Annotated in this window: 58 protein-coding genes (1 of these 58 only partly in view); 39 read left to right on the forward strand and 19 right to left on the reverse strand. The window is 71.7% G+C overall.

All coding sequences use genetic code 11. The annotated features are described in order from the left end of the window. Positions 1-157 precede the first annotated feature (157 nt). From ABZ716_RS21930 to ABZ716_RS21965, 8 genes are all read left to right on the forward strand, one after another. On the forward strand, positions 158-811 hold the full coding sequence (locus ABZ716_RS21930) for an HAD family hydrolase (RefSeq protein ID WP_358960988.1): 654 nt from the start codon (positions 158-160) through the stop codon (positions 809-811). 43 nt (positions 812-854) lie between these two features. Beyond that, on the forward strand, positions 855-2,084 hold the full coding sequence (locus ABZ716_RS21935; RefSeq protein WP_358960990.1) for an MFS transporter: 1,230 nt from the start codon (positions 855-857) through the stop codon (positions 2,082-2,084). After that, positions 2,056-3,204, forward strand: a complete 1,149-nt coding sequence (locus ABZ716_RS21940) for an acetoin utilization protein AcuC (protein ID WP_358961069.1) — start codon at positions 2,056-2,058, stop codon at positions 3,202-3,204. The genes ABZ716_RS21935 and ABZ716_RS21940 overlap by 29 nt, the downstream gene beginning before the upstream one ends. 90 nt (positions 3,205-3,294) lie before the next feature. Beyond that, the gene (locus ABZ716_RS21945) at positions 3,295-4,125 is read left to right on the forward strand and encodes a phosphatase (protein WP_358960992.1); all 831 of its coding nucleotides are present in this window, start codon (positions 3,295-3,297) and stop codon (positions 4,123-4,125) included. Between the two features lie 116 nt (positions 4,126-4,241). Then, positions 4,242-4,451, forward strand: a complete 210-nt coding sequence (locus ABZ716_RS21950) for a helix-turn-helix domain-containing protein (protein WP_351882483.1) — start codon at positions 4,242-4,244, stop codon at positions 4,449-4,451. Positions 4,452-4,602: 151 nt separating this feature from the next. Further along, positions 4,603-4,701: an AURKAIP1/COX24 domain-containing protein gene (locus ABZ716_RS21955; protein ID WP_003948845.1), complete on the forward strand. Its 99-nt coding sequence runs from the start codon at positions 4,603-4,605 to the stop codon at positions 4,699-4,701. Between the two features lie 95 nt (positions 4,702-4,796). Continuing rightward, a complete protein-coding gene (locus tag ABZ716_RS21960; RefSeq protein ID WP_358811386.1) occupies positions 4,797-5,864 on the forward strand; it encodes an NAD-dependent epimerase/dehydratase family protein in 1,068 nt (355 codons plus the stop codon). Beyond that, the gene (locus ABZ716_RS21965; protein WP_358811385.1) at positions 5,864-6,886 is read left to right on the forward strand and encodes a lysophospholipid acyltransferase family protein; all 1,023 of its coding nucleotides are present in this window, start codon (positions 5,864-5,866) and stop codon (positions 6,884-6,886) included. The genes ABZ716_RS21960 and ABZ716_RS21965 overlap by 1 nt, the downstream gene beginning before the upstream one ends. A gap of 61 nt (positions 6,887-6,947) precedes the next feature. On the opposite strand, the gene ABZ716_RS21970 is transcribed toward ABZ716_RS21965, so the two are convergent. From ABZ716_RS21970 to ABZ716_RS21980, 3 genes are all read right to left on the reverse strand, one after another. Next, a complete protein-coding gene (locus tag ABZ716_RS21970; protein WP_358811384.1) occupies positions 6,948-8,162 on the reverse strand; it encodes a DUF5667 domain-containing protein in 1,215 nt (404 codons plus the stop codon). Between the two features lie 247 nt (positions 8,163-8,409). Then, on the reverse strand, positions 8,410-9,222 hold the full coding sequence (locus ABZ716_RS21975) for an ECF subfamily RNA polymerase sigma factor, BldN family (RefSeq protein WP_358811383.1): 813 nt from the start codon (positions 9,220-9,222) through the stop codon (positions 8,410-8,412). A 339-nt stretch (positions 9,223-9,561) separates the two neighbouring features. Further along, entirely contained in the window at positions 9,562-10,575 is a 1,014-nt protein-coding gene (locus tag ABZ716_RS21980) for an HAD-IB family hydrolase (protein ID WP_358811382.1), read from the reverse strand. A 99-nt stretch (positions 10,576-10,674) separates the two neighbouring features. Here ABZ716_RS21980 and ABZ716_RS21985 point away from each other — a divergent pair, with 99 nt between their 5' ends. The 7 genes from ABZ716_RS21985 to ABZ716_RS22015 all read left to right on the forward strand — a co-directional run bounded on the left by ABZ716_RS21985 (position 10,675) and on the right by ABZ716_RS22015 (position 17,897). Further along, the gene (locus tag ABZ716_RS21985) at positions 10,675-10,953 is read left to right on the forward strand and encodes a glutaredoxin family protein (protein ID WP_351882495.1); all 279 of its coding nucleotides are present in this window, start codon (positions 10,675-10,677) and stop codon (positions 10,951-10,953) included. 273 nt (positions 10,954-11,226) lie between these two features. Next, the gene (locus ABZ716_RS21990) at positions 11,227-12,045 is read left to right on the forward strand and encodes a redox-sensing transcriptional repressor Rex (RefSeq protein ID WP_358811381.1); all 819 of its coding nucleotides are present in this window, start codon (positions 11,227-11,229) and stop codon (positions 12,043-12,045) included. Beyond that, positions 12,042-13,769 carry a glutamyl-tRNA reductase gene (locus ABZ716_RS21995; RefSeq protein WP_358960996.1) on the forward strand — a complete coding sequence of 576 codons (1,728 nt, stop codon included), beginning with the start codon at positions 12,042-12,044 and terminating at the stop codon, positions 13,767-13,769. The genes ABZ716_RS21990 and ABZ716_RS21995 overlap by 4 nt, the downstream gene beginning before the upstream one ends. After that, positions 13,766-14,734 carry a hydroxymethylbilane synthase gene (hemC, locus tag ABZ716_RS22000; protein ID WP_358811379.1) on the forward strand — a complete coding sequence of 323 codons (969 nt, stop codon included), beginning with the start codon at positions 13,766-13,768 and terminating at the stop codon, positions 14,732-14,734. Before ABZ716_RS21995 ends, hemC begins: the two co-directional genes overlap by 4 nt. Next, positions 14,731-16,401 carry a uroporphyrinogen-III synthase gene (locus tag ABZ716_RS22005; protein WP_358811378.1) on the forward strand — a complete coding sequence of 557 codons (1,671 nt, stop codon included), beginning with the start codon at positions 14,731-14,733 and terminating at the stop codon, positions 16,399-16,401. The genes hemC and ABZ716_RS22005 overlap by 4 nt, the downstream gene beginning before the upstream one ends. A 134-nt stretch (positions 16,402-16,535) precedes the next feature. Beyond that, positions 16,536-17,537 carry a porphobilinogen synthase gene (gene hemB, locus ABZ716_RS22010; RefSeq protein ID WP_358960998.1) on the forward strand — a complete coding sequence of 334 codons (1,002 nt, stop codon included), beginning with the start codon at positions 16,536-16,538 and terminating at the stop codon, positions 17,535-17,537. 87 nt (positions 17,538-17,624) lie between these two features. Continuing rightward, positions 17,625-17,897: a DUF1876 domain-containing protein gene (locus tag ABZ716_RS22015; protein ID WP_351882832.1), complete on the forward strand. Its 273-nt coding sequence runs from the start codon at positions 17,625-17,627 to the stop codon at positions 17,895-17,897. 18 nt (positions 17,898-17,915) lie between these two features. On the opposite strand, the gene ABZ716_RS22020 is transcribed toward ABZ716_RS22015, so the two are convergent. Next, complete coding sequence (locus ABZ716_RS22020) at positions 17,916-18,095, reverse strand: DUF397 domain-containing protein (RefSeq protein ID WP_355972513.1); 180 nt, start codon at positions 18,093-18,095, stop codon at positions 17,916-17,918. Further along, on the reverse strand, positions 18,092-18,871 hold the full coding sequence (locus ABZ716_RS22025; RefSeq protein WP_358961002.1) for a helix-turn-helix transcriptional regulator: 780 nt from the start codon (positions 18,869-18,871) through the stop codon (positions 18,092-18,094). Before ABZ716_RS22025 ends, ABZ716_RS22020 begins: the two co-directional genes overlap by 4 nt. A 158-nt stretch (positions 18,872-19,029) precedes the next feature. On the opposite strand from ABZ716_RS22025, the gene ABZ716_RS22030 reads away from it, so the two are divergent. After that, positions 19,030-19,425, forward strand: coding sequence for an ATP-binding protein (locus ABZ716_RS22030; RefSeq protein ID WP_358961005.1), 396 nt, complete (start codon positions 19,030-19,032; stop codon positions 19,423-19,425). 13 nt (positions 19,426-19,438) lie between these two features. Here ABZ716_RS22030 and ABZ716_RS22035 read toward each other — a convergent pair whose 3' ends face one another. Then, positions 19,439-20,236, reverse strand: coding sequence for a VOC family protein (locus tag ABZ716_RS22035; protein WP_358811410.1), 798 nt, complete (start codon positions 20,234-20,236; stop codon positions 19,439-19,441). Positions 20,237-20,533: 297 nt separating this feature from the next. Between ABZ716_RS22035 and ABZ716_RS22040 the strand changes: the two genes are divergently transcribed. Further along, positions 20,534-21,517 (forward strand): hypothetical protein, encoded by a 984-nt coding sequence (locus ABZ716_RS22040; RefSeq protein WP_358961008.1) that lies wholly within the window; start codon positions 20,534-20,536, stop codon positions 21,515-21,517. On the opposite strand, the gene ABZ716_RS22045 is transcribed toward ABZ716_RS22040, so the two are convergent. The 3 genes from ABZ716_RS22045 to argS form a co-directional block, all read right to left on the reverse strand. Further along, positions 21,507-22,049 carry a hypothetical protein gene (locus ABZ716_RS22045; protein WP_358961010.1) on the reverse strand — a complete coding sequence of 181 codons (543 nt, stop codon included), beginning with the start codon at positions 22,047-22,049 and terminating at the stop codon, positions 21,507-21,509. The genes ABZ716_RS22040 and ABZ716_RS22045 overlap by 11 nt on opposite strands. Positions 22,050-22,133: 84 nt before the next feature. Continuing rightward, entirely contained in the window at positions 22,134-23,681 is a 1,548-nt protein-coding gene (locus ABZ716_RS22050; protein ID WP_358961014.1) for an alkaline phosphatase, read from the reverse strand. A 260-nt stretch (positions 23,682-23,941) separates the two neighbouring features. After that, entirely contained in the window at positions 23,942-25,705 is a 1,764-nt protein-coding gene (gene argS / locus ABZ716_RS22055; RefSeq protein WP_358811368.1) for an arginine--tRNA ligase, read from the reverse strand. A 190-nt stretch (positions 25,706-25,895) separates the two neighbouring features. Between argS and lysS the strand changes: the two genes are divergently transcribed. Next, positions 25,896-27,635 (forward strand): lysine--tRNA ligase, encoded by a 1,740-nt coding sequence (lysS, locus tag ABZ716_RS22060; protein ID WP_358961017.1) that lies wholly within the window; start codon positions 25,896-25,898, stop codon positions 27,633-27,635. An 83-nt stretch (positions 27,636-27,718) separates the two neighbouring features. Here lysS and ABZ716_RS22065 read toward each other — a convergent pair whose 3' ends face one another. The 3 genes from ABZ716_RS22065 to ABZ716_RS22075 all read right to left on the reverse strand — a co-directional run bounded on the left by ABZ716_RS22065 (position 27,719) and on the right by ABZ716_RS22075 (position 31,356). Further along, complete coding sequence (locus tag ABZ716_RS22065; RefSeq protein ID WP_358961019.1) at positions 27,719-29,446, reverse strand: DUF2637 domain-containing protein; 1,728 nt, start codon at positions 29,444-29,446, stop codon at positions 27,719-27,721. A 77-nt stretch (positions 29,447-29,523) separates the two neighbouring features. After that, positions 29,524-30,324 carry a DUF3558 family protein gene (locus tag ABZ716_RS22070; protein WP_358961022.1) on the reverse strand — a complete coding sequence of 267 codons (801 nt, stop codon included), beginning with the start codon at positions 30,322-30,324 and terminating at the stop codon, positions 29,524-29,526. A 156-nt stretch (positions 30,325-30,480) separates the two neighbouring features. Then, positions 30,481-31,356, reverse strand: a complete 876-nt coding sequence (locus ABZ716_RS22075) for a DUF3558 domain-containing protein (protein ID WP_358961071.1) — start codon at positions 31,354-31,356, stop codon at positions 30,481-30,483. 190 nt (positions 31,357-31,546) lie between these two features. Between ABZ716_RS22075 and ABZ716_RS22080 the strand changes: the two genes are divergently transcribed. Then, on the forward strand, positions 31,547-32,740 hold the full coding sequence (locus tag ABZ716_RS22080; RefSeq protein WP_355972497.1) for an RtcB family protein: 1,194 nt from the start codon (positions 31,547-31,549) through the stop codon (positions 32,738-32,740). Between the two features lie 59 nt (positions 32,741-32,799). Here ABZ716_RS22080 and ABZ716_RS22085 read toward each other — a convergent pair whose 3' ends face one another. Then, complete coding sequence (locus ABZ716_RS22085; RefSeq protein WP_358961073.1) at positions 32,800-33,189, reverse strand: Uma2 family endonuclease; 390 nt, start codon at positions 33,187-33,189, stop codon at positions 32,800-32,802. 43 nt (positions 33,190-33,232) lie between these two features. Beyond that, positions 33,233-33,994, reverse strand: a complete 762-nt coding sequence (locus ABZ716_RS22090; protein ID WP_358811365.1) for an SDR family oxidoreductase — start codon at positions 33,992-33,994, stop codon at positions 33,233-33,235. Positions 33,995-34,185: 191 nt separating this feature from the next. Between ABZ716_RS22090 and ABZ716_RS22095 the strand changes: the two genes are divergently transcribed. Continuing rightward, positions 34,186-34,659, forward strand: a complete 474-nt coding sequence (locus tag ABZ716_RS22095; protein ID WP_358811364.1) for a hypothetical protein — start codon at positions 34,186-34,188, stop codon at positions 34,657-34,659. A gap of 13 nt (positions 34,660-34,672) precedes the next feature. Here ABZ716_RS22095 and ABZ716_RS22100 read toward each other — a convergent pair whose 3' ends face one another. Together ABZ716_RS22100 and ABZ716_RS22105 are read right to left on the reverse strand one after the other, a co-directional pair. Next, complete coding sequence (locus ABZ716_RS22100; RefSeq protein WP_358811363.1) at positions 34,673-35,410, reverse strand: Mut7-C RNAse domain-containing protein; 738 nt, start codon at positions 35,408-35,410, stop codon at positions 34,673-34,675. Positions 35,411-35,465: 55 nt separating this feature from the next. Then, complete coding sequence (locus tag ABZ716_RS22105; RefSeq protein ID WP_358811362.1) at positions 35,466-35,882, reverse strand: helix-turn-helix domain-containing protein; 417 nt, start codon at positions 35,880-35,882, stop codon at positions 35,466-35,468. Between the two features lie 142 nt (positions 35,883-36,024). Here ABZ716_RS22105 and ABZ716_RS22110 point away from each other — a divergent pair, with 142 nt between their 5' ends. Then, positions 36,025-36,924: an NADP-dependent oxidoreductase gene (locus ABZ716_RS22110; RefSeq protein ID WP_358961075.1), complete on the forward strand. Its 900-nt coding sequence runs from the start codon at positions 36,025-36,027 to the stop codon at positions 36,922-36,924. Between the two features lie 172 nt (positions 36,925-37,096). Here the strand turns inward: ABZ716_RS22110 and ABZ716_RS22115 are convergent, their stop codons facing one another. Continuing rightward, positions 37,097-37,534, reverse strand: coding sequence for a hypothetical protein (locus tag ABZ716_RS22115; protein WP_344151394.1), 438 nt, complete (start codon positions 37,532-37,534; stop codon positions 37,097-37,099). Between the two features lie 448 nt (positions 37,535-37,982). On the opposite strand from ABZ716_RS22115, the gene hemL reads away from it, so the two are divergent. The 7 genes from hemL (at position 37,983) to ABZ716_RS22150 (ending at position 44,782) form a co-directional block, all read left to right on the forward strand. Next, positions 37,983-39,305, forward strand: coding sequence for a glutamate-1-semialdehyde 2,1-aminomutase (hemL, locus tag ABZ716_RS22120; RefSeq protein ID WP_358811361.1), 1,323 nt, complete (start codon positions 37,983-37,985; stop codon positions 39,303-39,305). After that, positions 39,302-39,976: a histidine phosphatase family protein gene (locus tag ABZ716_RS22125; RefSeq protein WP_351882561.1), complete on the forward strand. Its 675-nt coding sequence runs from the start codon at positions 39,302-39,304 to the stop codon at positions 39,974-39,976. The genes hemL and ABZ716_RS22125 overlap by 4 nt, the downstream gene beginning before the upstream one ends. A gap of 79 nt (positions 39,977-40,055) precedes the next feature. Beyond that, positions 40,056-40,685, forward strand: coding sequence for a TlpA disulfide reductase family protein (locus ABZ716_RS22130; protein ID WP_351882563.1), 630 nt, complete (start codon positions 40,056-40,058; stop codon positions 40,683-40,685). A 4-nt stretch (positions 40,686-40,689) separates the two neighbouring features. Beyond that, positions 40,690-41,469, forward strand: coding sequence for a cytochrome c biogenesis protein CcdA (locus ABZ716_RS22135; RefSeq protein ID WP_358811360.1), 780 nt, complete (start codon positions 40,690-40,692; stop codon positions 41,467-41,469). Between the two features lie 13 nt (positions 41,470-41,482). Further along, entirely contained in the window at positions 41,483-43,180 is a 1,698-nt protein-coding gene (locus ABZ716_RS22140) for a cytochrome c biogenesis protein ResB (RefSeq protein ID WP_358961025.1), read from the forward strand. Then, positions 43,177-44,265: a c-type cytochrome biogenesis protein CcsB gene (gene ccsB, locus ABZ716_RS22145; protein WP_358811358.1), complete on the forward strand. Its 1,089-nt coding sequence runs from the start codon at positions 43,177-43,179 to the stop codon at positions 44,263-44,265. The genes ABZ716_RS22140 and ccsB overlap by 4 nt, the downstream gene beginning before the upstream one ends. 25 nt (positions 44,266-44,290) lie before the next feature. Further along, the gene (locus ABZ716_RS22150; RefSeq protein WP_358811357.1) at positions 44,291-44,782 is read left to right on the forward strand and encodes an SRPBCC domain-containing protein; all 492 of its coding nucleotides are present in this window, start codon (positions 44,291-44,293) and stop codon (positions 44,780-44,782) included. Positions 44,783-44,792: 10 nt separating this feature from the next. On the opposite strand, the gene ABZ716_RS22155 is transcribed toward ABZ716_RS22150, so the two are convergent. Then, on the reverse strand, positions 44,793-45,101 hold the full coding sequence (locus ABZ716_RS22155; protein WP_358811356.1) for a PLD nuclease N-terminal domain-containing protein: 309 nt from the start codon (positions 45,099-45,101) through the stop codon (positions 44,793-44,795). A 90-nt stretch (positions 45,102-45,191) separates the two neighbouring features. Between ABZ716_RS22155 and ABZ716_RS22160 the strand changes: the two genes are divergently transcribed. The 5 genes from ABZ716_RS22160 to ABZ716_RS22180 all read left to right on the forward strand — a co-directional run bounded on the left by ABZ716_RS22160 (position 45,192) and on the right by ABZ716_RS22180 (position 49,094). Further along, positions 45,192-46,649, forward strand: coding sequence for a menaquinone biosynthesis decarboxylase (locus tag ABZ716_RS22160; RefSeq protein WP_045949394.1), 1,458 nt, complete (start codon positions 45,192-45,194; stop codon positions 46,647-46,649). Continuing rightward, positions 46,646-47,119 carry a hypothetical protein gene (locus tag ABZ716_RS22165; protein ID WP_358811355.1) on the forward strand — a complete coding sequence of 158 codons (474 nt, stop codon included), beginning with the start codon at positions 46,646-46,648 and terminating at the stop codon, positions 47,117-47,119. The genes ABZ716_RS22160 and ABZ716_RS22165 overlap by 4 nt, the downstream gene beginning before the upstream one ends. Then, complete coding sequence (gene mqnP / locus ABZ716_RS22170; protein ID WP_358811354.1) at positions 47,116-48,039, forward strand: menaquinone biosynthesis prenyltransferase MqnP; 924 nt, start codon at positions 47,116-47,118, stop codon at positions 48,037-48,039. The genes ABZ716_RS22165 and mqnP overlap by 4 nt, the downstream gene beginning before the upstream one ends. Before the next feature lie 22 nt (positions 48,040-48,061). Continuing rightward, the gene (locus tag ABZ716_RS22175; protein WP_358961028.1) at positions 48,062-48,328 is read left to right on the forward strand and encodes a hypothetical protein; all 267 of its coding nucleotides are present in this window, start codon (positions 48,062-48,064) and stop codon (positions 48,326-48,328) included. A 94-nt stretch (positions 48,329-48,422) separates the two neighbouring features. Next, positions 48,423-49,094 (forward strand): UbiX family flavin prenyltransferase, encoded by a 672-nt coding sequence (locus tag ABZ716_RS22180; protein WP_358961030.1) that lies wholly within the window; start codon positions 48,423-48,425, stop codon positions 49,092-49,094. Here the strand turns inward: ABZ716_RS22180 and ABZ716_RS22185 are convergent. Continuing rightward, a complete protein-coding gene (locus tag ABZ716_RS22185) occupies positions 49,091-49,225 on the reverse strand; it encodes a hypothetical protein (RefSeq protein WP_351882586.1) in 135 nt (44 codons plus the stop codon). The genes ABZ716_RS22180 and ABZ716_RS22185 overlap by 4 nt on opposite strands. Before the next feature lie 122 nt (positions 49,226-49,347). Here ABZ716_RS22185 and ABZ716_RS22190 point away from each other — a divergent pair, with 122 nt between their 5' ends. The 6 genes from ABZ716_RS22190 to ABZ716_RS22215 form a co-directional block, all read left to right on the forward strand. Then, the gene (locus ABZ716_RS22190) at positions 49,348-49,803 is read left to right on the forward strand and encodes an Lrp/AsnC family transcriptional regulator (RefSeq protein ID WP_344151061.1); all 456 of its coding nucleotides are present in this window, start codon (positions 49,348-49,350) and stop codon (positions 49,801-49,803) included. Positions 49,804-49,864: 61 nt separating this feature from the next. Next, the gene (gene mqnE / locus ABZ716_RS22195) at positions 49,865-51,028 is read left to right on the forward strand and encodes an aminofutalosine synthase MqnE (RefSeq protein WP_358811351.1); all 1,164 of its coding nucleotides are present in this window, start codon (positions 49,865-49,867) and stop codon (positions 51,026-51,028) included. 107 nt (positions 51,029-51,135) lie between these two features. Continuing rightward, positions 51,136-51,660, forward strand: coding sequence for a GNAT family N-acetyltransferase (locus ABZ716_RS22200; protein ID WP_358961033.1), 525 nt, complete (start codon positions 51,136-51,138; stop codon positions 51,658-51,660). A 107-nt stretch (positions 51,661-51,767) separates the two neighbouring features. After that, positions 51,768-52,073, forward strand: coding sequence for a DUF4229 domain-containing protein (locus ABZ716_RS22205; protein WP_358811349.1), 306 nt, complete (start codon positions 51,768-51,770; stop codon positions 52,071-52,073). 377 nt (positions 52,074-52,450) lie between these two features. Continuing rightward, positions 52,451-53,782: a dicarboxylate/amino acid:cation symporter gene (locus tag ABZ716_RS22210; RefSeq protein ID WP_351882840.1), complete on the forward strand. Its 1,332-nt coding sequence runs from the start codon at positions 52,451-52,453 to the stop codon at positions 53,780-53,782. Positions 53,783-53,893: 111 nt separating this feature from the next. Then, a protein-coding gene (locus ABZ716_RS22215) for a glycosyltransferase family 2 protein (protein WP_358961036.1) crosses the window boundary here: on the forward strand, positions 53,894-54,840 show its 5' portion. It continues 16 nt past the right edge of the window; only the first 947 of its 963 coding nucleotides appear in the window; its start codon is at positions 53,894-53,896; the stop codon falls past the right edge of the window.

A 54,840-nucleotide genomic window follows, 5' to 3' on the forward strand; every position in this document is an offset into this window, starting at 1 on the left:
GTACTGCAGGGGGGACCCTGTGGGAGAGTAGGACGCCGCCGAACAATCATTGTGGGAAAGCCCCGCACCTTCTGGTGCGGGGCTTTTCTGCGTTTTCAGCCGTTTACCTCGCACCGCCCTGCCGGGAAGCCCGGGCGGGCGATCGTAGGGTGGACTGATGGTCTACCAGCTGGTCATCTTCGACAACGACGGCGTCCTCGTGGACAGTGAGCCGCTCTCCAACACCATCCTCGCCGCGTACCTGACGGAGGTCGGGCACCCCACCACGTACGAGGATTCCCTTCGCGACTTCATGGGCGGGGCCGTGCACCGGATCCACGATCTCGTCCAGGAGCGCACCGGTCAGCGGCTGCCGGACGACTTCGACCGGATCCTGCACGAGCGGATCTTCGAGGCGTTCGCGCGCGAACTCCAGCCCGTGCCCGGGGTGACCGAGGTGCTCGGGGAGCTCTCCGCGTACGGAGTCCCGTACTGCGTCGCCTCCTCCAGCAGCCATGAGCGGATCCGTGTCGGGCACCGCAGCGCCGGGCTCGACGAGTGGTTCGAAGAGGAATGGATCTTCAGCGCGGACGACGTCGCCCGGGGCAAGCCGGCGCCCGACCTGTTCCTGCACGCCGCCGACATGATGGGCGTCGACCCCGCCCAGTGCGTGGTGATCGAGGACAGCCCCCTCGGCGTCGAGGCCGCCCGGGCCGCCGGCATGGACGTGTTCGGGTTCACCTCCATGGTCCCCGCGTCCCGGCTCACCGGGGCCACCGCCTGCTTCGGGGAGATGAAGGAGCTGTCCGCCCTGCTCGGATTGGGTACGTGATCTCTCTACCCACCGGTAGGAGGGGGGCCTACGCTGTGCGGCCATGACAGATGACGTGCGGCTGCGGCGGGGACGCGGTGCCCTGGGCTTCAGTTTCTTCGCGCAAGGGGTCGCCTTCGCCCTGCTCGTGACCCGCATTCCGGCCATCCAGGACCAGTACGGCATATCCGACGGGCTGCTGCCCGCCTTCCTCGCCGCCGTGCCCGTCCTCGCCGGGGTGTCCAGCGTCGCCACCGAGCACCTGGTGAAGCGGGTCGCGCCCAGCGCCGTGCTGCGGTGGGCGCAGCCCGTGGTGCTGCTGGCGCTGCTCGGGGTCGGGGCGGGCAGCCGGATGTGGCATGTGGCCGTGGCGCTCGGGGTGTTCGGGCTGGCGGTGGGGGCGCTGGACGCCTCGATGAACATGCTCGGGGTCAGCCTCCAGCGGGCGTACGGGCGCTCCATCATGCTGGGCTTCCATGCCGCGTACAGCCTGGGCGGGATCCTCGGGGCCTCGGCCGCCTGGGCGGGGGCGCACTGGCACCTGGCGCTCTTCACCGGATACCTGCCGGCCGTGGTGGTCGTGCTGCCGCTGGCGCTGGCGGGCAGCCGGTACTACGTGGACACGAAGTCCGGCGGGGCGGGGGAGGCCGGCGAGGGGTGGCCCGCGCGGGGCGGGCGGCTGCTGCTGCCGCTGTGCCTGGTGATGGCGTGTGCGTACATCGGGGACTCGACGGTGGCGAACTGGAGTGCCAAGTACCTCCAGGACGTGCTGGGGAGTTCGGAGCAGCTGGCGACCGTCCCCTACAACGTGTACATGGTGACCACGCTCGTGGGGCGGGCCGTGGGGGACCTCGGGGTGCGGCGGTTCGGGGCGGTGGCCGTGGTGCGCTGCGGGGCGGTGGTGGCCGCGGGCGGGTTCGCGGTGGTGGCGGTGGCTCCGGGTGCCTGGGTGGGGATGCTGGGGTTCACCCTGCTGGGGACCGGGCTGTGCGTGATCGTGCCGCAGACGTTCGCGGCGGCGGGTCGGCTGTTCCCGTACGCCTCGGACACGGCGGTGGCGCGGCTGAACATCTTCAACTACGTCGGCTTCCTGGTCGGTTCGCCGCTGGTGGGCGGGATCGGGGACGCCTGGAACTACCGGGGCGCCATGGTGGTGCCGATGGCGCTGGTCCTCGTCACGCTGCTCTACGCCCGCTCGTTCGGCACGGCGGACAGGGCCCGATACGGTGTGCCGCATGAGCGGCGAGCCGGTGACCGGGCTGTTGATGTGGGACGAGGCGGTAACGAGGTATGACTTCGGACCGAGCCATCCGATGGACCCGGTGCGCCTGGCGCTGACCATGGGCCTGGTGCGTGCCTTCGGGCTGGACCGGGAGATGGAGGTACGGGCGGGCCGGGCGGCGGGGGATTCGACGCTGCGGCTGGTGCACCGGGAGGACTACGTCGCGGCGGTCCGCGCGGTGTCGGCGGATCCCCGGCTGGCGGACGGCTCGTACGGGCTGGGGACGATGGACGATCCGGCGTTCGCCGGGATGCACGAGGCGTCCGCGCTGATCGCCGGGCAGTCGGTGGCGGGAGCGGAGGCCCTGTGGCGCGGGGAGGCCCGGCACGCGGTGAACTTCGCCGGCGGGCTGCATCACGCGATGCCGGGCGGGGCGGCGGGCTTCTGCGTGTACAACGACGCGGCGCTGGCGATCGCCCGGCTGCTGGAGCTGGGGGCGGAGCGGGTCGCGTACGTGGATGTGGACGTGCACCACGGGGACGGGGTGCAGGCGGCGTTCTGGGACGACCCCCGGGTGCTGACGGTGTCGCTGCACGAGCACCCGCGGACGCTGTTCCCGCAGACGGGGTGGCCGCAGGAGACGGGCGGTCCGGACGCCGAGGGCAGCGCGGTGAACGTGGCGCTGCCGGCGGGGACGGGGGACGAGGGGTGGCTGCGGGCGTTCCACGCGACGGTGCCGGAACTGCTGGCGGACTTCCGGCCGCAGGTGCTGGTGACCCAGCACGGGGCGGACACGCACTTCGAGGACCCGCTGGCGCACCTGGCGGTGTCCCTGGACGCGCAGCGGGCGGTGCAGGCGGCGTGTCACACCCTCGCCCACACGTACGCGGACGGGCGGTGGCTGGCGCTGGGCGGCGGCGGGTACGCGGTGGTGGACGTCGTCCCGCGGTCGTGGACGCACCTGGTGGGCATCGCGGCGCACCGGCCGGTGGATCCGCGGGAGATGGTCCCGCAGTCCTGGCGGGACCAGGTGTACGCGCGGACGCGGCAGCGGGGGCCGGCCCGGATGACGGACGGGCGTGAGGTGGCGTGGCGGGAGTGGGACGCGGGGTACGACCCGGCGGACCGTACGGATCAGGCCGTTCTCGCGACGCGTCGGGCGGTGTTCCCGTTGCGGGGGATGCTGGTGTGACGTCTGAGCAGGGCTCGGCCGGTTAGCCCAACGGTGGGGTGCTGGAGCTGAATTGAGGGCGCGACAGATTCCGTGCGGCAGCATCGGAGGGTGTTGAGCGAGGGCGCGTTGCGCGCGCATCTGCTGGCCGCCCGGTTGGCCGGGCCCGTCGCGACCACGCGGGAGCAGAGCCTGCGCAGCTACCGGCTGTTCGCGGCGCGCGATCCGCGGGTGTTGCTGGGGCTGGATCCCGTGGGCCGGTGGGACGAGGGTGCGCTGCTGGGGCTGATGGCGGACCGGTGCGGGGTCTCGGCGGATCCGGCGCAGGTCAGCGGGCCGGACGTGATCGATCCGGGGCGGACGGTGGCGGGGCTGCGGGTGTTCGCGGAGCGGCTGCGGGAGGCGGCGGGGGCGGGGGCGCCGGTGCTGTTCGGGACGGGGCACCCGCATCGGCTGCTGGGTTTCTACGCCACTTTGGCGGGGGCGATGTCGGCGGCGGGCTGTGTTGTCCTCACTCCGGCGCAGGGGGTCCATGTCGACATGGCGACCCGGTTCGGCGTACGCGGGCACACGATCGATTACGTACGGGGAGTCGCACTGGTGCGGGAACCCGGCGCGCGGGAAGCGGGGAGTGCCACCGGCGCACACTCGCATTCGCCGCTCCCGGTTCGGGTCGCGCTGGGGGCGCTGGCTGAGTCGGGCGGGCCGCTCCCGGAATTGGTCGTCGGGGACCACGGGTGGGTCTGCGGTGCAGGTCAGCTGGGTGTGGAGGCGATCGGTCTGGCTGATACGGACGATCCCGCGCTGTTCGTGGGGGAGGCCGAGGGGCGGGTGGCGGCGGTGGTTCCGGTTGACGACGCGGTGCGTTCGGCCGCCTATGGGCCGCTCACGCGTTTCGTGTTGCAGCACGCCGGGCTGCCGGTGCGTCAGGAGTGGCCGTAGCTCCTCTTCCCCAGCCGTATCACGCGCCCCTACTCTGGGGAGTGAGCGTGCGACGACGAGGAGTAACCGGAGGGGAAGCCGGTGCCCGTCATGCGCAGGAGGTCAAGGTGGGTGTCATGGCTGCTGGCGATCGACCTCTCAGTGAGGTTCAGTTCCTGACCGTGGCGGAGGTCGCCTCGGTGATGCGAGTGTCGAAGATGACCGTGTACCGCCTGGTGCACAACGGTCATCTGCCCGCGATCCGGGTGGGCCGGTCCTTCCGGGTCCCCGAAAACGCGGTCCACGAGTACCTCCGGGAGTCTTTCGTGGGGGTGGAGTCGGCCTGAGAGTGAGGCTCGGGCAACACTGCGGAAGCCTCGGATTACAAGCTCAGAGCTCGGGCGGGTAGGCTAGGCCGACGTAGGTCGTGTGGGCCCAGACGCCCCGCACCGATCCCCGCTGGCGCGGGGATGTTCCGAGAAGTGAGCGAGGGTAGTCGTGGGCTCTGTTATCAAGAAGCGGCGCAAGCGGATGGCGAAGAAGAAGCACCGCAAGCTGCTCAAGCGCACCCGCGTCCAGCGCCGTAACAAGAAGTAAACGGCAGCTGTACGTGTTTTCCGCAGCCCCTCCACCATCCTGGTGGGGGGGCTGCGGTGCAGCCGGGGTACTTCTTCGAGGGAGGCGCTGAGCTCGTGGGGAAGGTCGTGCTCGTCACCGGGGCTGCCCGGCAGCTGGGGGGCCGCTTCGTGCGGCGCATCCAGCGCGACCCGGAGGTGGAGCGGGTCATCGCGGTCGATGCCGTGACCCCGCCGCACCGGCTCGGCTCGGCCGAGTTCGTGCATGCGGACATCAGACAGTCGGCGATCGCCCGGGTGCTCGCCGAGCACGCCGTGGACACGGTGGTCCATCTGGCGGTCACCGGAGGCGCGCCGGGCACGCCGGGCGGCCGCAGCGCCGTCAAGGAGACCAACGTCATCGGGACGATGCAGCTCCTGGGCGCCTGCCAGAAGTCGCCGACCGTACGCCGGCTCGTGGTGAAGTCGAGCACCAGCGTGTACGGGGGCACAGCGCGGGACCCGGCCGTCTTCACCGAGACCACGCAGCCCAAGTCGCTGCCCGCGGCCGGGTTCGCCAAGGAGGCGGCGGAGGTCGAGGGGTACGTACGGGGCTTCGCGCGCCGGCGGCCGGATGTGGCGGTGTGCGTGCTGCGCTTCGCGAACATCCTGGGGCCGTTCGCGGACTCGGCGTTGGCGGAGTACTTCTCGATGCCGGTGATGCCGACGGTCCTCGGCTACGACCCCAGGCTCCAGTTCGTCCACGAGGACGACGTGGTGGACGTGCTGCGGCTGGCGGCCGGGGAGCCGCGGCGGGGGACGCTGAACAGCGGGACCTTCAACATCGCCGGGGACGGGGTCCTGCTGCTGTCGCAGTGCGCGCGGCGGCTGGGGCGGCCGGCGGTGCCCCTGCTGCTGCCGGCGGTGACCTGGGTGGGCCAGGCACTGCGGGCGGTCGGGGCGACGGACTTCTCGCCGGAGCAGATCCGGCTGCTGACGCACGGGCGGGTCGTGGAGACCACCCAGATGCGTGAGGTGCTCGGGTTCCGGGCGCGGTACACGACCGTGGAGACCTTCGCGGACTTCGCGCGGAGCCGGGCGAACGGGCTGCTGCCGCCGGAGCGGGTGGGGCGGGCCGTGGACCGGCTGGCGGGGCTGCTGGACGTGGACGTGGACGGGTACGTGGACGAGAGGGTGGAGCGGTAGTGGCGGACGCCAAGGTCATTCCGTTCGGCGAGGACCGGCCGCGCCGGCGCGGCGGCTCCGCGCGCGCGGCGCGGGCCGTGGACGCGGTGGCGGCTCCCGCGCAGCCGCCGGCCGCCCAGGAGAGCGGGCCGGTCGAGCTGGTGGAGCCCGGGCGGGCGCCGGCGGGCCGTACGGGCGGCGGGGGTGACTGGGACCGGCGGATCGCGGGCGGGCTGGCGTTCCTGCGGCGGCGGCTGACGGGCGAGTACGAGGTCGACGAGTTCGGCTACGACAAGGAGCTGACGGACCAGGTCCTGATGTCCCTGATGCGGCCTTTGTTCGACAAGTACTTCCGGGTCGAGGTCAAGGGTGTGGAGAACATCCCGAAGGAGGGCGGGGCGCTGATCGTGGCGAACCACTCCGGGACACTGCCGCTGGACGGGCTGATGCTCCAGGTCGCGGTGCACGACCACCATCCGGCGGAGCGTCACCTGCGGCTGCTGGCGGCTGACCTGGTGTTCATGCTGCCGGGGGTCAACGAGCTGGCGCGCAAGGCCGGGCACACGCTGGCGTGCGCGGAGGACGCGCAGCGGCTGCTGGAGGCGGGGGAGCTCGTCGGGGTGATGCCGGAGGGCTTCAAGGGGATAGGGAAGCCGTTCGGTGAGCGGTACAAGCTCCAGCGGTTCGGGCGGGGCGGGTTCGTCTCGACGGCGCTGCGGGCGGGGACGCCGATCGTGCCGTGTTCGATCGTGGGGGCGGAGGAGATCTACCCCATGATCGGCAACGCGAAGACGCTGGCGCGGCTGCTCGGGCTGCCGTACTTCCCGATCACGCCGACGTTCCCCTGGCTGGGGCCGCTGGGAGCGGTGCCGCTGCCGACGAAGTGGACGATCCAGTTCGGGGAGCCGATCCCGACGGACGGGTACGCGCCGGAGGCGGCCGAGGATCCGATGCTGATGTTCAACCTGACCGATGAGGTGCGGGAGCGGATCCAGCACACGCTGTACAAACTGCTGGTGCAGCGGCGGTCGGTGTTCTTCTGAGGGCAGGCTTCAGGGGTGGGACCACACCTGGTGGTGTGGTCCCACCCCCTTTAGCTTGCTGCTACTCGGCGTCTTCCGCCTTGAGGCCCAGGCCGGGGAGGAGGTCCGGGAGGAGGGGCGGGAGGGTGATGTCCGGGTGCGGGAGGTCCGGGGCCGCCGGGGTGCCCGGGGTGGGCTGGCCCTGTGCCGGGGGGTGGAGCAGATCGCCCGTGCCGCCCAGGAGGCCGCTTCCGGGAGCCGGGGTGTGGCTTCCGGAGGTGCTGGGCGGGGTGGGTGCGGCCGGCTGTGAGCTGGCGCCGGGGGCGGGTTGCTGGTGCTTGCCCGGGGCCGTGGTGGTGTCCGGCGTGGAGCGGCCGGAGCCCGGTCCGCCGCGGCTCTGCTCGGGGGGCTTCGGCAGGAGGCCCTGGAGCGGCTCGACGTCTTCGTCTATGGCCTGGAAGACCGAGGTCACCTGGTCGCCCACGTCGTGCAGCTGCGGCGGCAGGTCGGAGCGGAGCCGGCCCCACGCGTCGCGGTGGGAGCGGGAGAACGAGGACAGCGTCTGGATCGGGCCGAGCGAGCCGTCCCGTTCGTAGGCTGCCTGGAGGAGCCGGTGGCCCTCCGCCGCGTCGTGCTTCATCCCGGCCAGGGCGCGCCGGATCTCGCCCAGGACCTCGTGGTCCAGGGGGCCGGAGCGGCCGCGCTCCATCAGCCTGCGCGCCTCCGACAGGCGGTTCGACGCCTGGTCGAGGTAGAGCTCGCCCCGGTCCGCGTCCTCATCGGCCAGACCCAGCTTGAGGTCCTCCATGCCCAGCTTGACCGGGTAGAGGGAGTCACCTGGCAGGGCGTCGGTGCTGGCAGCGGCCACTCCGCTGAAGGCCCCGGCGGCCACACCCACGGTGAGGCCACCCGCTGCGATGCCCTTGGACCAGCGGGAGCGGGGCCGCAATTTCCGGAGCGAGGTCGCCCGGTGGGCGCCGCGGCCGGTCCGCTGCTCGGGCACCTGAGGGTCCGCGGCGGCACCGCCCCCGGCCCTCTCCTCCATCACCATGGCCTCCATGGCGGCGACGAGCTGGGCTCGTTGCACCACTTTGACCTCGGGGTCCAGCACCGGGCGCGGCATTCTTTCGCCGAGCACGCTCGCCAGGGCCAACAACCGGTCGTGGTCGGCAGATTCGGCAGGTGCCTCGGACTGCTCGGCCGCCGGTTCCGGTTCCGAAAGGTCGGAAGGGGTCCGATCCTCCAGGGCCTGGGCGAAGGCGTTCGCCCGCCGGTGCGGGGTCACGTTCGCGATCACTGGCGGCACCTCCTCTCGTCATGACGATCGACTCCCCCAGGTGTCCGGAAGGTTGCCTTCCTTGAGCACATCCACACTTTCGAGTGAGCGGCTTCGGGCAGGGCTTGTCCACAGGGAGCCTGCATTCCGCACAACGAGCGGCGCGGCACTTGGGTTACGGACGAAGGATGATCGGACCACAGCGTCATCGAGGGGTCACCGGGTGTGGGTTGTCGTGTGGTGGCGCGGGGCGGGTCCGCCCCGTCGGTCAGCGGGCGTCTTCGGGGAGCAGGCGGGCCAGGGTGCGGACCGCGCGGTACTGGAGCGTTTTGATCGCGCCCTCGTTCTTCCCCATGACCCGGGCCGTCTCGGCGACCGAGAGGCCCTGGAGGAAGCGCAGGGTGACGCACTCCTGCTGCTGCGGGTTGAGTTTGCGGACGGCTTCGAGCAGGGCCGCGTTGGAGAGGGATTCCAGCACGGAGTCCTCGGGGCTGCGCTCCACCTCGTTGGCGTCGAGCATCTCGCCGGTGGTGACCTCCAGGCGGAACCGGCTGGACTTGAAGTGGTCCGCCACCAGGTTCCGCGCGATGGTCACCAGCCAGGCGCCGAAGTCCCGGCCCTGCCAGGTGAAGGTGGAGATACGGCGCAGCGCGCGCAGGAAGGTCTCACTGGTGAGGTCCTCCGCGGTCGCCTTGCCGCCGACGCGGTAGTAGATGTAGCGGTACACCGTGTCGCTGTACTGGTCGTAGAGGCGGCCGAACGCTTCTGCCTCGCCCGCCTGGGCGCGTTCGACCAGGTCCATCATGCGGGCCTGGTCGCTGTCCGCGGTGGGGCGGCGGGCGGCGGGCGCGGTCGTGCCGCCGCCGGCGGCGGAGGCAGCGCTGGTGCGACCTCGTCTGCCCACCGTCGCTCCGCCGTCGGTCAGGGCGTAGCAGGGACCGGCCGGACCGAGTCCGGCGGGGACCGCGGCGGCGAGGGCGGGGACGGCGTACGCGGTGGGGACGAAGCCGCGCAGGTGGTCGAGGACCCTTGCGCGCAGCGTAGCCAGGCCCGAGGCGTCAACCCCGACAGGTGGGTACACGGGACTCCCAGAGGCAGAGCTTCCATCACGTGCAGTGCGGGACCGTTCACCCGTCGTGGCGACAGGCGGGCGGCGGCATGCGTTTGAGGAGAATAACGCTTCGTACAGGCAGTGCTACACCCAGTTGCTGAAATCACCGGTTCCGACGCTTCTGTTGCGTGTCCAGGGCATATTCAGAGCGGGTTGGTGATCGATTACTGATCACTTGGGTGCGCGGAATGGAAGCTTCCGGGGTGCCGGGCGACCGAGTCGGGCAGGCCGGAGTGCCGCGCCGACGGCGCGGGTAGAGGGGAGCGAATGGACACCGGGCCGCCCGCGGCGGGGCGGGGCCCGGCGTCGCTACTTGCGGCGGCGGTGCAGGGCGATCGCGGCGGCCGCGCCGCCCGCGAGCGCGCCGACGCCGGCGGCGGCCGGGACGCCGACCTTCACGGCCTTGCGGCCGGTCCGATAGTCGCGCAGCCGCCAGTCGTGTGCACGGGCATGCTTGCGCAGTTTTGTGTCGGGATTGATCGCGTACGGATGGCCGACCAGCGACAGCATCGGGATGTCGTTGTGCGAGTCGCTGTACGCGGCGCAGCGCGCGAGGTCCAGCTCCTCGGCGGCGGCCAGGGCGCGCACCGCCTCCGCCTTGGCGGGGCCGTGCAGCGGCTCGCCGACCAGGCGGCCGGTGTAGATCCCGTCCACGGACTCGGCGACGGTGCCCAGGGCGCCGGTCAGGCCGAGGCGGCGGGCGATGATCGTGGCGGTCTCGACGGGGGCGGCGGTGACCAGCCAGACCTTCTGGCCGGCGTCGAGGTGGGCCTGGGCCAGGGCGCGGGTGCCCGGCCAGATCCGCTCCGCCATGTACTCGTCGTAGATCTCCTCGCCGATCGCCATGAGTTCGGAGACCTTGTGGCCCTTGACGATGGACAGCGCGCTGTCGCGGGCGTCCTGCATGTGCTCGGGGTCCTCGACCCCGGCGAGCCGGAACCATGCCTGCTGCCAGGCGAAGCGGGCCAGTTCGCGGCGGCGGAAGAACTCGCGCTTGTAGAGGCCGCGGCCGAAGTGGAAGATCGCGGCGCCCTGCATGACGGTGTTGTCGAGGTCGAAGAAGGCGGCGGCGAGGTCGTCGCCGGGGACCGGGAAGGCAGGCTCGGCCGCCTCGGCGGCCGCGTCCGTCTCCGGCGCGGTGGCGGTGGTGTCTGTTCCGGTTCCGGTCGTGGTCCCGGGGGCCTCCGCCGGCGCCTCGTCGGCCTGCGAGGGGGAGTCGGACCACGCGGTCTTGCGGGCGGCCTCGGCCGAGGCTTCGCCTGCCAGCACGCTCCGCGCTGTCGCGGAGCGTCTACGGGGGGTGAGCCATCCCAGAGCGGCCATGACGCGAGCATAGCCACTGTGTTCGGGAGTTCCCGAACCGCCGGGAAACGGAGCGGTTAACTCTTCGGGCACGCCGCCCCGGCGCGGGACAATGGCGGCATGAGCCCTTTGCTGCGACGTAAGGAAAAGAAGCGTCCCGAGGAGCGGGTGGTGACGCTCATCGGGAAGCCGGGGTGCCATCTGTGCGACGACGCCCAGGAAGTGATCGAGAAGGTGTGCGCCGAGACGGGCGCGCGGTGGGAGAAGAAGGACATCTCGCAGGACGAGGAGCTCTACCGCCGGCACTGGGAACAGATTCCGGTCGTGCTGGTGGACGGTGAGCAGCACACCTTCTGGAGGGTGAACCCCGACCGCCTGCGGCGGGCATTGGGAGTCTGACCCTCCGGGCCGTTACCATCATGGGCGATTTATGGGGACTCGGGGGCGTATCGATGAGGAGTGTGTACCGCTTTGCCCCCCTCGGGATTTGAACGGGTTCGGCCCGTTCCCGGTTCCGGCCCTCTGTGCCCACCCCGCGTGACCCCGGTCACTTTGGTCGGACAAAGCGGACACAATCTTTGTGCACGCGTTCACAAAGACATAGCCTGCTGTCGACGGGGCGGTCCTGCGACACGAGGCCGCCTGCAGCCCCGCTCATCCCGCAGGAGCATCGTGGCAACTGGCCGAACTCACCGACCGGCGACCCGCAGCCGAGGTATTCCCGAGGCCACTGTCGCCCGGCTTCCGCTGTACCTGCGCGCCCTCACCGCGCTCTCCGAGCGCTCGGTGCCCACGGTGTCCTCCGAGGAGCTCGCCGCCGCCGCCGGAGTGAACTCCGCGAAGCTGCGCAAGGACTTCTCCTACCTCGGTTCCTACGGCACCCGGGGCGTCGGCTACGACGTCGAGTACCTCGTCTACCAGATCTCCCGCGAGCTCGGGCTGACCCAGGACTGGCCCGTCGTCATCGTCGGCATCGGCAACCTCGGCGCCGCCCTGGCCAACTACGGCGGCTTCGCCTCGCGCGGGTTCCGCGTGGCCGCGCTGATCGACGCCGATCCGGCCATGGCCGGCAAGCCGGTGGCGGGGATGCCCGTGCAGCACACCGATGACCTGGAGAAGATCATCGAGGAGAACGGGGTCTCCATCGGGGTCATCGCGACCCCGGCGGGCGCCGCGCAGCAGGTCAGCGAGCGGCTGATCGCCGCCGGTGTGACCTCCATCCTGAACTTCGCGCCCACCGTGCTGTCCGTGCCGGACGGGGTGGACGTGCGCAAGGTCGACCTGTCGATCGAGCTGCAGATCCTGGCGTTCCACGAGCAGCGCAAGGCCGGCGAGGAGCCGGGGGGCGCGGCTGCCGGTGCCGCGGGCGGTGCGGGTGCGGGTACCGGGGCCGCACCGGTGGCCGCCGTCGAGCCGCCGGCCGGGCGGGCTGCCGCCGCCGCGCGCAAGGGCGGTCCCGAGGGTGACGTTCCGGCGGTGATGCCGGCATGAGTCTGCTCGTCGTTGGCCTGAGCCACCGCAGTGCGCCGGTGAGCGTGCTGGAGCGGGCCTCGCTGTCCGCCGACGCCAAGGTCAAGCTGCTGCACGACACGCTCGCCGCCGAGCCGGCGGCCGAGGCGACCGTGCTGGCCACCTGCAACCGGATCGAGCTGTACGCCGACGTGGACAAGTTCCACGCCGGTGTCGCCGAGCTGTCCACGCTGCTGGCCCAGCACAGCGGGGTCGCGCTGGAGGAGCTCACCCCGTACCTGTACGTCCACTACGAGGACCGGGCGGTGCACCACCTGTTCTCGGTGGCGTGCGGGCTGGACTCGATGGTCGTCGGCGAGGGGCAGATCCTCGGGCAGATCAAGGACGCGCTGGCGCTGGGGCAGGAGCTCCACACGGCGGGCCGGCTGATCAACGACCTCTTCCAGCAGGCCCTGCGGGTCGGCAAGCGGGCGCACTCCGAGACCGGGATCGACCGGGCCGGGCAGTCGCTGGTGACGTTCGGGCTGGAGCAGCTGGCCGTGCGGCAGCCGGTCGCGGAGTGGGCGGCCGGGAAGCGGGCGCTGGTGATCGGGGCCGGGTCGATGTCCTCGCTGGCCGCCGCCACGCTGGCCCGGGTGGGGGTCGCGGAGATCGCTGTCGCCAACCGGACCGCTGAGCGGGCGGAGCGGCTCGCTGAGATTCTGGTTGCCTCGGGCACCGGTGTGCGGGCGTGGGCCGTGCCCATGGCCGCCGTCACGGACGAGCTGGCGCTGGCCGATGTGGTGGTGTCCTGTACGGGGGCCACCGGGCTGGTGCTGACCGGGGACGACGTCGCCGGTGCGGTGTCGGGGGGCCCTGCGGGGCATTCCCCCACCCCGCCCCTTCCCGCAGCGCCCATGAGCGGCTCCGCCGCGGGCGGGGCCGCGCCCCGGACCCCCGCGCCCCAGGCTCCCCCGGCTACCGCTGGGAGGCTTGAGATCGATGCCGATGTGCTGGCTCGGCTGGTGGCTGCCGCTGAAGGTGGGCGGCGGCTTGCTGATGCCGGGGCCGTTCGGACCATCGCTCCCGCCGCGGCGGAGGAGGCGTGTCCCGTCGGGGACGGCCGGTCCGCGCTGGCGGGGGTGGACGCCAGTTCGCTGGAGCTGCACGGGGCCTGGGCCGACCAGGGGGAGGCCGCCGCGCAGCGGCAGCCCCGGCGGGGGAACCGCAGCCACGGTGACGGGGCGCCCGTGCGGCTCGCGCTGCTGGACCTGGCCATGCCCCGCGACATCGACGCCGCTGTGCACCGGATCCCCGGTGTGCGGCTCGTCGACATCGAGAGCCTGGCCGAAGCCAGCGCGGACGCGCCGATGGCCGCCGATGTCGACGCCGTGCGCGCCATCGTCGCCGAGGAGGTCGCGGCCTTCGGGGCCGCGCAGCGGGCCGCGCACATCACCCCCACCGTCGTCGCCCTGCGGGCGATGGCCGCCGAGGTCGTCGCCATGGAGGTGGCACGGCTCGACGGGCGGGTACCCGACCTCGACGAACGGCAGCGCGCGGAGGTCACCCAGACCGTGCGCCGCGTCGTCGACAAGCTCCTCCACGCGCCGACCGTGCGCGTGAAGCAGCTCGCGAGCGAGCCCGGCGGCGCCGGGTACGCCGAGGCGCTGCGTGAACTCTTCGACCTCGACCCTCAGACGGTGGCATCCGTCAGCCGGGCGGACGCGGCCGATCCGAAGAACGACGACCCAGGACGGGCATCATGAACTCACGTCCCGACCAGCCCCTCAGGCTTGGCACGCGGCGCAGCAAGCTGGCCATGTCCCAGTCCGGGCACGTCGCCGAGGCGGTCCGGGCGGTCACCGGCCGGCCCGTGGAGCTCGTGGAGATCACGACGTACGGCGACGTGTCCCGTGAGCACCTCGCGCAGATCGGCGGCACCGGCGTGTTCGTCACCGCCCTGCGCGACGCGCTGGTGCGAGGCGAGGTCGACTTCGCCGTGCACTCGCTGAAGGACCTGCCGACCACCCAGCCCGACGAGCTGGTCATCGCCGCCATGCCGCTGCGCGAGGACCCGCGCGACGCCCTCGTGGCGCGCGACGGGCTGACCTTCGAGCAGCTGCCGGACGGCGCGCGGGTCGGTACCGGCTCGCCGCGCCGGATGGCGCAGCTGAACGCGTACGCGAAGCAACTGGGGAAGTCCGTCGAGTGCGTCGCGATCCGCGGCAACGTCGACACCCGGATCCAGTTCGTGCGGGACGGGGAGCTCGACGCCGTGGTGCTCGCCGCCGCCGGGCTCAACCGGATCGGGCGCGGTGACGAGGCGACCGACCTGCTGGCCGTCGACACGGTGCTGCCGGCCCCCGGCCAGGGAGCCCTGGCCGTGGAGTGTCTGGCCTCCGACGCGGAGCTCGTCGCCGCGCTCGGCCGGCTCGACGACCCGCACACGCGCGCCGCCGTCACCGCGGAGCGCGCCCTGCTCGCCGCTCTGGAAGCCGGTTGCAGCGCGCCCGTGGGCGCGCTCGCCGACCTCCTGGCCGACGGCCAGACCGTCAATGAAATGCGCCTGCGTGGTGTCGTGGGAACCCTCGACGGTTCCACGCTGGTCCAGCTGTCCACCACCGGTCCCGTGCCCCAGTCGTACGACGAGGCCATGGCGCTCGGCCGCGAACTCGCGGACGAGATGCTGGCCAAGGGCGCGGCCGGTCTGATGGGGGAGCGATCCCTGTGAACCCCTCACGCCCCACCACCTCCGCATTCCCGGCCGTCGCGGCCCAGGGTCTGGTCACCTTCCTGGGTGCCGGCCCCGGCGACCCGGGTCTGCTGACGCTGCGCGCCGTGGAGGCGCTCGGTGCCGCGGACGTGCTGATCGCCGAGCCCGAGGTGCTCGACGTCGTACGGACCCACGCGCGCACGGGTGTCGACACGCCGCAGCTGACGGTCGCTGACGAGAAGTCAGTTGCCGCCGGGGTCCCGGTGATCCGTGACGCCGCCAATCTTGTCATGGAGGCCGCGCGCTCCGGCAGGCGGGTCGTCCGTGCCGTCACCGGTGACCCGGGGCTGGACGGGAACGCCGCCGCCGAGATGCTGGCCTGCGCCAACGAGGGGATCCCCTTCGAGGTCGTGCCCGGTGTCGCGACCGCCGTCGGCGTGCCCGCGTACGCCGGTGTGCCGCTGCGCGGCGACAAGGGCGCGGACGTGCGCTTCGTCGACGCCCGGCACGCCTCGCCGCGCTGCTGGAGCGAGGTGGGGGCCAGCGAGGGCAGCGTGGTGGTGGTCTCCGCCACGCTGGAGACGGTCGCCGCCGCGGCCGCCGAGCTGGTGTCGGCCGGCCGCAAGCCGGAGACCCCGCTGACGGTGACCGTCGGCGGTACGACGACCCGGCAGCGGACCTGGACGGCGACCCTGGGCACGATCGCCCAGGTGTTCAAGCAGGGCAAGGTGCTCCCCTCCCCGGAGGGCTCCCGCCCGGTCATAGCCGTGGTCGGGGAGCAGGGCGCCGCCGCGCGCCGCGAGGAGCTGGCCTGGTTCGAGTCGAAGCCGCTGTTCGGCTGGCGGGTGCTCGTGCCGCGCACCAAGGAGCAGGCCGCTTCCCTCTCCGACCAGCTGCGTTCGTACGGCGCGGTGCCGCACGAGGTGCCGACCATCGCCGTGGAGCCGCCGCGCACCCCGCAGCAGATGGAGCGGGCGGTCAAGGGCCTGGTGACGGGCCGCTACGAGTGGATCGCCTTCACCTCCGTCAACGCCGTCAAGGCGGTGCGGGAGAAGTTCGAGGAGTACGGGCTCGACGCGCGTGCCTTCGCCGGGATCAAGGTCGCGGCGGTCGGCGAGCAGACCGCCGCCGCGCTGGTGGAGTTCGGCGTGAAGCCGGACCTGGTGCCCAGCGGTGAGCAGTCGGCCGCCGGTCTGCTGGAGGACTGGCCGCCGTACGACCCGGTCTTCGACCCCATCGACCGGGTCTTCCTGCCGCGCGCCGACATCGCGACGGAAACCCTGGTGGCCGGGCTGATCGAGCTGGGCTGGGAGGTGGACGACGTCACCGCCTACCGGACCGTGCGGGCCTCGCCGCCGCCGGCGGACACCCGTGAGGCGATCAAGGGCGGCGGCTTCGACGCCGTGCTCTTCACCTCCTCCTCGACCGTCCGCAACCTGGTCGGTATCGCGGGCAAGCCGCACAACGTGACCGTCATCGCCTGTATCGGGCCGGCGACGGCCAAGACGGCGGAGGAGCACGGCCTGCGCGTGGACGTGCTGTCGCCGGAGCCGAGCGTGGGCAAGCTGGCGGAGGCGCTGGCCGCGTACGGGGAGGCCCGCCGCGAGGCCGCCAAGGAGGCGGGCGAGACCGTGTCCCGGCCCAGCGAGCGCCGTCCGGGCGCGCGGCGCCGTCGTACGACGTGAGCCTGCCGGCGGAGCCGTCCGGTTTAAGGCGGAGGAGGGGCCCGGGTGCGCACAGCGCCCGGGCCCCTTCGTCGTCTCCGGCACCCCCTAGGCTGGGGGCGACTGCTGTCGATGCTCGAAGAGGCGACTAGAAGATGAGCGCGTACGGATCCTTCCCCGGTTCGCGGCCCCGCCGGCTGCGGACCACCCCGGCGATGCGGCGGATGGTCGCCGAGTACCGGCTGCACCCCTCGGACCTGATCCTGCCGGCGTTCGTCCGGGAGGGCATCAGCGAGCCGGTGGCGATCTCGTCGATGCCGGGCGTGGTCCAGCACACCCGGGACACGCTGCGGAAGGCGGCCGTGGAGGCCGTCGAGGCGGGCGTGTCGGGGATCATGCTCTTCGGTGTCCCGGCGGACGAGAACAAGGACGCGCTGGGCACGGCGGGCACCGAGCCGGACGGCATCCTCCAGCTGGCGATCCGCGACGTGCGCGCGGAGGTCGGTGACGACCTGGTGATCATGTCGGACCTGTGCCTGGACGAGTTCACCGACCACGGCCACTGCGGGGTCCTGGACGCCGAGGGCCGGGTCGACAACGACGCGACGCTGGAGCGGTACGCGGAGATGGCCCAGGTCCAGGCCGACGCGGGCGCCCACGTGGTGGGCCCGAGCGGCATGATGGACGGCCAGGTCGGCGTGATCCGCGACGCGCTGGACGAGACGGGCCACGAGGACGTGTCGATCCTCGCCTACACCGCCAAGTACTCGTCCGCCTTCTACGGCCCCTTCCGCGAGGCCGTCGCCTCCTCCCTCCAGGGCGACCGCAAGACCTACCAGCAGGACCCGGCGAACGCCCGCGAGTCCCTGCGCGAGCTGGCGCTGGACCTGGAGGAGGGCGCCGACATGGTCATGGTCAAGCCGGCGGGCCCCTACCTGGACATCCTGTACCGGGTCGCGGAGGCGGTGGACGTGCCGGTGGCGGCGTACCAGATCAGCGGCGAGTACGCGATGATCGAGGCGGCCGCGGAGAAGGGCTGGATCGAGCGCGAACGGGCGGTCCTGGAGACCCTGCTGGGCATCAAGCGGGCGGGCGCGGACACGATCCTGACGTACTGGGCGACCGAGGTCGCGGGCTGGCTGCGCGAGCAGCGGTGACCCCGGCACCGCCGGCGGGGCCGTCCGCCGTGCGGGGGCGCGTCCGCGGGTGCACGCTGGTAATCAGCGGCCACGGAGGTGATCGCCATGAAGGATGCCGTCGGATGGCATGTCGACATGGAGTTCCAGGAGGACAACAGGCGCACCCGCGCAGCGGCCCTCGTCCGGCTACCGGACGGGAGCGAGATCCGCTCGCACGGCTACGCGAGCCGTCACCCCAGTGACGGCAACCAGCCCCGGGTGGGCGAGGAGATCGCGGCGGCGCGTGCGCTGAACGACCTGAAGGAGCAGTTGCTCAGCAAGGCGCACACCGAGATCGACGACGCGTCGGGACGCACCTCGTACCCGATCACTCGCTGACCCGGGCCCCGGGCGGCGCTACCGGCTGACCCAGCCGGTCAGCGCCGCCCAGCTCCCGGGCGCGAGCCCGAGCGTCGGCCCGTCCGGCACCTTGGAGTCCCGGACGTGGACGGTGGTGGGGGTGGTGGCCACCTCGACGCATTTGTCGCCGTCGCTGCTGCTGTAGCTGGACCTGTACCACTTCAGCGTGGTGTTCATGGCTCTCCTAGCAGGCGTTCCAACAGGCCCCTCGTTTCCTGGGGGTTGAGGGCCTGCGTGCGCAGCATGGCATATCGCTGAGCCAGCAGGCTGACCTCATAGGGATCAGTGACCAGTTTGCTGGTGCGCTGGCATTCCAGGTAGCCGGCGAGCATGTGGTCGGGGGTTTCCAGAACGGTGAAGGGCCCCGCGAGGCCCGCCTGGCAGGTCTGGCCGAGGGGCAGGACCTGGATGGTCACATGGGGGATCTCCATGCAGTCCACGAGGTGGCGCAGTTGCTCCCTGTAGACGGCGTCGCCGCCGATGCGGTCGAGGAGCGCGGCTTCCCAGATGACGAAGCTCAGGTTCGGGGGCTCCTTGCGGTGCAGGATCTGCAGCCGGGCGAGCCGCCGGGCGGTCAGCCGTTCCATCTCCTCGGGCGAGAACACCGGGACGCGGCAGCGGAAGAGGGCCCGCATGTGGTTCTCGGTCTGGAGGAGTCCGGGGATGACCATGGTCTCGAACCAGTTGAGCGCGATGGCGTGCTTCTCCAGGTCGAAGAAGCCCTCGGCCCACGGGAGCAAGTCGTCCTTGGCGGGCATCTCGACGGCGGCCACGGTCAGCATGCCCGGCAGGCCCAGGTGGAGATCGAGCAACTCGGCCACGTTCGGCATGAGCATGCGGCGGCCCTGCTCGATGGAGGCGATGGACTCCTCGTCCAGCTTGACCAGGTCGGCCAGCTGCCGTTGGGTCAGGTTCTTGGCGAGGCGGGCGGCGGCGACCTGTTTGCCGACCATTTTCATCGTCGTCGCATTGGGACGTGGTCGCTTCTTCGGTGGCATGGCGATGAACTCCCCGCCTTGGTGCGTGAACTACCCCTGGCGCACCCGTACTCATCGCAGAGTACGGGTCAGCGCTCTGTGGCAGCGTAGTGACGGCGAGCGACCATCGCCCCGTGAACCTCAATACGCAACCCGGGCTCATGCGCGAGCGGTTGTTACCCCGGGCCTTCCAAACCGTCTCGGCCGCACGGGATTTCACGCGCGAGACGCTCGCGGTGTGGGACGTCGCCGCCCGGCGGGACGACGTCGTGCTCTGTGTCAGCGAGCTGGCGACCAACGCCCTGCGGTACGGGGTGCCGCGCGGCCGCTCGTACCGGGTGCGGCTGCTGAACTTCGACTGCTGCGTGCGCGTCGAGGTGCACGACAGCGGTCCCGGGCGGTCGCGCCTGCTGGAGCGGCCGCCCGGGACCGGACTGAGGATCGTCGAGGCCGTCTCCGACCTGTGGGGGGTGCTGCCCCGCTCCCCCGGCAAGGCCGTCTGGGCGGAGTTCCGCTCCGACGGCTGCTAGCGGGACGGGCGGGTCAGGCCGGCTGTTCCTGCGTCGCCGCCGTGATGACGGAGAACGCGCCGCCCTGGGGGTCGGCCAGGACGGCCATGCGGCCCGCCGCCATGTCGAAGGCGGGGGCCAGGACCGTGCCGCCGGCGCGGACGGCGGCCGCCTGGATGTCGTCCACGCTGTCCGCGCTGAAGTACGGCTGCCAGTGCGGCGGTACGCCCGGCGGCAGCGAGCTCAGGTCCATCATCCCGCCCACCGCGCGGCCGTCGACCTGGAACTCCACGTACCCCTCGGCGCCGGGCATGTCGGAGCGGTGCGTGGTGACGGGCAGGATCGAGGAGTAGAACGCGGACGCCGCCGGCAGGTCGGGCGTGCTCAGCTCGTTCCAGATGAGCGCGCCGTGCTCGTTGACGATGCCGGCCCCGTCGAACGTGCCGGGCTGCCACAGGCCGACGACCGCGCCGGCCGGGTCGGCGATCACGGCCATGCGGCCGAGGTCCATGACGTCCATCGGGCCCATCATGACCCTGCCGCCCGCGTCGGTGACGGACTTGAGGGTGGAGTCGATGCCGTCGGTGGAGAGGTACGTCGTCCACACGGTGGGCGGGAGCGGGTCCGGGACGGTGCCGTCCGGGTTCATGGCCTTCATGATCCCGGCGACCGGCTTGCCCTTGAGGGTGCAGACGGCGTACCCGCCCGTCTCGGGCGGCCCCACCTCGCCCTGCCAGCCGAACAGGTCGCAGTAGAAGTCGAGGGCGGCCTGCTGGTCGGGGACCATCAGGTCGATCCAGCAGGGGGTGCCGGGCTTGTAGGGGCCGTTCATGTCGGGCACGGGGGCCTCCGGGGTGGGGCGGGGGTGGACGGGCCCACCCCTACCCGGGGCCGCGGGGGCGGAACCGGGCCGTCCGAGTGAACTGGGGCCTCCCGGGCCGTGGGCGTGCCGTCCTGCGCGGTGCCCGTAAGGCCGCCGGCGCCGACGGAATCCCCCGGCGCCGCACGGGCCGGCCGGGGCGGGCCATAAGCCCGGTCTATGACCCGATAGGGCAAGGCGTACTACCTGGAGTGGGTGGGAATGCGGAGGATTCCTTCCGTACCACCCATCAACGGACGAGGACCCCAAGTGCAGTTGAAAAGAACGGCCGTCAGAACCGTCATCGCGGCCGGAGTCAGCGGGATCATCGTCACCGGCTCCGCACCGGCCGCACTGGCGGGGGAGACCAGCCCTTCGCCCTTCGTCCCGCACGCGTCCAGCCCGGCGGCCGAGCCGTCGCCGACGGCCTCCCCCACGCGGACGGCGTCGAGGCCGGCTCTGGAACTGCGGGGACTGCCCCGCGATTTCGTACCCGGTGCCGCATGGCAGGAGTTCGCCGTCGTCCTGCACCATGCGGACACGGCCGAGAAGTTCAACCGGATGTTCTTCCAGGTCCACGACACCCAGGGGGCGGGCCTCAGGGCCGATCAGATCGAGGTCGAGTACTTCCTGGACGGCCGGTGGCGGTCCACCCGGTCCTTCAACGACCCGAGCGACAACTGGCAGGACTTCCCGGTCCCGGAGGGCGAGGAGCCGGTGCCGGCGGACGTCACCGAGATACCCGTCCGGCTCAGGTTCGGCGCGGACAGCCCGCTCGCCGACCGGGTCGACATCGGCGTCATCTCGTACTACGGGTCCACCGAGGTCGTGGGGATCCAGCCCCTGAAGGTCATCCGGCTGGTCCGCGACACCCCGGAAAAGCCGGAAGAGCCCGAAGAGCCGGGGGAGTCCACGGATCCCGGGACCCCGACCGATCCCGGCGACCCGACCGGTCCCGCGGATCCCGGGCCGTCGCCCACGGCCCGTCCCTCCGACGGCCCGGGGGAACCCGGCTCCGAAACCCCCGGACCGTCCGCCACGGCCGCTCCCCCGGTTCCGGGAGGCGGGGCCGGGCCCGGGTCCTCCTCCGCCCCGGCGGCTCCGGCGTCCGGCGGTGAACTCGCCCGCACTGGTGCGGACTCCGTCTCCGCGCCGTTGGCCACCGGTCTCACCGCGCTCGGCTCGGGTACCGTCCTCGCCCTCGTCGCCGCCCGCGTGCGGCGACGGCGACGGCGGCAGTCGGCTACTCGTTGACCAGGACCGGGATCGAGAGGACGGCGGCGGCCGGGGTGCCCGTGAGGTGGTCGGCGGGGACGGTGAAGTCGATGCCGTCGCCGGCCGCGCGGGGGCCGGTGTGGGGCTGGCCGGCGTGGCTCTCCTCGCCCTCCTCCTGGTGGTGGAAGGTGCCCGTGCCCAGGAGGTGGCCCTGGGCGTCGTAGTAGGCGGCGGTGATCTCCAGGGCCAGGGTGTCGCTGACGTCCGAGCTGATGGCGATGTGGCCGGTGACGGCCGGGGCGCCGGTGAGGTGCAGGTCCGTCAGCTTGACGCGGTCCGTGAACGGGCCCTGCTCGGTGCGGACCTCGCCCGCCGCCGGAGCCGGGGTGAGGACGGCGGCCGGAGCGGGCGCGCTGCGCGGGGCGGGCAGGGACACCGGGGCGGCGGCCGGGGCCGGGTCCTTGGCCTCCGCCGACGGCGACGCCGCGCCCGAGCAGCCCGTGGCGAGCGCGAACAGGGCGGCGGCGGCCGCGGCGGCGGCAGCGGCGCGGGGGAGGTACGTCAGCGTCATCGGAAGTGCTCCTGGGAAGGCCGTGGAACGGGCACGGGCGGCCGGGGCCGGGGGAGTGCGCCCCCGGCCCCGGCCGCCCGGGGATCAGTGCTGCGGCTGCGGGGAGCGGCCGAACAGCGAGCGGTACATCTTTCCGTACAGCTCGGTGTTGATCTGGCTCGCGGCGAAGACGTTGCTGCCCGGGCCGTAGGAGAAGATCGGCACGTCCGCGCCGGTGTGGTTGCCCGACAGGTAGGTCAGCCACAGGCTGGCTTCGGGGCTGCCGTCCTTGACGTCCTTCGCGTCGTCCGGGGTGCGGAAGGTCGCCGGGGCGAAGTTCTTCGTGTCGGCGGAGCCCGCGCCGTTGACGATGCCGCTGGAGCGCGCCGGGTCCTTGGCGCCCGAGGCGGCACGCGAGGGGACGCTGTTGTTGGCGGGGTTGCCGGCGTCCGTGTTGGACGGGGGCGCCACGGCCTCGGCGTTGGTGTAGGTGCCCTTCTCGATGATGTTGAAGCCGGCGCACTCGTGGTCCGCCGTGACGATCACGAGGGTGTGGCCGTCCTTCTTCGCGAACTCGTAGGCGGCCTTGACGGCGTCGTCGAACGCCTTGATCTCGTCGAGGGTCTGCGCGGCGTCGTTGGCGTGCGAACGCTTGTCGATCTGGGCGCCCTCGACCTGGAGGAAGAAGCCCTTCTTCGCCTTGCGGTCGTACGAGCCGCCCTTGCGGTTGCTCAGCAGCTGGATCGACTTGCGGGTCATGTCCGCGAGCGAGGGCTCCTGCTTCTGCGGGGCGTCGGCGGGCAGGGCCGCCTTGTTGTGCTCCACGGTCAGGTTGCCGCGGTTGAACAGGCCGATGACCTTCTTGCCGTTGGCCTTGTCCAGGTCCGCCTTGGTGGCGACCTGCTGGCTGGCGGCCGTCTGCGCGGGCAGCTTCGGGTCGCCGAAGTTGCCGAGGACCTGGTAGCCCTGCGCCTGGAGGGCCTTCTGGTCGTCCGGCTCGAAGCGGGCCAGGCCGCCGCCGAGGATGACGTCGGCGGTGCCGTTGCGGGCGATCTGCTCGGCGATCGGGGTGACCAGCGTCTTGTCGGCCGGGGCCGCCTCGTAGCTGCCGTCGTCCTTCTTCGGCAGGCACGCGGCGTCGGAGTACACCGGGCCCTGGCAGCCGCGCAGCAGCGCGTGGCTGAACTCGGCGGCCGGGGTGGCGTCGGTGATCTCGGCGGTGGAGACGTTGCCCGTGGCGAAGCCGGCCGCGTGGGCCTGCTCCATGAGCGTGGTGACCTTCTTCTCGTACGCGTCCACGCCGATGGCGGCGTTGTACGTCTTCACGCCGGAGGACCAGGCGGTGGCGGAGCTGGCCGAGTCGGTGACCAGGGAGGGCTTGGCGCTGTTCTTCTCGACGGCGTAGGTGGCGACCGCGCCCGTGACGGGCAGGGTCTCCATGGTGAGCTTGCCGCCGGCGCCCATGAACCGGTCGCGGGCGGCCGTCACGTGGGTGCGGCCCATTCCGTCACCGAGGAGGTAGATGACGTTCCGGATGTCCTGGTGCGAGGCGTCGCTCTGCTGGGGCGCGGAGTTCGCGGTGACGGCGGTGCCGGCGGCGACGGCGCTGGCTATGGCCAGGACGGTGAGCGTCTTCAACGGTCTGCGGCGCATGTGCGGGAGATTCCCCTCGGGTGTTCGGCACGGTCGGGCCGAACGTAGGAGGGCCGTGTGAACGGAACGCTACGGAGCGGTGTTGCGGGGTCGAACAAGCAGCCACCTGCATCGCCCTCGCGGAGGGGCTCCAGGTCCCGCTGGTCACCTGTGACGCGCGGATCGCCCGCTCGGGCAGCGCCCGGTGCAAGGTCGAGGTGTTCGGCGCGGCATAGCCGACGGCCCCCTCCCGGTGGGGGAGGGGGCCGTCGGGTGGTGGGTCAGAGCTTCTCGGGGGTGCGGATGCCCAGGAGGGACATGCCCTTGTTCAGGGTGCGGGCCGTCAGGTCGCAGAGGAACAGGCGGTTCTCGACCTGCTCCGGGGTGGCGGCCTTGAGGACCGGGCACTCCGCGTAGAAGGTCGTGTAGAGCGAGGCCAGCTGGTACAGGTACGCGGCCAGCTTGTGCGGGGCGTAGTCCTGCGCAGCCTCCGCGATCAGCTCGCCGAAGCCGTCCAGGTGCAGGCCCAGCGCCCGCTCCGACGCCGCGAGCTCCAGCTCGGGGTGGGCGGCCGGGCGGGCCTCGCCCGCCTTGCGCAGGATCGACTGGATACGGGCGTACGCGTACTGGAGGTACACGGACGTGTCACCGTTCAGCGAGACCATCTGGTCCAGGTCGAACTTGTAGTCGCGGGCCGCGGACGTCGACAGGTCGGCGTACTTCACCGCGCCGATGCCCACCTGGGCACCACGCTCGGCGATCTCCTCCTCCGTGAGGTCCTGGGCCTTCTCCCGGACCACGGCCGCCGCCCGCTCCACCGCCTCGTCCAGCAGGTCCACCAGCCGGACCGTCTCGCCCTCACGGGTCTTGAACGGCTTGCCGTCGGCGCCGAGGACCGTACCGAAGGCCAGCTGCACCGCCTTGGTGTTCTCGTTCAGCCAGCCGGCGCGGCGGGCCGTCTCGAAGACCATCTTGAAGTGCAGCCCCTGACGCGCGTCCACGACGTAGATCAGGGTGTCGGCCTTCAGGTTGCCGACGCGGTCGCGGATGGCCGACAGGTCGGTGGCGGCGTAGCCGAAGCCGCCGTCCGACTTCTGGACGATCAGCGGCGTCGGGTTGCCGTCCGGGCCCTTGTACTCGTCGAAGAACACGCACAGCGCGCCGTTGGAGCGGACGGCCACGCCCGACTCCTCCAGCAGCTTGCAGGTCTCGGCGAGCATGTCGTTGTAGCCGGACTCGCCGACCACGTCCGCGTCCTGGATGTCCATGTCCAGCTTGTTGAAGACCGAGTAGAAGTAGATCTTCGACTCGTCCACGAACCGCTGCCACAGCGCCAGGGTCTCCGGGTCGCCCGCCTGGAGGTCCACCACCCGCGCCCGGGCCCGCGTCTTGAACTCCTCGTCGGAGTCGAAGAGCGCGCGCGACGCCTTGTACAGGCGGTTGAGGTTGGACATGGCCTCCTCGCCGGAGACCTCGCCCTCCCCGCCCTTGTGGTCCAGCTCGTGCGGGTGCTCCAGCAGGTACTGGATGAGCATGCCGAACTGGGTGCCCCAGTCGCCGATGTGGTGGCGGCGGACCACCTTCTCGCCCGTGAACTCCAGGATCTCCACCATGGCCGCGCCGATCACGGCGGAGCGCAGGTGGCCGACGTGCATCTCCTTGGCCACGTTCGGCTGCGCGTAGTCGATCACCGTGGTGCCGGCGGACGGGGACAGCGGCACGCCGAGCCGGTCGTCGGCGGCGCGCGCCGCCAGCGTCCGGATGATCGCCTCGTCGGAGACGGTGATGTTGAGGAAGCCGGGGCCGGAGACCTCGATCTCCTTGATCAGGTCACCGGTGGGGATGGCCTCGACCACGGTCGTGGCCAGCTCGCGCGGGTTGGCCTTGGCCTTCTTCGCGAGCGCCAGGATGCCGTTGGCCTGGAAGTCGGCCCGGTCGCTTCGTCGCAGCAGCGGGTCGGCCGCACCGGCCTCCGGCAGGGCGGAGACGAGGGCGTCCGAGAGGCGCTGTTCGACGGAGGAAGCGAGGGAAGGGACCGAGGCCATGAGCTGCCGTTCCTGTGAGGTTGTGCCCGAATGGGTCTTGGGGGTTCCGACAAGTGCCGAGTATCCCACGGGGAGGGTGGCGGGTTCTCGGCATATCGGCCGTCGTATCACCAGACGGAAGCAACCCCGGAGCGGCCCCTTCCGTCTGGGAGAATGGCCGAAGCCAGCATTCGAGATAGAAGGACGTGTCGTGGCTCAGAGCGCGCAGAGCAGCACAGAGACCGACTGGGTCTCCCGTTTCGCGGACGAGGTCATCGCCGAGGCGGAGCGCCGAGCCCCCGGCAAAACGATCGTCGTCGCCTCGGGCCTGTCCCCGTCGGGCCCGATCCACCTGGGCAACCTGCGCGAGGTGATGACCCCGCACCTGGTCGCGGACGAGATCCGCCGCCGGGGCCACGAGGTCCGCCACCTCATCTCCTGGGACGACTACGACCGCTACCGCAAGGTCCCCAAGGGCATCCCCGGTGTCACCGAGGAGTCCCACGCCCAGCACATCGGCCGCCCGCTGACCGCCGTGCCCGCCCCCGAGGGCTCCTCGTACCCGAACTGGGCCGAGCACTTCAAGGCCGCCATGGTCGACTCCCTGGCCGAGCTGGGTGTCGAGTACGACCCCATCAGCCAGACCGAGCAGTACACCTCCGGCGCCTACCGCGAGCAGGTGCTGTTCGCGATGAAGCACCGCGGCGACATCGACGCCGTCCTCGACCAGTACCGCACCAAGCAGAAGCCGGGCGGCAAGAAGCCCCAGCAGAAGCCGGTGGACGAGGCCGAGCTGGAGGCCGCCGAGGGCTCCGGCGCGGCCGGCGAGGACGACGGCAGCGCCGAAGGCGCCGAGTACTTCCCGTACAAGCCGTACTGCGGCATGTGCAACAAGGACTTCACCAAGGTCACGTCGTACGACGACGAGACCACGGAGATGACCTACGTCTGCACCGAGGACCAGTACACCGAGACCGTCAAGCTGTCCGAGTTCAACCGCGGCAAGCTGGTCTGGAAGGTCGACTGGCCCATGCGCTGGGCCTACGAGGGCGTGGTCTTCGAGCCCTCCGGCGTGGACCACTCCTCCCCGGGCTCCTCCTTCCAGGTCGGCGGCCAGATCGTCGGCCTCTTCGGCGGCGAGCAGCCCATCGGCCCGATGTACGCCTTCGTCGGCATCAGCGGCATGGCCAAGATGTCCTCCAGCAAGGGCGGGGTCCCCACCCCGGCCGACGCGCTGAAGATCATGGAGCCGCAGCTGCTGCGCTGGCTGTACGCGCGCCGCCGCCCCAACCAGTCGTTCAAGATCGCCTTCGACCAGGAGATCCAGCGGCTGTACGACGAGTGGGACAAGCTGGAGGGCAAGGTCGCCGACGGCTCCGTGCTGCCGGCCGACGCCGCCGCCCACTCCCGCGCCGTCCGCGTCGCCTCCCACGAGCTGCCGCGCACCCCGCGCCCGATGCCGTACCGCACGCTCGCGTCGGTCGTCGACATCACCGCCGGACACGACGAGCAGACCCTGCGCATCCTGTCCGACCTGGACCCCTCGCAGCCGCTGACCTCCCTGGAGGAGGTCCGCCCGCGCCTGGACCGCGCCGAGAACTGGATCACCACCCAGGTCCCGGCCGACCAGCGCACCCTCGTCCGTGAGGAGCCCGACACCGAACTGCTCGCCTCCCTGGACGACGAGGCGCGCCGCTCGCTGGCCATGCTGCTGGAGGGCCTGGACAGCCACTGGTCGCTGGACGGGCTGACCACGCTGGTCTACGGCGTCCCGAAGGTCATGGCCGGGCTGGAGCCGGACGCCAAGCCGACGCCCGAGCTCAAGGTCGCGCAGCGCGAGTTCTTCGCCCTGCTGTACCGGCTGCTCGTCACCCGGGAGACCGGCCCGCGCCTGCCCACGCTGCTCCTCGCGGTGGGGGCGGACCGGGTGCGCAAGCTGCTCGCGGTCTGAGACGTCCGGACGCCGAAGGGAAGGGCCCGCACCGCCGGATCACCGGGGGTGCGGGCCCTTCCGCGTGCGCGGGCGGCGCCGGCTCACTGCATGAACTTGTGCTCCAGGGCGCGCTGGTAGCGCTGCTTCAGGGTCGGCATCATCGCCTCGATGACCGAGACGCTGTCCGGGCGGAGGGACCCAAGGGCGGCGGTGAGGGCCTGGTCCACCTGCTGCGCGGTGGGGTGGCTGTTCTTCGCCTCCACGTACGCCTCGTACGCCTCGTACGCCGCTTCCTCGAACTTCTCCTGGTCGAGGGCGTCATGCGCCTCGTCGGCCTCGTCGGCGGCCGGGGAGTGGGGGTCCTGCTGCTGCTCCGGGCCGGCCGGGGGCATCACCGGGGTGGGCTCCAGGCCCTCGACGTACTGCGGGTTGTAGTCACCCTGGTACGCCGCCTGGGGGGCCTTCGGGGCGGCGAACCAGGCGCTGTCGTGCGCGGCGGGCATGGCCTCCGGGGGCACCGCGAAGGGGAGCGGGGCCTGCGCGAGCTTCGCCTGCCCCAGCCGCGCGGCGGCCCGGTCGAGCCCTTCCCACTGCTGCGGGACCTCGGGGCCGGTGGCGGGGTCTGCCTGGGCCTCCGGCCCCGGTACGGCCGGGCCGGCCGTCCCCGGAACGACTCCGGCCGCCGGACCCGCAGCGACGTTCGGACCGGCGAAGGCCGCCGGGTCGGCAGCGATGGCCGGACCCGCCGCGACCTGGCCGCCGGCGGCGTTCGGGCCGGCGACGCCCGCCGGGGCGGCGGCGAGTGCCGGATCCCCGACGGCCACCGGACCGGCGGGGACGGCCTGGCCGGCCGCGACCGCAGGACGGGCCGCGACTTCGGAGCCGGCAGCGGTGTTCGGGTCGGCGAGCCCGGCCGAGGCGGCAGAGACCGCCGCGCCCGATGCGACCGCCGGGCCGGCAGCGACGGCCGGGCCCGCGGCGCCCGTCTGGCCCGCCGCGCCCGCCGCACCGGCGGCGCCTGCCGCACCCGCGACGCCCGCCGCACCGGCGGTGACCGCCAGGCCCGTGGCGGGCTGGCCGCCGGCGACGGCCGCCGCCGGGCCCGGCGCCGCCGGCAGGGCCGCCGGCGGGAGCAGTACGGGGTCGATGCCCGCCGCCGCCAGGCCCTCCGGTGCCGTCCGGGCCAGCGGTACGCCGATGCGGGCCAGCCGCAGCGGCATCAGCGCCTCCACCGGTGCCTTCCGCCGCCACGCGCGCCCGTACCGGGCCTGGAGTCGCGCCTGGTAGATCAGCCGGTCCTGCTCCATCCCGACCGCCTGCTCGTACGAGCGCAGCTCCCACAGCTTCATCCGGCGCCACAGCTTGAACGTCGGCAGCGGGGACAGCAGCCAGCGGGTGATCCGCACGCCCTCCATGTGCCGGTCGGCCGTGATGTCCGCGATCCGCCCCACGGCGTGCCGCGCCGCCTCGACCGTGACGACGAACAGCACGGGGATCACCGCGTGCATGCCGACGCCCAGCGGATCGGGCCAGGCCGCCGCACCGTTGAACGCGATCGTGGCGGCGGTCAGCAGCCAGGCCGTCTGCCGCAGCAGGGGGAAGGGGATCCGGATCCAGGTCAGCAGCAGGTCCAGCGCGAGCAGCACGCAGATGCCCGCGTCGATACCGATCGGGAACACCAGCGAGAAGCTGCCGAAGCCTTTCTTCAGCGCCAGTGCACGGACCGCGGCGTACGACCCCGCGAAACCGATACCCGCGATGACGACGGCTCCGGCGACCACCACACCGATGAGAATCCGGTGCGTACGAGTCAGCTGCATCGCGGCCACTCGCGATCCCCTCCCCTTGTCGAGCTACAGGCAGGCACAGCGTACGGGTGACCCTGCGTCACCCGCTCCGTAGACCCCTACTGCTGGGGCGAGGCGGAGGCCGACGGGGAGCCGGAGGCCGCGGGCGACTCCGCCCCCGAAGGCGCCTGCTCGTTGCCGCCGTTGGCGACCGAGGTCACGACCTCCTTGGCCGCGGCGATCGCGTCCTGGAGCATCTTGCCCTGGTCGGGCGCGCCCGCGCCCTCGTAGGCGGCACCGTTGAAGTCGAGGGTGATCACGACGTTCTGGGTGCGGGCGACGACCGTGGTGTTGAAGAAGTCCACGTCCTTCTTGATCCCGTAGGCCACGGAGGTGGCCTGGTCGCCGACCCCCTCGGCCTGCTCGGTCTTGAAGTCGTGCCCGTCCTTGGTGGTCTTCGCCAGCTCGATCTGCTTGTTGTACTGCTCCTCCGCGCGCTTGTTGCCGCTGCCGAGGGAGGCGTGCGAGTCGTAGCGCACCAGGGACACGGAGAGCCAGCGGTACTGCGAGCCCTTCGTGCCGTCCGTGTCCAGGCCGTTCCAGGAGCAGCTGGCGCGGTTGGCGAGGTCGTTGGACTTGGCGGCCGTACCGTTCTTGTCCTTCGCGTCGCGGACCAGCGCCTCTATGGTCTTGGCCGGAACCGACTTGCAGGGGTCCGGCAGCTTCGCGAACGCCACCTTCTCCAGCGGGGCCGCGCCCTTCGTGCCCGGCTTGGCGGACGAGGACGAGGAGGACTTCTTGCCGGAGTCCGAGCCCGAGGAGGACTTCCCCGAGTCGGAGGAACAGCCGGCGACGGTGAGGATCACCGGGACGGCGGCACAGGCGAGAACGCGGGTGAGGCGCGAGGCTGATCGGTGCATGGTTCCTTCAGACGTTGGGGACATCTCGGTACTTATGGGCCCTGTTTCGGGGTGGTGCTCAGGGGTGTGGGACCCCCGCAACGGTAGCCCGACCCGGAGCCCGCCTGCTGTGCGCGCCGTCACGCGGGCCGTGCGCGCCCCCCTGCGGGGGCGCGTTCACTCGCTGAAACGCTCCGCGAGGGCCTCCGCCAGCTGACGCGCCTTGTCCTGCGTATCCGCGGCCGGCGGGACCTTGCCCGGGCCCGACGGCTGCACGCTGTACTCGACGGTGGCGATCACGTTCGAGGTACGGAAGACGATCCGCACGGTACGCGCCTGCGCGGCCGTGGCCCCGGCCGCGCCCAGCTTGTCGTCGAGGAACCCCTCACTCCCGAGCCCCTCCAGCACCCGCGACCCCAGCTCGGCCGGAGCGGACGACGCGGCCCCGGGCGTCCCGGTCCCGGGGGCGGTGCTCGCCCCCTGGACCGGCGGCACCGCACTGGAACTGGCACTGGAACCGGGGCCGGGGCCGGGGCTGGAACCAGAACCAGAACCAGAACTCGGCGTCAGGCTCGGACTCGGCCCCGGGAAGGGCAGGTGCGCGTCCGTCAGCCGGCGCACGTACACCTGGCGCGCCTTGTCGTCGTCGCTCGCGGTGGCGCGGTCGTACGAGACCACCCGCTCGAAGGTGACCGACAGCAGCAGGGTCGCGTCCGGGGCCTGCGCGTTCCAGCGGCAGCCGACGTGCCGGTCGGCGTCGTACGAGGGCTCGGCGGTCCCGGCGTAGAGCTGCTCGCGCTGTTCGGTGGTGAGGGAGTCGGAGGCCGGGAGCATCGCCCGCAGCCGCTTGGCGTCGACGGCCTTGCAGGGCTGCGGGAGGCTGCGGTACTTGCCGGGCTGCGCGGGGGCGGCGGCGCTGCCGCCGTTCTTCTGGTCGCTGGTGCTGCCGGTTCCGCCGCCGCCGGTGCAGGCGGTCGCGCCGGCGGCGAGCGCGGTGAGCATCGCGACGCCCGGCAGGAATCGGCTGCGCACCCGCGTGCGCTCCACGTCCATCGGCTTCACTCGCTCCCCTGGCTTCCTTGGCGTGCTCGGGAAATTCCGTTGCCGCGACTCGGGCACGGATGGACACAATGTCTATCGCACACGCTGGTGCCGGCGCCGGTTCCCTGTCTGGTTTGGGGTTATGAGCGCGGCTTTTCGCGTACTTCTACCTTTCTGCTGTTTTCCGGGGGATCGTTTAGTTATGTCGTATGTCGAGGTGCCCGGGGCGAACGTCCCGATCAGGATGTGGACCGATCCCGCGTCGGTCGAGGACAGCGCCATGCGGCAACTGCAGAACACCGCCGGCCTCCCGTGGATCAAGGGCCTGGCGGTGATGCCGGACGTCCACTACGGCAAGGGCGCGACGGTCGGCTCGGTGATCGCGATGAAGGACGCGGTCTGCCCGGCGGCGGTGGGCGTGGACATCGGCTGCGGCATGTCGGCGGTCAAGACCTCCCTCACGGCGAACGACCTCCCGGGCGACCTCTCGAAACTCCGCTCCCGCATCGAGGCGACCATCCCGGTGGGCACGGGCCTCCACCGGGACCCGGTGGATCCGGAGCGGCTGTACGGGTTCTCGCAGACCGGGTACGCCGATCTCTGGCAGCGCTTCGACTACATCGCCGATGCGGTCAAGTTCCGTCAGGAACGCGCCGTGAAGCAGATCGGAACACTTGGTTCCGGAAATCACTTCATCGAGTTCTGCCTCGACGAGTCGGGCTCGGTCTGGCTGATGCTGCACTCCGGCTCGCGTGGGATCGGCAACGAGCTCGCCGCGTACCACATCGGTGTGGCCCGGGGCCTGGCCCACAACCAGAACCTGGTGGACCGGGACCTCGCCGTGTTCCTGGCCGCGACCCCGGAGATGGAGGCGTACCGCAACGACCTGTTCTGGGCCCAGGAGTACGCCAAGTACAACCGCGCGGCGATGATGAGCCTGTTCAAGGAGGTCGTCCGGCGGGAGTTCCGCAAGGCGAAGGTCTCCTTCGAGCAGGAGATCAGCTGCCACCACAACTACGTGGCGGAGGAGCGGTACGACGGCATGGACCTGCTGGTCACCCGCAAGGGCGCGATCCGCGCCGGCAGCGGCGAGTACGGGATCATCCCGGGCTCGATGGGGACCGGCTCGTACATCGTCAAGGGTCTCGGCAACGAGCGGTCCTTCAACTCCGCCTCGCACGGCGCGGGCCGCAGGATGAGCCGCACGGCGGCGAAGAAGCGGTTCTCGGCGCGGGACCTGGCGGAGCAGACGCGGGGCGTGGAGTGCCGCAAGGACGCGGGCGTCGTGGACGAGATCCCGGGCGCCTACAAGTCGATCGAGCAGGTCATCGACCAGCAGACCGACCTGGTGAAGGTCGTGGCGAAGCTCAAGCAGGTCATCTGCGTCAAGGGCTGAGACGGGTGCGGAGGGCCCCGGACCGTGATCGGTCCGGGGCCCTTTGCGGGCGCCCGGTCCTACTCGCCGTCGAGGAGCAGGTCCACCGGGAGCCCGAGGGTCACGCCGACGGACTCCGGGACGGTGACGGTGGTGCCGCGCTTGTGGGAGGTGCGCAGGCGGTAGGCGCCGTTGTGCGGGTCGCGGCAGACGACGACTTCGTCGTGGCGGCGGTCGGCGATGACGTAGCAGGGGATTCCTGCCTTCGCGTAGGAATCGACCTTGGAGCCGAGGTCGTCCGCCCAGTTGGACGAGGTCACCTCGACGATGAGGCGGAATACGTCCGGCGAGTAACAGTTGTTCCGCCCCTTGAAGTCCAAGAAGTCCTTGCTCACCAGTGCGAAGTCCGGGATGGCGTAGTCGTCGGGCCCGGCCGGCAGCCATACTCCGATGCCCTGGAGATAGCGCAGGCCGGCCTTCTTCGCCCCGGCTTCGAAGAACCCGTAGGGGGCGTCAGAGCTCGCGGTGGACCTTGGTGTTCGACGCCTGGGCCCGGGGGCGGACCACCAGGAGGTCGATGTTGACGTGGCTGGGGCGGGTCACCGCCCAGGTGACGGTGTCGGCCACGTCGTCGGCGGACAGGGGGTGCGCGACGCCCGCGTACACCTTCTCCGCCTTCTCCTTGTCCCCGCGGAAGCGGGTGGTGGCGAACTCCTCCGTCTTGACCATGCCGGGGGCGATCTCGATGACGCGGACGGGCTGGCCGACGATCTCCAGGCGGAGGGTCTCGGCGAGGACGCGGGCGCCGTTCTTGGCCGCGACGTAGCCGGCGCCGCCCTCGTAGGTGGAGTGGCCGGCGGTGGAGGACAGGACGACGACCGTGCCGTCGCCGCTCGCGGTGAGGGCGGGCAGGAGCGCCTGGGTGACGTTGAGCGTGCCGATGACGTTGACCTCGTACATCGTGCGCCAGTCGGCCGGGTCGCCGGTGGCGACGGGCTCGGCCCCGATCGCACCGCCGGCGTTGTTGACGAGCACGTCGCAGCGCTGGAGGGAGGCCGCGAAGGCGTCGACGGCCGCGCGGTCGGTGACGTCGAGGGCGTACGCGGTGGCCTGGTGGCCGGCCGCGGTGAGCTCGGCGGCGAGGGCCTCGATGCGGTCCTTGCGGCGGGCCGTGAGGACGACGTGGTAGCCGGCGGCGGCGAGCTGACGGGCGGTGGCCGCCCCGATTCCGCTGCTCGCGCCGGTGACTACGGCGGTTCGGGTGGCCGTGCTCATGGTCGGGGCTCCTGCTCTCGGTCGTACGTGCGGGCGCTCGCCAGCATAGGCCGGGGCGCTGACGGGCCGCGTAGGCGAGCGGCGGCGAATGGGGGGTGGGCTCGCCCTCGTCCGTGTGATGGTCCGACCGGCGGTTCGCCGGGGTGGTTACCGTCCGCGCGAGGACGCGAGGACGCGAGGAGGTGGTGGCGGTGCGCCGTGGTGCCGTACGGGGTGTGGTGGTGGCGGGGTCGCTGGTGGCGGTGCTGGCCGGGGCCGGGCCGGCGGGGGCGTGGGCCGGGCCGGAGGCGGACGTGGCGTACCACGGGCGGGTGTCCCTGGTGAAGGGGCGGCTGACGGTGTGGATGGTGCCGCGCAACGAGGGCCCGTCGGCGCTGGCGAACGCGACCGTGCGGGTGCGCCTGTCGGCGGACCTGGCGGACGTGCAGGAGCCGGCCGGGGGGTGTGTACGGGCCGGGGTGCGCGAGGTGGTGTGCGAGACGGGCCCGCTGCCCGAGCACGGCCCGGGGCGGCACATCGGGCTGGTGCTCGGGCTGCGGGAGAAGCCGGCGGAGGTGGCCGTACGGATCGACACCGGGTGGAACGGCGGGGCGACCGACCGCAACCGGGCGAACAACGAGCTCGTGGTGCTGGCGCTGGACACCGGGGACCCCTACGCCTTCTGAACGCGCGGAGGCGTCAGACGGTGGCGCCGTCGCCGAACTCGGCCATGGCCTCGTCGACGATCCGCTCCAGCCGGGAGTGGTGGGCGCCGCGCCAGTAGACCCGCTCGCAGCCGGTGCACTGGGCGAAGACGTCGTACGAGCGCTGCGTGCCGTGCTCCAGCCGGTCGCCGACGCTGTCCTTGTCGGCCTCCCGGAGGGTTCCGTTGCAGGCGGTGCAGCGGGTCCAGGGGGCGAGGGCGGGGGCGAAACGGCCGAGGACGTCGCGGAGCTGGTCGTCGGGGTTGTCGCTGTAGACGTACGCGCCGGCGAAGATCTCGCGGCGGCGCAGCAGGCCCCGGTCCCGGGAGAGCAGGACGCGGCTCTCGGCGGCGGAGCGGGTGGCGAGGGCGGGGTCGCCGGGGTCCTCGTTGTCGTAGGCGGCGTCGACGCCGAGCAGGCGCAGCCGGCGGGCGAGGGTGCCGAGGTGCACGTCGAGCAGGAAGCGCAGCGGTGCGCCGGGGACCCGCTGGGGGCGCTCGACGCCGAACACCTCGACGGACTGCCCGGCCCGGGGCACGTACGAGACGGGCACCTCACGGCCGTCGACGAGGAGCCGGCCGACCTCGGTGAGCGGTACGCCCGCGGATTCGACGACGTGCCCGAGGCTGGAGGCGCCGTCGGTGGCGGTCGGTACGCGGTCGGCGCGGCGGCTGGGCGGCGCGAAGAGGCGTAGTTCGGGGGCGAGGGTGAGCTCAATACCGGGACCGTTCACGGACCCAGGATGCCATCGGGGGCCGGGGCGGCGCGGCTGAATTCCGCAGACGGGCTCAGGTGGCGGAGGCGGCTTCGTCGTAGGCGCGGCGGTGGGCGCTGACCTCGTCGAAGTGGTTCTCGGCCCAGCGCTTGACGGAGGAGAGCAGGCAGCCGAGGGTCCCGCCCAGCTCGGTGAGGCGGTAGTCGACGCGGACGGGTACGGAGGCGGTGACGGTGCGGGTGACGAGGCCGTCGCGTTCGAGGGAGCGCAGGGTCTGGGTGAGCATCTTCTGGCTGACGCCGGGGATCTGGCGGCCGAGCTCGCTGTAGCGCAGCGAGCCGTTCTCGGCCTGGCCGAGGGCGGCGAGGACGAGGCCGACCCACTTGTCGCTGATGCGGTCCAGGAGCTGGCTGGTGGGGCACTCCTTGAGGAAGGCGTCGTAGGCGGCGCGTTCCTCCGCACGGCGTGCGGCTGCGGTGCGTGTGGCCATGGGTTGCCCACTTCCAGGTCGGGTACGCACCCCGAAGTACGTACTTACGAAAAGAGAGTACCTCTCCATAAGTTAGTTACCACAGCGGGAACGACACCGATGGGGAGAGATCATGACCGAGCGCAGCGAGCAGGGCACGACCATGCGGGCCGTGGTCCTGGAGGACTTCGGCGGCCCGGAGCAGGTGCGCGTGGCCGAGGTGCCGGTGCCGGAGCCGGCGGCCGGGCAGGTGCGGGTCCGGGTGCGGGCCGCCGGGGTCAACCCGGTGGACGGCGCGGTCCGCGCGGGCGTCTTCGGCGGGGCCGGGCAGCGGATCGGGCTCGGCTGGGACGTGGCCGGGGAGATCGACGCGGTCGGCCCCGGGGTCGAGGGGTGGGCGGCCGGCCGGCGGGTGGTCGGGCTGCACTACGGCCCGGTCAAGCCGCTCGGCACGCACGCCGAGTACACGGTGCTCGACGCCTCGGCGGTGGCGGCGGCGCCGGAGAGCGTCGAGGACACCGTCGCGGCGGCGCTCCCGCTGAGCGGGCTGACGGCCGCCCGCGCGGTGGACCTGCTCGGGCTCGCCCCGGGCGGCTCGGTGCTGATCACCGGTGCGGCCGGGTCGGTCGGCGGCCTCGCGGTGCAGCTGGCCGCGCGGGCGGGGCTGGCGGTGACGGCCCTGGCGGGCGAGGGGGACGAGGCGTTCGTACGGTCGCTGGGCGCGACCGGTTTCGTACCGCGCGGGTCGGCTCCCGCCGCGCGGTTCGACGGGGTGCTGGACACGGCCGTACTGGGAGCGCCCGCGCTGGACCTCGTCCGCGACGGCGGGGTCTACGTGGGCCTGATCCCCGGCGCGGCGCCGGCGGCGGAGCGGGGGGTGCGTGTGGTGGAGCAGGAGGTCGCCGCCGACGGGGCGCACCTGGCCCGGCTGGTGGCGCTGGTCGACGAGGGCGCCCTGACGCTGCGCGTCGCCGACACCTTCGACCTCGACGACGCCGCGAAGGCCCACACCGCCCTGGCCGCCCCGGGCACCCGCGGCCGCGTGGTCCTCACGGTGTCCTGACGCGGGAACGGCGCCCTGGCCCCGGAACGGTCTCCTGACCCCGGGCGGCCAGGGCCCCACGGCCGGCTCGGGGCCGCCAGGGCCCTGCGGCCAGGGCCGCGGGGGCCAGGTCCCCACGGTCAGGGCCGGGCGGTCAGGGCCCGACCTCAGGGCCAGAGCGCAGGGCCAGATCTCAGGGCCAGACCAGGCAGTACGCCTGGTGGCCGTTCTCGTGGAGGCGGTGGGAGAAGTCCTGCCACTCGTGCAGGAGCTGGTAGACGTTGAAGGCGTCCCGCGGGCCCCCGCGGTCGGGGACCGTCGACCAGATGAACGCGGCCGCTCCCACCGACTCCTCGCCCACCCCGCGCAGCGGGTCGACGACCGTCATCGGGAGCTTGACCACCGCGTAGTCGGGGTGCAGGACGACCAGTTCCAGCGGGGGCACCTTGTGCAGGGGTATGCCCTCGATGCCGGTCAGGACCATCGCGGCCATCGTCTCCGGCTTGATCTTGGTGAACATGCCGCCCATGCCGAGCTCGTCGCCGCCCAGCTCCTCCGGCCGCATGGTCACCGGCACGCGGGCGGCCGTCGCGCCGTCCGGGGCGCCGAAGTACTTGTACGTCACGCCCATACCGCGGCCCTTGGGCAGCTCGTCCGCCTCCTCGGGGGCCTCGGCGGGCTCACCGGCCCGCTCCGGGCGCCCGCGCCCCTCCTTGCGGGGCCGCCCCGCCGCCCCGCTCCCGCTGTCGGGGTCCTCGTGGACCGGAGCCGGGGCAGGGGCCGGCATCGGGGTGTCCGGGGTGCGGTCGTGGAGCGGGGAGGGCCCGGGGGCGGCCGCCTCCGCGGCCTCCGCGGCCCGGCGGTGCCGGCCTCGGCGGCGGGCCTCGCGGGCGCGCTGCGGGTCCAGGCCGTCCGTACCCTCGCCCGGTCCACCACCGCGTTGCATATCTCCACCCGACTGGTATTGCCTGCCCCGGCTCCGCGGCCGCCGCCACGCAGCCTGATCATCATGGCAGTGACCTCCCCCGAGGCGGCGCGGTGAAACGCCCCTCCGCAAGTCTGTCGCGGCCTCTGAGACCATGGCTGGTGTGAGCTACCCGTACCCGTATGAAGCCCCAGTTTCGCAGACGCTCTTCGAGCGCGCGTCCCTCGTGACCCCCGGCGGCGTGAACTCTCCCGTCCGCGCCTTCCGTGCCGTGGGCGGAACGCCCCGGTTCATGGTGTCCGGTACCGGTCCCTACCTGACCGATGCCGACGGGCGTGAGTACGTCGACCTGGTCTGCTCGTGGGGGCCGATGATTCTCGGCCACTCCCACCCCGAGGTGATCGAGGCCGTCCAGGCCGCGGTCGCCCGCGGCACCTCCTTCGGCACGCCCGGCGAGGGCGAGGTCGCCCTCGCCGAGGAGATCGTCGCCCGTATCGAGCCCGTCGAGCAGGTGCGCCTGGTGTCCTCCGGCACCGAGGCGACCATGTCGGCGATCCGGCTGGCCCGCGGCTTCACCGGCCGCGCCAAGGTCGTCAAGTTCGCCGGCTGCTACCACGGCCACGTCGACGCGCTGCTGGCCGCCGCCGGTTCCGGCCTGGCGACCTTCGCCCTGCCCGACACCCCCGGTGTGACGGGTGCGCAGGCCGGCGACACGATCGTGCTCCCCTACAACGACCTCGAAGCGGTGCGGGCGGCCTTCGCCGCGCACCCCGGTGAGATCGCCTGCGTGATCACCGAGGCGGCCCCCGGCAACATGGGCGTGGTCACCCCGCTCCCGGGCTTCAACCAGGGTCTCGCCGACCTGTGCCGGGAGAACGGCGCGCTGTACATCTCCGACGAGGTGATGACCGGTTTCCGTACCTCCAAGGCCGGCTGGTACGGCGTCGACGGCGTCAAGCCGGACCTGATGACCTTCGGCAAGGTCATGGGCGGCGGCTTCCCGGCGGCGGCCTTCGGCGGCCGCGCCGACGTCATGGGCCACCTGGCCCCGGCCGGCCCGGTCTACCAGGCGGGCACCCTCTCCGGTAACCCGGTCGCCACCGCCGCGGGCCTCGCGCAGCTGCGGCTGCTCGACGACGCCGCGTACGCGAAGGTCGACGCGGTCTCGAAGGAGATCCAGGGTCTGGTGACGGCGGCGCTGGCCAAGGAGGGCGTGGCGCACCGGCTGCAGACGGCGTCCAACATGTTCTCCGTCTTCTTCACCCCGGACGAGGTCCGCAACTACGACGAGGCGAAGCAGCAGGAAGGCTTCCGCTTCAACGCGTTCTTCCACTCGATGCTGGCGCAGGGCGTCTACCTGCCGCCGTCGGCGTTCGAGTCCTGGTTCGTGTCCACCGCCCACGACGAGCGCGCGGTCGAGCGCGTCGCGGCCGCGCTGCCCGCCGCCGCCCGAGCCGCCGCGGAGGCGACCGCATGAGCGACATCACCGTCGTCCACCTGATGCGGCACGGCGAGGTCCACAACCCCGACGGGGTCCTGTACGGGCGCCGCGCCGGCTACCACCTGTCCGAGCTGGGCCGGCGGATGGCCGACCGGGTCGCCGAGCACCTCCAGGACCGGGACGTCACCTACGTGGTGTCCTCCCCCCTGGAGCGGGCGCAGGAGACGGCCGCGCCGATCGCGAAGACGCACGACCTGGAGATCGCCACCGACGGCCGGCTGATCGAGGCGGGCAACGTCTTCGAGGGCAAGACCTTCGGCGTCGGGGACGGCGCGCTGCGCAAGCCCGGCAACTGGAAGCACCTGACGAACCCGTTCAAGCCGTCGTGGGGCGAGCCGTACGTCGAGCAGGTCGTGCGGATGATGAGCGCGATCGAGGCGGCCCGGGACGCGGCGCGCGGCCATGAGGCGGTGGCGGTCAGCCACCAGCTGCCGATCTGGATCGTGCGCAGCTTCGCGGAGCGGCGCCGGCTGTGGCACGACCCGCGGCGCCGGCAGTGCACGCTGGCCTCGCTGACCTCGTTCACGTACCAGGACGACACGCTGGTGTCGGTGGGCTACAGCGAGCCGGCGCGGGACCTGGTCCCGGCGCACCTGCTGGCCGGCGCCAAGCCGGTGAAGGGGAAGTCGAAGGCGTTCGGCGCGTAGCCGGGCGGGCTGACCTGGGCATTGAGACGCCGTCGGGGGGTGCGGAAGATCCGCAAATCGCTCATGCGAAACTTTTCACATGAGCCTTAGCCGCGCCCCCCGTAGCCGCCGCTCGACCAGCGGCCGTGCCGCCGCGCTGACCGCGGTGGCCTTCGCGAGCGCCCTGACCCTGACGGCGTGCGGTGACGGCGGCAGCACGTCGGCCGGTTCCGCCGGAGGCAACTACGTGACGGGCCCCAGCGGGATCTCCACCGTCGCGCAGGCCGACCGGGTCGAGGCCCCCAAGCTCGACGGTGCGACCGTCGACGGCAAGACCCTCGACACCACCACCCTCAAGGGCAAGGTCGTCGTCCTGAACGTGTGGGGTTCGTGGTGCCCGCCCTGCCGGGCCGAAGCCCCCTACTTCGCCACGGTGTCCAAGGAGATGGGCGACGCCGGCAAGGACGTGGCGTTCGTGGGGATCAACACCCGCGACAACAGCACGCAGAACGCCGCCGCCTTCGAGCAGAACTTCGGGATCACCTACCCGAGCCTGTACGACCCGGACGGGAAGCTGATGCTCCGCTTCCCCAAGGGCACGCTGAACGCGCAGTCGATCCCGTCCACGATCGTCCTGGACAAGCAGGGCCGGATCGCGGCCCGCACGCTGGTCGCCGTCAACGAGGAGCAGCTGCGTTCGATGATCGACCCGCTCCTCGCGGAGAAGTGACCTCGTGGTCCTCGCTCATCTCCTCGCCGCCGAGCCGACCGGCGTGAACACGACCGTGCTGTCGGGCGGGCTGCTGATCGCCCTGCCGATCGCGCTGCTGGCGGGGCTGGTCTCGTTCTTCTCCCCCTGCGTCCTGCCGCTGGTGCCCGGCTACCTGTCCTATGTGACGGGGGTCAGCGGCGCCGACCTCGCCGAGGCGCGGCGCGGGCGGATGGTGGCCGGCGCGGGGCTGTTCATCCTCGGCTTCACCGCGGTGTTCGTCTCCACCGGGATGCTGTTCGGGCAGGTCGGCAACGTCCTCCAGGGCGAGAACAAGGAGATCATCACCCGTGTCATGGGTGTCCTGGTCATCCTGATGGGCCTGTTCTTCATGGGCTGGATCCCGGGCCTGACCATGCGGGAGTTCCGCTTCCACCGCAAGCCCACGGCGGGTCTGCTCGGGGCGCCCGTGCTCGGTGTGCTCTTCGGCATCGGCTGGACCCCCTGCATGGGCCCGACCCTCGCGGCCGTCGGCACCCTGTCCATCAACGAGGCGACCGCGGGGCGCGGCGCGCTGCTGACGGCGGTCTACTGCTTCGGGCTCGGTGTGCCGTTCATCCTGGCCGCCGTGGCCTTCCGCAAGGCGCTGGGCGCGTTCGGATGGGTGAAGAAGCACTACGCGTGGGTGATGCGCATCGGCGGCGGCATGCTGATCCTGACCGGTCTGCTGCTCGTCACAGGAATGTGGTTCAGCATCGTCAACGAGATGCAGGGCTGGGCCAACGGCTTCACGGTCGGGATCTGAGGACTACACGCACATGAGTACGACCGACAAGGCGCCCGCCGAGGCGCCGAACGAGGACGCGGCCGCCCGCGCCCAGCTCTCCACGGCCCCCGTCGAGGACACCGCCACCGCCCCCGTCGGCATCGGCGTCCTCGGCTGGGCCCGCTGGTTCTGGCGTCAGCTCACCTCCATGCGGGTGGCGCTGATCCTGCTGTTCCTGCTCTCCCTCGGCTCGATCCCCGGCTCCCTCATCCCGCAGACCCAGGTCGACGCGATGAAGGTCGCGCAGTGGAAGAAGGACCACGCCTTCTGGGTCCCGGTCGCCGAGAAGCTCCAGCTCTTCGACGTCTACAGCTCGGTGTGGTTCTCCGCGATCTACATCCTGCTGTTCGTGTCGCTGATCGGCTGCATCGTCCCGCGCACCTGGCAGTTCGTCGGCCAGCTCACCGGCCGCCCGCCGGGGGCCCCGCGCCGCCTGGACCGGATGCCGGCCTACACCACCTGGCGCACGGACAAGGACCCCGAGGAGGTCCTCGCCTCCGCGAAGGGCCTGCTGGGCGGCCGCCGTTTCCGCACGGAGGCGTCCGGCGGCAGCGTCGCCGCCGAGAAGGGCTACCTCCGCGAGGCGGGGAACCTGGCCTTCCATATCGCCCTGATCGTGATGCTCGTCGCCTTCGCGGCCGGGCAGCTGTTCAAGTCCGAGGGCGGCAAGCTCGTCCTGCGCGGCAAGGGCTTCTCCAACACGCTCACCCAGTACGACGACTTCAAGTCCGGCAGCCTCTTCTCCGCCGACGACCTCGCGCCGTTCTCGTTCACCCTGGACAAGTTCGACGCCAGCTACGAGAAGAGCGGCCCGCAGAAGGGCACCGCCCGCGACTTCAAGGCGTACGTCACCTACCGCGAGGGCGCCGCGGGCGAGCCGAAGAAGGCCGAGATCGAGGTCAACAAGCCGCTGGAGGTCGACGGCTCGAAGGTCTACCTGCTCGGCCACGGCTACGCCCCGGTGATCTCCGTGACGGACCCCTCCGGGCAGGTCGTCTACCGGGACGCCGTCCCGATGCTGCCCTTCGACGCGAACCTCTCCTCCTCCGGCGCGGTGAAGGTCCCGGACGGCTACCGCAACAAGAACGGCGACAAGGAGCAGCTCGGCTTCAACGCCATGTTCGTGCCGACGTTCGCGGGCGCCGGCAAGGGCACGATGCTCTCCCAGTTCCCGGACCTGGGCTTCCCCGTCCTCGCCCTCAGCGCCTACCACGGCAGCCTGGGCATGGACTCGGGCCTGCCGCAGAACGTGTACCAGCTGAACACCTCCAAGATGCAGGAGTTCAAGGACCCCCAGGGGCAGCTGTTCAAGCAGCGGCTGCTGCCCGGCGAGACGATGACCCTGCCCGACGGCGCCGGCACGGTGAAGTTCGAGGGCATCGAGCGCTGGGCCACCTTCTCCATCACGCACCAGCCCGCCTCCGGGCTGGCCCTCGCGGGCGCCGTGTTCGCCATCGGCGGTCTGGCCGCGTCCCTGTTCATCCAGCGCCGCCGGATCTGGGTCCGTGCGGTGCGCGGGGCCGACGGGGTGACCGTCGTCGAGATGGCCGGACTGGGACGCAGTGAGTCCGCGAAGCTCCCGGAGGAGCTGTCGGCCCTCTCCGCCGCCCTCTACGAGACGGCACCGAGCCCGGCACAAGCCCCCCCGGCACAAGCCACCACCACAGAAGAAGAAGGGGAGCGCGCATGACGCTGCTCGCGGCGGCGACGAACGAGAGCCTCGCCGATCTCAGCAACAAGCTCGTCTACGCGTCGATGGCGGTCTACACGCTCGCCTTCTTCGCGCACATCACCGAGTGGGTCTTCGGCAGCCGCAGCAAGGTCGGCCGTACGGCCGCCGCGCTGACCCCGAAGGCCGCGGCCGCGGCGGGCGCGCCCGCCGTGCGGGTGCGGACCCAGGGCGGCGGTACGGCCGTCCTGGACAAGCCGAAGGTGGTCACCCGCGCCGCGGCCGGCGTCCGCGACGTCCCGGACGGCCCCGGCGCGGCCGGCGGCACCGAGAAGGGCGACCTGTACGGGCGCATCGCGGTCTCGCTGACCGTCCTCGGTTTCCTGATCCAGGCCGCGGGCGTGGTCTCCCGCGCCCTGTCGGTGCAGCGCGCCCCCTGGGGCAACATGTACGAGTTCAACCTGACCTTCTCCACGGTGGCCGTGGGCGCCTACCTGGCGCTGCTGGCGCTGAAGAAGAACGTCCGCTGGCTCGGCCTGATCCTGGTCACCTCGGTCCTGCTGGACCTGGGCATCGCCACCACCTGGCTCTACACCGCCAGTGACCAGCTGGTCCCGGCCCTGCACTCGTACTGGCTGTGGATCCACGTCTCCACCGCCATCTTCTGCGGCGCCGTCTTCTACATCGGTGCGGCCGGGGCGGTCCTCTACCTCTTCCGCGACAGCTACGAGAGCCACCTGGAGGCCGGACGGACCCCCGGCCGCTTCCGTACTTCGGTGCTGGAGCGGATGCCCTCGGCGGCCACCCTCGACAAGTTCTCGTACCGGATCAACGCGGCCGTCTTCCCGCTGTGGACGTTCACCATCGTCGCGGGCGCGATCTGGGCGGGCGACGCCTGGGGCCGCTACTGGGGCTGGGACCCCAAGGAGGTCTGGTCCTTCGTGACGTGGGTGGCGTACGCCTGCTACCTGCACGCCCGGGCCACCGCCGGCTGGAAGGGCCGCAAGGCCGCCTACCTGGCGCTCTTCGCCTTCGCCTGCTGGATCTGGAACTACTACGGCGTGAACATCCTGCTCAGCGGCAAGCACTCCTACGCGGGCGTCTGACCCCGGTCGGTGCGACGCTGGTGGTATGTCTCCCGTGAGCCATGCCACCAGCGAGCCGCGCGGCCCCGGCCGCTGGCTGATCCGCTTCGAGGTGCACCTCCCCTGCGCGTACGAGGACCTCTGGCCCGTCCTGACCACGGCGGAGGGCCTGCGCACCTGGCTGGCGGAGGCCGAGGTCCTCGAACGCCACCTGGGCGGCGCCGTCACGCTGCGCTGGCCGAACTCCGGCACCACGGTGTCCGGGGAGGTCACGGCCTGGGACACCGAGCGGGTGGTGGAGTACACGGTCTCCGAGCACGGCCGGATCCGCTTCCACCTGGAGCCGGTCGGCACCGACTCGACGGTGATCCGCTTCCTGAACGAGCGCGGCGGCGGTGACGAGGAGCGCCTCGACTGCCTGGCCGGCTGGCACGACCACTTCGAGATGCTGGAGGCCGCCCTGGCCGGGCATCCGGCGCACTGGCCGTCCTGGACCGACGCCCGCTGGGCGCAGCTGCGCGCCGCCTACGGCTCCTAGCCCTGGTCCCCTAGCCCTGGTCGTCCTTGTCCTTCTCGTCCTTGCGCAGCGAGCGCAGGAACTCGGGGTTGTCGTCGGGCGCCACCCACTGCGTACGGCGCGCCCGGCCGGCGCCCGCGCCGCCGAAGCCGCCGACCGCCGTCCGCTTCTTGCCGGCGAGCAGCCACACCACCGGGCCGACGATCGAGAACAGCAGGATGATCAGCACCCACACCCCCTTCGGGAGGCTCTTGACCTCCTCCTCGGGGGTGTTCAGGCAGTCGATGAAGGCGTAGATGGTCAGCGCGAGGATCAGCAGGAACGGCAGATAGCGCAGCACGGTGTGGGACCGACTCCCCGGTCAGTGGCGGCGGGCCCGCTCGGGCCCCGGTGACGCTCCCAGGGTATGCGGTGACGGATACTGGGGCCCATGGCTTACGACGATCTCCGCTCGCTGCTCCGGGCCCTGGAGCGGGAGGGCGACCTCAAGCGCATCAAGGCCGAAGTGGACCCGTACCTGGAGGTCGGGGAGATCGTCGACAGAGTGAACAAGGCCGGCGGGCCCGCTCTGCTCTTCGAGAACGTCAAGGGCTCGGCGATGCCGCTCGCCATGAACGTCTTCGGTACCGACCGCCGTCTGCTGAAGGCCCTGGGCCTGAAGTCGTACGGCGAGATCAGCGAGAAGATCGGCGGTCTGCTGAAGCCCGAGCTGCCCCAGGGCTTCATCGGCGTCCGCGAGGCGTTCGGCAAGCTCGGCTCGATGGTCCACGTACCGCCTAAGAAGGTGAAGGGCGAGTCCGCGCCCGTCCAGGAGGTCGTGCTGACCGGGGACGACGTGGACCTGGACCAGCTGCCGGCGCTGTTCACCTGGCCCAAGGACGGCGGCTCCTTCTTCAACCTGGGCCTGACCCACACCAAGCACCCCGAGACCGGTGTGCGCAACCTGGGCCTGTACCGCCTCCAGCGGCACGACAAGCGCACGATCGGGATGCACTGGCAGATCCACAAGGACAGCCGCAACCACTACGCCGTCGCCGCCGCGCGCGGCGAGCGGCTGCCGGTCGCGATCGCCTTCGGCTGCCCCCCGGCCGTCACCTACGCCTCCACCGCCCCGCTGCCGGGCGACATCGACGAGTACCTGTTCGCGGGGTTCGTGGCGGGCAAGCGGATCGAGATGGTGGACTGCAAGACCGTCCCGCTCCAGGTCCCGGCGAACGCCGAGGTGGTCATCGAGGGCTGGCTGGAGCCGGGGGAGATGCTCCCGGAGGGCCCGTTCGGCGACCACACCGGCTTCTACACCCCGCAGGAGCCGTTCCCCGCGCTGAAGATCGACTGCGTGACGATGCGCAAGCGGCCGCTGCTCCAGTCGATCGTCGTCGGCCGGCCGCCGACGGAGGACGGCCCGCTGGGCCGCGCGACGGAGCGGTTCTTCCTGCCCCTGCTGAAGATCATCGTCCCGGACATCGTGGACTACCACCTCCCCGAGTCCGGCGGCTTCCACAACTGCGCGATCGTCTCGATCGACAAGAAGTACCCCAAGCACGCCCAGAAGGTGATGCACGCCATCTGGGGCGCCCACATGATGTCGCTGACCAAGCTGATCATCGTGGTGGACAAGGACTGCGACGTCCACGACCTGCACGAGGTGTCCTGGCGGGCCCTCGGCAACACCGACTACTCCCGCGACCTCACCGTGGTCGAGGGACCGGTCGACCATCTCGACCACGCCTCGTACCAGCAGTTCTGGGGCGGCAAGGCCGGCATCGACGCGACGAAGAAGCTGCCGGAGGAGGGCTATACCCGCGACGGCGGCTGGCCCGACATGGTCGAGTCCGACCCGGCGACGGCGGCCCTGGTGGACCGCCGCTGGAAGGAGTACGGCCTGTGAGCACGGCCATGGGCGGACCCGCCCTCTTCATCGGCACCGACACCACCTACGTGGCCCTGGTGCGCCCCCGCCTGGACCCGGCCGACCCGGAGGTGCGGGCGGCGGCGGAGCAGGCCGGTGTCAGCCCCGAGGAGTTCGCCGGACCCGGCACGGTCTGGGCCCTGATGTGGGAGGAGGACGGGGTGGACGGCGGCGGCTTCGAGCTGCCGGGCCTGCGGGACGCGGAGGCCGAGGACTTCGCCGACCGGCTGCTGGCCGAGCTGTCCTTCGAGAGCGGCCCGTTCACCGTGGCCGCGGGCGAGGTGCTGAGCCTCCAGGCCCATCCGGCCGGTGAGGGCTGCCGCTTCGTCTGCGCGATCACCCCACCGGAGGGCGAGGCGGAGACCGAAACCGTCACCTTCGCCATCCCGGCGGTGGACGCGGACGCGCTCCGCGCCGACCTCGCGGACTTCCGCGGGAGCCTGGCATGACCACCGCCGCCGAAGGCGTCCTCGGCCCCGGGCCCGCGCCGCAGCCCGTCGGCAAGGTCAGGGCCTTCCTGCGCCTGGTGATGATCGAGCACTCGGTCTTCGCGCTGCCCTTCGCGTACATCGCCGCGCTCACCGCCATGTTCCGGCTGGACGGGCGGATGCACTGGCGGGAGCTGCTGCTCGTCACCGTGTGCATGGTGGGCCTGCGGACCTTCGCGATGGCCGCCAACCGGATCATCGACCGCGAACTCGACGCCCGCAACCCGCGCACCGCGGGGCGCGAGCTGGTCACGGGCGCGGTGTCGGTGCGGACGGCCTGGACGGGGGCGGGCATGGCGCTCGTCGTGTTCCTGGGCGCGGCCGCCCTCCTGAACCCGCTGTGCCTGGCGCTGGCGCCCGTCGCGGTGATCCCGATGGTGGTCTACCCGTACGGCAAGCGGTTCACGAACTTCCCGCAGGCCATCCTGGGCCTGGCCCAGGCGATGGGCCCGGTCGGCGCCTGGCTGGCGGTGACGGGGGAGTGGTCCTGGGAGGCTGTGGTCCTGGGCCTGGCCATCGGCGTGTGGATCGGCGGATTCGACCTGATCTACGCCTGCCAGGACGTGGACTCCGACCGCGCCGAGGGCGTCAAGTCGGTCCCGGCCCGCTTCGGCGTCCCCGGCGCCCTGTGGGGCGCCCGCGCCTGCCACGCCGTCACCACGGCCCTGCTGGCCTGGTACGCGCTCCTCACGGACGGCGGCCCGCTGCTGTGGCTGGGCCTGCTGATCGTCGCGGCGGCGTTCCTGTACGAGCACACGATCGTCAAGCCGCACGACCTGTCGCGACTGAACCGGGCGTTCTTCTCGGTCAACGGTTTCATCGGCATTGCCCTGTTCGTGTGTGCGCTCGCGGATCTGGTGGTCCGGGGTCTGAGTCTCTAGCCAGCGTGCGGCCTACCATCGAGTGCAGGCCGTCCAGGTGGTCTCGCCCGGCAGCGTCCGCAACGACTACGAGGTCAAGGGCCGCGCCTACGCCCGGCGCGAGATTCCGCATTACCTGATCTTCGGCCCTTACAAGGCGCAGTGCACGACCCTGTGGAACCCGGGCCCCGACGGCTACCGGGGCCGGGACGTGATCCCGTACGGCGGGACGGTCGTGGTCGAGAGCGGCATCGGCAAGCTCTCCGTGGATACGGCCGGCCTGCCCGTGGACCCCTCCTCCGTCAGCTGATCGCAGGCGCCGGGCCGGCTGCCGACGGCGTCCGGGGAGCGTCCGGGACACCTGAGCGAGTGGGCGCGCGGTGTGGCCGGATAGTCTCGGAGGTATGACTGAGCGCAAGCGCACCCCCTGGGTGGTGGGGGTTTCCGGGGCGTCCGGGACGCCGTACGCGGCCTCGGTGGTCCGAGGGCTGCTCGCGGCGGGCGAGGCGGTGGACCTGGTGGTGAGCCGGGCCTCGCGGCTCACTCTGCTCGACGAGACCGGGATCGCCTTCCGGGACGCGCACTGGCGGGAGGATCTGGCCGAGTGGCTGGGGCGCGGCGCCGACGGCAAGCCGGGGGCCTTCGGGGTGCCCGCGCTGGAGGACGTACGGTACTGGGCGGCCGGGGACCTGGCCGCCGGGCCGAGCTCGGGTTCGTACCCGGTCAAGGGGATGCTGATCGTGCCCGCGTCCACGGCGTGCGTGGCCGGGGTGGCGCTCGGGCTGTCGAAGGACCTGCTCCAGCGCGTCGCGAGCGTGACGCTCAAGGAGCGGCGCCGGCTGGTGGTCGCGGTGCGGGAGACCCCGCTGAACGGTCAGACGCTGAGGCATCTGGTGGCGCTGGACGAGGCGGGCGCGGTCGTGCTGCCCGCCTCTCCGGCGTTCTACGCGGGTGCGACGCACATCCAGGATCTCGTGGACTTCGTCGCGGGGCGGGTGCTCGACGCGGCAGGGGTGCCGCACCGGCTGTACCGCCGTTGGGAGGGGGAGCTTGGCAGCGCCCGCCCCCGTGACTAGCGCTTCTTGGCGCGCAGCGGCCTGCGGGCCTTGTCGTTGCGGTGGGCGGCGGCGGGCTGGTCGGTGCGGGATCGGTTGGCCAGCTCCTGGAGCTGTCGCATGTGCGCGTAGGCCATCTCGATCGTGTACACGGTGAACCACTCCTGAAGATCGTCTTTGATCTGTTGAAAGATTCACAGGGTGTTGACCCCGTGACGCCTTTGATTCTATACCTAAACTTGCAGGATCGCCGAATAATGGAAGGCTCCAGGTAATGGACACGGTGGACAGGCAGCTCATCCAGGCACTCCGGGAGAACGGTCGTGCCTCGTACGCGGAGCTGGGCCGTCTCGTGGGCCTCTCCGGCCCCAGCGTCACCGACCGGATCAACCGTCTTGAGTCGGCCGGTGTCATCACCGGCTACCGCGCGACCGTCGCCGCCGCCGAGCTCGGTCTCGGCGTCACCGCGCTGATCGGCATCTCGCTCTCCGACGCCGCCGACCACGAGGACGTGGCCCGCCGGCTGCGCGACCTCGCCGAGATCGAGGACTGCTGGTTCATCGCCGGCGACGACTCCTTCATGCTCAAGGTCCGCGCCAGCGACGTCGACGGCCTGGAGAAGATCATCCGCAAGCTCTCCGGCACCAAGGGCGTCTCGCGCACCCGCACCACCATCGTGCTCTCCACCAAGTGGGAGAACCGGGTCGGCGAGCTGCCCGAGGACGCCTGAGAGTACGGTGGGTGGCGGCTGCACGCAGACAGGGACGGACAGGGAAGAAGGAGACACCGGCATGGACGCTGGGCTCAAGCGCGAGCTGGAGGAGAAGGTCCGCTCCGGCGAGCGGCTGACGCGTGAGGACGGCATCGCCCTCTACGAGTCGGACGACCTGGCGTGGCTGGGCGGTCTCGCCCACGAGGTGCGCACCCGTAAGAACGGTGACGTCGTCCACTTCAACGTCAACCGCCACCTCAACATGACGAACGTGTGCACCGCCTCCTGCGCGTACTGCTCGTTCCAGCGCAAGCCGGGCGAGAAGGACGCGTACACGATGCGCATCGAGGAGGCCGTCCGCCTGGCCAAGGCCATGGAGAACGAGAACCTCACCGAGCTGCACATCGTCAACGGCCTGCACCCCTCCCTCCCCTGGCGGTACTACCCGCGGTCGCTGTCGGCGCTGAAGGAGGCGCTGCCGAACGTCTCGCTGAAGGCGTTCACGGCCACGGAGATCCACCACTTCGAGACGATCTCCGGCATGTCGGCCTCCGACATCCTGGACGAGCTGATCGAGGCCGGCCTGGAGTCGCTGACCGGCGGCGGCGCGGAGATCTTCGACTGGGAGGTCCGCCAGCACATCGTGGACCACCGCACCCACTGGGAGGACTGGTCGCGCATCCACCGCCTGGCGCACTCGAAGGGCCTCAAGACCCCCTCGACCATGCTCTACGGGCACATCGAGGAGCCGCGCCACCGCGTGGACCACGTGCTGCGGCTGCGTGAGCTCCAGGACGAGACCGGCGGCTTCCAGGTCTTCATCCCGCTGCGCTACCAGCACGACTTCGTGGACATGAAGGACGGCAAGGTCCGCAACCGGCTCCAGGCGCGGACGACGATGGCCACCGGCGCCGAGGCGCTCAAGACCTTCGCCGTCTCGCGGCTGCTGTTCGACAACGTGCCGCACGTGAAGGTCTTCTGGGTGATGCACGGCGTGCAGACCGCCCAGCTCGCACTCCAGCACGGCGCCGACGACATGGACGGCTCGGTGGTGGAGTACAAGATCACGCACGACGCGGACAACTACGGCACCCCGAACAAGCTGACCCGCGACGACCTCCTCGAACTCATCCGCGAGGCGGGCTTCCGCCCGGTCGAGCGCAACACGCGCTACGAGATCATCCGCGAGTACCCCGGCCCGGACGCCTCGCTGCGCGAGACCCCGCAGGCGATGCGCGTCTGACGCGCCCCGGCTCGCACGGGCCCCGGTCCTGAGGACCGGGGCCTTTCGCGTGTCACGGGGTCGGAAAACCGTTGCCGGAGGGGATGGGTAATGGATACCTTCGTTCTGTGACCCTTACTTTCACCTTCGACCCCGTCGTCGACCCCGCCCTCCGCGACGGCATCGCGGAACTGTGGACCGAGGTCTCCAACGCCGGCGGCGCCGTCGGCTTCGTCCCGCCCGTCACCGTCGAGGACATCCGGCCCGAGCTGGTCAAACACCTCGTCGCCATGACCGAGGGCCGCCACCGGCTGCTCGTCGGCCGGGACGAGGAGGGGGCCGTGGCGGCCGTGGGCTTCCTCGCCTTCAACCAGCACCGCCTCATGAGGCACTGGGTGTACGCGTACACGGTCATGGTCCGCCCCGCCCTCCAGGGCCGCGGCGCCGGCCGCGCGCTGATGGCCGCCCTCGCCGACGCGGCCCGCACGCTGGAGGGCATCGAGGCCATCGTCCTGGGATGCCGCGGCGGCCTGGGGCTGGAGCAGTTCTACGCCGCCTGCGGCTACAAGGAGGTCGGCCGGATTCCGGGCGCCATCCGCGTGGCCCCGGGCGACGACCGCGACGACATCACGATGCTGCTGCCCCTGCGCTGAGGCCCCCCGACAGCCGGACGCCCCGCCCCGGCGTGCTTCACTGGACGGGTACGTGCCGACGTGTCCGGGCGTTGTCCGGCGTTTCCGATGAGAAAGAAGGGGTCATCGTGTCCCTCAAGCCGAGTGCGACGATCCGCTACACCGCGATGCGCCTGGGCATCTTCATGGGATGCCTGGTCTTCGTCGCCGTCCTGGTCCACTTCGGCGTGGTGCCCTCCGGCCTGGGCGCCGCCAACCCCGCCTGGGTCGTGCTGCTCGCGCTGGTGCTCTCCGCGCCGCTGTCCTTCGTCCTGCTGCGCAAGCAGCGCGCCGAGATGTCGCAGCAGATCGCCGGACGCGTCGCGGATGCGAAGCAGAAGCTCGCCGCGAACCGCAGCCAGGAGGACGCGGCGGACGACGCCGCCCGCGCGTGAGCCGACGCGCCTGACGCACTGACACGAGCGCTCCGTCGTAACGAGCCCCAGCGCCGGGAACACCCCCCGCCCCGCTGGGGCTTCGGCGTTCCCGGGCTCCCGCGCGACCAGTTCTCAAAGCATCTCTTTGGGTTTCTCAAAGTGGAAGTGTTAGCGTGTGCAGCATGTTGACCCACGCAGCGCATCCGATGACCCCGGGCCTCCGGCTCGTGGCGCGCCTGCACGTCGACCTCTGCCGCCGCGTGTCCGCGGCCTGTTGCCGCTGTCGCTGAAGCGCCCGCAGCAGCGGTCGCCGGCCGGCCCGGCCCCTTTCCGGCTGCCGCCGTACCGCATCCCCCGCAGAAACCTTCCGCCGTACGTCCGTGCGTCCCCCGGAGATTGCCGTGTCCGCATCCCCCCAGGCCCAGGCCCCCGCCAAAGCCTCGTTCAAGTTCCCCTTCTGGGCCCAGATCGTCGCCGGTCTCGCGCTCGGCGTCCTCTTCGGGTGGATAGCCCGCAGCCAGGACGTCAGCTGGCTGAAGACCACCCTCGAACAGGTCGGTGACCTCTTCATCCAGCTGCTGAAGCTGGCCGTCGCCCCGCTCGTCTTCTTCGCGATCCTGGTGTCCGTCACCAACCTGCGGAAGGTGAACAACGCCGCCCGCCTCGCCTCCCGCACCCTGCTCTGGTTCATGATCACCTCGCTGATCGCGGTGGGCATCGGCCTGGCGATCGGCCTGCTGACCGACCCGGGCGCCGGCACCGGCCTCACCCCGGCCGACGGCAAGGAGCCCAAGCGGCACGGCTCGTGGATCGACTTCCTGACCGGCATCGTGCCGAAGGACATCGTCAGCCCGTTCACCGAGCTGAACGTCCTGCAGATCGTCTTCCTCGCCGCCGTCGCCGGAATCGCCGCCCTCCAGCTCGGCGCCAAGGCCCAGCCCGTCCTGAACCTCGCCGAGTCCGTCCTGGAACTCCTCCAGAAGGCCCTGTGGTGGGTCATCCGGCTCGCGCCGCTCGGCACCGTCGGCCTCATCGGCACGGCCATCGCCAGCTACGGCTGGGACCTGATCGGCAAGTACGCCACCTTCACCGCCGACATCTACATCGGCTGCGCCCTCGTCCTGTTCGGCGTCTACCCGCTGCTCCTGGCCACGGTCGCCAAGGTCAACCCGGTGCAGTTCTTCAAGGGAGCCTGGCCCGCCATCCAGCTCGCCTTCGTCTCCCGCTCCTCGGTGGGCACCATGCCGGTCACCCAGAAGGTCACCGAGCGCCTCGGCGTCCCGAAGGAGTACGCCTCCTTCGCCGTCCCGTTCGGCGCCACCACCAAGATGGACGGCTGCGCCGCGATCTACCCGGCCCTCGCCGCGATCTTCATCGCGAACATCTTCGACGTGCAGCTGGGCATCAAGGAGTACCTGCTCATCGCGTTCGTCTCGGTGGTCGGCTCCGCCGCCACGGCCGGTCTGACCGGCGCGACGGTCATGCTGACCCTGACCCTCTCCACCCTCGGCCTGCCGCTCGCCGGCGTCGGCCTGCTGATGGCGATCGACCCGATCCTGGACATGATGCGCACCGCGACCAACGTCGCCGGCCAGGCCGTCGTCCCGGTCCTCGTCTCCGCCCGGGAGGGAATCCTCGACAAGGCGGCCTACGCCTCCGCCTCGTCCTCCCCGCTGGACGAGCCCACCGCGCCCGCCCAGCCGGCCCCGGTCGCCGTCGCCGCCTGACGCCGAGCGCGTGCCCCGCGCACGCACACCGCTCGCCGCGGCCCCCGCCCCCGTCCGGGCGGGGGCCGCGGCGTTCTCGTCGGCGTGCCGGGGGCGGGGGCTTCGCGCATCATGAGGGCTGTGCACGACTCGCGCAGGGACGCGCCGGTCCTTTCGGTCGCGGTGCCCGTCTTCAACGAGGAGGAGGTGCTGCCCGCCCTGGCGGCGCGGCTGCGGCCGGTCCTGGACGGGTGCGGTGAACCGTACGAGGTCCTCGCCGTCGACGACGGCTCCACCGACGCCACCCCCCGCCTGCTGGAGGAGCTGCGCACCACCTGGCCCCAGCTGCGCGTGGTCACCCTCCGGCGCAACTGCGGCCACCAGGCCGCCCTCACTGCCGGACTGCGCCGGGCCCGCGGCGCGTACGTGGTCAGCATCGACGCCGACCTCCAGGACCCGCCCGAGCTCATCCCCGAGATGCTCGCCCTGGCCCGGGCCGAGGGCCTCGACATCGTCTACGGCGTACGGTCCGACCGCTCCACCGACAGCCCCTTCAAACGCCGCACGGCCGGCGCCTACTACCGGCTCATGCGCCGCCTCGCGGGGACCCACGTCCCGGCCCAGGCGGGTGACTTCCGGCTGTTGTCCCGCGCCGTCGTGGACACCCTCAAGACCCTCCCCGACCAGCAGCAGATCTACCGCCTGCTCATCCCCTGGCTGGGCTTCCCCAGCGGGCAGGTCGTCTACCAGCGCGCCGAGCGGGCGGCGGGCACCTCCAAGTACCCCCTGCACAAGATGGTCCTGCTGGCCTTCGACAGCATCACCGGCTTCTCCGCCGTCCCGCTGCGCCTGGCGACGGCGCTCGGCGCGCTGAGCTCGGTGGTCTGCCTGGGCTTCCTCGTCTGGGCCCTGACCGTCTGGGCCACGGGCAACACGCTGCCCGGCTGGACCTCGCTGATCATCACCATGCTGTTCTTCGGCGCCGTCCAGCTCTTCTGTCTGGGGATGCTCGGCGAGTACGTGGCCCGGATCCACACCGCCGTCCAGGCCCGGCCCACCTACGTGGTCGCCCGCGACAC

Origin of the sequence: Streptomyces sp. NPDC006687 (assembly GCF_040636215.1) — a bacterium.
In the GTDB taxonomy this organism is placed as follows: domain Bacteria; phylum Actinomycetota; class Actinomycetes; order Streptomycetales; family Streptomycetaceae; genus Streptomyces.

What these genes read in the sequence shown, in the direction of transcription:
- mqnE (WP_358811351.1), top strand. Translation starts at nt 49,865, where the DNA reads ATGGACGCTGGGCTCAAGCGCGAGCTGGAGGAGAAGGTCCGCTCCGGC.
- ABZ716_RS22105 (WP_358811362.1), bottom strand. Translation starts at nt 35,882, where the DNA reads ATGGCCACACGCACCGCAGCCGCACGCCGTGCGGAGGAACGCGCCGCC.
- ABZ716_RS21940 (WP_358961069.1), top strand. Translation starts at nt 2,056, where the DNA reads ATGTGGGACGAGGCGGTAACGAGGTATGACTTCGGACCGAGCCATCCG.
- ABZ716_RS22110 (WP_358961075.1), top strand. Translation starts at nt 36,025, where the DNA reads ATGCGGGCCGTGGTCCTGGAGGACTTCGGCGGCCCGGAGCAGGTGCGC.
- ABZ716_RS22150 (WP_358811357.1), top strand. Translation starts at nt 44,291, where the DNA reads ATGTCTCCCGTGAGCCATGCCACCAGCGAGCCGCGCGGCCCCGGCCGC.
- ABZ716_RS22125 (WP_351882561.1), top strand. Translation starts at nt 39,302, where the DNA reads ATGAGCGACATCACCGTCGTCCACCTGATGCGGCACGGCGAGGTCCAC.
- mqnP (WP_358811354.1), top strand. Translation starts at nt 47,116, where the DNA reads ATGACCACCGCCGCCGAAGGCGTCCTCGGCCCCGGGCCCGCGCCGCAG.
- ABZ716_RS22045 (WP_358961010.1), bottom strand. Translation starts at nt 22,049, where the DNA reads ATGACGCTGACGTACCTCCCCCGCGCCGCTGCCGCCGCCGCGGCCGCC.
- hemB (WP_358960998.1), top strand. Translation starts at nt 16,536, where the DNA reads ATGAGCGCGTACGGATCCTTCCCCGGTTCGCGGCCCCGCCGGCTGCGG.
- ABZ716_RS21985 (WP_351882495.1), top strand. Translation starts at nt 10,675, where the DNA reads ATGAGCCCTTTGCTGCGACGTAAGGAAAAGAAGCGTCCCGAGGAGCGG.
- ABZ716_RS22180 (WP_358961030.1), top strand. Translation starts at nt 48,423, where the DNA reads ATGACTGAGCGCAAGCGCACCCCCTGGGTGGTGGGGGTTTCCGGGGCG.
- ABZ716_RS22160 (WP_045949394.1), top strand. Translation starts at nt 45,192, where the DNA reads ATGGCTTACGACGATCTCCGCTCGCTGCTCCGGGCCCTGGAGCGGGAG.
- ABZ716_RS22115 (WP_344151394.1), bottom strand. Translation starts at nt 37,534, where the DNA reads ATGGGCGTGACGTACAAGTACTTCGGCGCCCCGGACGGCGCGACGGCC.
- ABZ716_RS22130 (WP_351882563.1), top strand. Translation starts at nt 40,056, where the DNA reads ATGAGCCTTAGCCGCGCCCCCCGTAGCCGCCGCTCGACCAGCGGCCGT.
- ABZ716_RS22190 (WP_344151061.1), top strand. Translation starts at nt 49,348, where the DNA reads ATGGACACGGTGGACAGGCAGCTCATCCAGGCACTCCGGGAGAACGGT.
- ABZ716_RS22035 (WP_358811410.1), bottom strand. Translation starts at nt 20,236, where the DNA reads ATGAACGGCCCCTACAAGCCCGGCACCCCCTGCTGGATCGACCTGATG.
- ABZ716_RS22080 (WP_355972497.1), top strand. Translation starts at nt 31,547, where the DNA reads ATGTCGTATGTCGAGGTGCCCGGGGCGAACGTCCCGATCAGGATGTGG.
- ABZ716_RS21995 (WP_358960996.1), top strand. Translation starts at nt 12,042, where the DNA reads ATGAGTCTGCTCGTCGTTGGCCTGAGCCACCGCAGTGCGCCGGTGAGC.
- ABZ716_RS22020 (WP_355972513.1), bottom strand. Translation starts at nt 18,095, where the DNA reads ATGAACACCACGCTGAAGTGGTACAGGTCCAGCTACAGCAGCAGCGAC.
- ABZ716_RS21980 (WP_358811382.1), bottom strand. Translation starts at nt 10,575, where the DNA reads ATGGCCGCTCTGGGATGGCTCACCCCCCGTAGACGCTCCGCGACAGCG.
- ABZ716_RS22050 (WP_358961014.1), bottom strand. Translation starts at nt 23,681, where the DNA reads ATGCGCCGCAGACCGTTGAAGACGCTCACCGTCCTGGCCATAGCCAGC.
- ccsB (WP_358811358.1), top strand. Translation starts at nt 43,177, where the DNA reads ATGACGCTGCTCGCGGCGGCGACGAACGAGAGCCTCGCCGATCTCAGC.
- ABZ716_RS22140 (WP_358961025.1), top strand. Translation starts at nt 41,483, where the DNA reads ATGAGTACGACCGACAAGGCGCCCGCCGAGGCGCCGAACGAGGACGCG.
- ABZ716_RS22025 (WP_358961002.1), bottom strand. Translation starts at nt 18,871, where the DNA reads ATGGTCGGCAAACAGGTCGCCGCCGCCCGCCTCGCCAAGAACCTGACC.
- ABZ716_RS22090 (WP_358811365.1), bottom strand. Translation starts at nt 33,994, where the DNA reads ATGAGCACGGCCACCCGAACCGCCGTAGTCACCGGCGCGAGCAGCGGA.
- ABZ716_RS21930 (WP_358960988.1), top strand. Translation starts at nt 158, where the DNA reads ATGGTCTACCAGCTGGTCATCTTCGACAACGACGGCGTCCTCGTGGAC.
- argS (WP_358811368.1), bottom strand. Translation starts at nt 25,705, where the DNA reads ATGGCCTCGGTCCCTTCCCTCGCTTCCTCCGTCGAACAGCGCCTCTCG.
- ABZ716_RS21950 (WP_351882483.1), top strand. Translation starts at nt 4,242, where the DNA reads ATGGCTGCTGGCGATCGACCTCTCAGTGAGGTTCAGTTCCTGACCGTG.
- ABZ716_RS22075 (WP_358961071.1), bottom strand. Translation starts at nt 31,356, where the DNA reads ATGGACGTGGAGCGCACGCGGGTGCGCAGCCGATTCCTGCCGGGCGTC.
- ABZ716_RS21935 (WP_358960990.1), top strand. Translation starts at nt 855, where the DNA reads ATGACAGATGACGTGCGGCTGCGGCGGGGACGCGGTGCCCTGGGCTTC.
- ABZ716_RS22070 (WP_358961022.1), bottom strand. Translation starts at nt 30,324, where the DNA reads ATGCACCGATCAGCCTCGCGCCTCACCCGCGTTCTCGCCTGTGCCGCC.
- hemL (WP_358811361.1), top strand. Translation starts at nt 37,983, where the DNA reads ATGGCTGGTGTGAGCTACCCGTACCCGTATGAAGCCCCAGTTTCGCAG.
- hemC (WP_358811379.1), top strand. Translation starts at nt 13,766, where the DNA reads ATGAACTCACGTCCCGACCAGCCCCTCAGGCTTGGCACGCGGCGCAGC.
- ABZ716_RS22015 (WP_351882832.1), top strand. Translation starts at nt 17,625, where the DNA reads ATGAAGGATGCCGTCGGATGGCATGTCGACATGGAGTTCCAGGAGGAC.